General features: G+C 74.0%; 50 protein-coding genes (1 of these 50 cut by a window edge). 23 read left to right on the top strand and 27 right to left on the bottom strand.

The annotated features are described in order from the left end of the window. The 4 genes from ACZ4W5_RS01675 to ACZ4W5_RS01660 all read left to right on the top strand — a co-directional run. Positions 1 to 57, top strand: partial view of an acyl-CoA dehydrogenase family protein gene (locus ACZ4W5_RS01675; protein ID WP_465652206.1) — the final stretch only. 1,107 nt of this gene lie to the left of the window's left edge; the window shows 57 of its 1,164 coding nt (coding positions 1,108-1,164); its start codon lies beyond the left edge, outside the window; the stop codon is at positions 55 to 57. Between the two features lie 34 nt (positions 58 to 91). After that, positions 92 to 1,291: a thiolase family protein gene (locus ACZ4W5_RS01670; RefSeq protein WP_465652037.1), complete on the top strand. Its 1,200-nt coding sequence runs from the start codon at positions 92 to 94 to the stop codon at positions 1,289 to 1,291. A 142-nt stretch (positions 1,292 to 1,433) separates the two neighbouring features. Further along, positions 1,434 to 2,192 (top strand): 3-oxoacyl-ACP reductase FabG, encoded by a 759-nt coding sequence (gene fabG, locus ACZ4W5_RS01665; protein ID WP_360229559.1) that lies wholly within the window; start codon positions 1,434 to 1,436, stop codon positions 2,190 to 2,192. A 285-nt stretch (positions 2,193 to 2,477) separates the two neighbouring features. Next, the gene (locus ACZ4W5_RS01660) at positions 2,478 to 3,884 is read left to right on the top strand and encodes a S53 family peptidase (protein ID WP_465652035.1); all 1,407 of its coding nucleotides are present in this window, start codon (positions 2,478 to 2,480) and stop codon (positions 3,882 to 3,884) included. Between the two features lie 178 nt (positions 3,885 to 4,062). Here the strand turns inward: ACZ4W5_RS01660 and ACZ4W5_RS01655 are convergent, their stop codons facing one another. Further along, a complete protein-coding gene (locus ACZ4W5_RS01655) occupies positions 4,063 to 6,237 on the bottom strand; it encodes a hypothetical protein (RefSeq protein WP_465652033.1) in 2,175 nt (724 codons plus the stop codon). 172 nt (positions 6,238 to 6,409) lie between these two features. On the opposite strand from ACZ4W5_RS01655, the gene ACZ4W5_RS01650 reads away from it, so the two are divergent. Beyond that, positions 6,410 to 6,925 (top strand): HAD domain-containing protein, encoded by a 516-nt coding sequence (locus tag ACZ4W5_RS01650; RefSeq protein WP_360229564.1) that lies wholly within the window; start codon positions 6,410 to 6,412, stop codon positions 6,923 to 6,925. Positions 6,926 to 6,974: 49 nt separating this feature from the next. Here the strand turns inward: ACZ4W5_RS01650 and ACZ4W5_RS01645 are convergent, their stop codons facing one another. The 14 genes from ACZ4W5_RS01645 to ACZ4W5_RS01580 form a co-directional block, all read right to left on the bottom strand. Beyond that, on the bottom strand, positions 6,975 to 8,156 hold the full coding sequence (locus tag ACZ4W5_RS01645) for a right-handed parallel beta-helix repeat-containing protein (RefSeq protein ID WP_465652031.1): 1,182 nt from the start codon (positions 8,154 to 8,156) through the stop codon (positions 6,975 to 6,977). A 241-nt stretch (positions 8,157 to 8,397) separates the two neighbouring features. Further along, complete coding sequence (locus ACZ4W5_RS01640) at positions 8,398 to 12,597, bottom strand: LysM peptidoglycan-binding domain-containing protein (RefSeq protein ID WP_465652029.1); 4,200 nt, start codon at positions 12,595 to 12,597, stop codon at positions 8,398 to 8,400. Continuing rightward, complete coding sequence (locus tag ACZ4W5_RS01635; protein ID WP_465652027.1) at positions 12,597 to 13,079, bottom strand: hypothetical protein; 483 nt, start codon at positions 13,077 to 13,079, stop codon at positions 12,597 to 12,599. The genes ACZ4W5_RS01640 and ACZ4W5_RS01635 overlap by 1 nt, the downstream gene beginning before the upstream one ends. A gap of 149 nt (positions 13,080 to 13,228) precedes the next feature. Continuing rightward, positions 13,229 to 13,606: a pilus assembly protein gene (locus ACZ4W5_RS01630; protein ID WP_360229572.1), complete on the bottom strand. Its 378-nt coding sequence runs from the start codon at positions 13,604 to 13,606 to the stop codon at positions 13,229 to 13,231. Positions 13,607 to 13,761: 155 nt separating this feature from the next. Beyond that, a complete protein-coding gene (locus ACZ4W5_RS01625; protein ID WP_465652025.1) occupies positions 13,762 to 14,136 on the bottom strand; it encodes a TadE/TadG family type IV pilus assembly protein in 375 nt (124 codons plus the stop codon). Between the two features lie 47 nt (positions 14,137 to 14,183). Further along, positions 14,184 to 14,471: a hypothetical protein gene (locus ACZ4W5_RS01620; protein WP_465652023.1), complete on the bottom strand. Its 288-nt coding sequence runs from the start codon at positions 14,469 to 14,471 to the stop codon at positions 14,184 to 14,186. Positions 14,472 to 14,536: 65 nt separating this feature from the next. Further along, on the bottom strand, positions 14,537 to 15,415 hold the full coding sequence (locus tag ACZ4W5_RS01615) for a hypothetical protein (protein WP_360229578.1): 879 nt from the start codon (positions 15,413 to 15,415) through the stop codon (positions 14,537 to 14,539). Further along, positions 15,412 to 16,371: a type II secretion system F family protein gene (locus ACZ4W5_RS01610; protein WP_360229580.1), complete on the bottom strand. Its 960-nt coding sequence runs from the start codon at positions 16,369 to 16,371 to the stop codon at positions 15,412 to 15,414. The genes ACZ4W5_RS01615 and ACZ4W5_RS01610 overlap by 4 nt, the downstream gene beginning before the upstream one ends. Then, positions 16,371 to 18,011, bottom strand: a complete 1,641-nt coding sequence (locus ACZ4W5_RS01605) for a CpaF family protein (protein ID WP_465652021.1) — start codon at positions 18,009 to 18,011, stop codon at positions 16,371 to 16,373. Before ACZ4W5_RS01605 ends, ACZ4W5_RS01610 begins: the two co-directional genes overlap by 1 nt. Further along, positions 18,001 to 19,350, bottom strand: coding sequence for a CpaE-like family protein (locus ACZ4W5_RS01600; protein ID WP_465652019.1), 1,350 nt, complete (start codon positions 19,348 to 19,350; stop codon positions 18,001 to 18,003). The genes ACZ4W5_RS01605 and ACZ4W5_RS01600 overlap by 11 nt, the downstream gene beginning before the upstream one ends. Continuing rightward, positions 19,350 to 20,204 (bottom strand): SAF domain-containing protein, encoded by an 855-nt coding sequence (locus tag ACZ4W5_RS01595; RefSeq protein ID WP_465652018.1) that lies wholly within the window; start codon positions 20,202 to 20,204, stop codon positions 19,350 to 19,352. Before ACZ4W5_RS01595 ends, ACZ4W5_RS01600 begins: the two co-directional genes overlap by 1 nt. Positions 20,205 to 20,269: 65 nt before the next feature. Beyond that, entirely contained in the window at positions 20,270 to 21,208 is a 939-nt protein-coding gene (locus ACZ4W5_RS01590; RefSeq protein ID WP_465652016.1) for a hypothetical protein, read from the bottom strand. Next, a complete protein-coding gene (locus ACZ4W5_RS01585; RefSeq protein ID WP_465652015.1) occupies positions 21,202 to 21,681 on the bottom strand; it encodes a hypothetical protein in 480 nt (159 codons plus the stop codon). The genes ACZ4W5_RS01590 and ACZ4W5_RS01585 overlap by 7 nt, the downstream gene beginning before the upstream one ends. Positions 21,682 to 21,962: 281 nt before the next feature. Beyond that, on the bottom strand, positions 21,963 to 22,838 hold the full coding sequence (locus ACZ4W5_RS01580; protein WP_360229590.1) for a hypothetical protein: 876 nt from the start codon (positions 22,836 to 22,838) through the stop codon (positions 21,963 to 21,965). A 149-nt stretch (positions 22,839 to 22,987) separates the two neighbouring features. Here ACZ4W5_RS01580 and ACZ4W5_RS01575 point away from each other — a divergent pair, with 149 nt between their 5' ends. The 3 genes from ACZ4W5_RS01575 to ACZ4W5_RS01565 all read left to right on the top strand — a co-directional run bounded on the left by ACZ4W5_RS01575 (position 22,988) and on the right by ACZ4W5_RS01565 (position 25,505). Next, a complete protein-coding gene (locus ACZ4W5_RS01575; protein WP_360229592.1) occupies positions 22,988 to 23,431 on the top strand; it encodes a pyridoxamine 5'-phosphate oxidase family protein in 444 nt (147 codons plus the stop codon). 108 nt (positions 23,432 to 23,539) lie between these two features. Then, entirely contained in the window at positions 23,540 to 23,992 is a 453-nt protein-coding gene (locus ACZ4W5_RS01570) for a MaoC family dehydratase (RefSeq protein ID WP_360229594.1), read from the top strand. A gap of 334 nt (positions 23,993 to 24,326) precedes the next feature. Beyond that, on the top strand, positions 24,327 to 25,505 hold the full coding sequence (locus ACZ4W5_RS01565) for an MBL fold metallo-hydrolase (protein WP_402488575.1): 1,179 nt from the start codon (positions 24,327 to 24,329) through the stop codon (positions 25,503 to 25,505). Between the two features lie 55 nt (positions 25,506 to 25,560). Here the strand turns inward: ACZ4W5_RS01565 and ACZ4W5_RS01560 are convergent, their stop codons facing one another. Then, complete coding sequence (locus ACZ4W5_RS01560; protein WP_360229596.1) at positions 25,561 to 26,523, bottom strand: DUF389 domain-containing protein; 963 nt, start codon at positions 26,521 to 26,523, stop codon at positions 25,561 to 25,563. A gap of 199 nt (positions 26,524 to 26,722) precedes the next feature. On the opposite strand from ACZ4W5_RS01560, the gene ACZ4W5_RS01555 reads away from it, so the two are divergent. Beyond that, positions 26,723 to 27,634, top strand: a complete 912-nt coding sequence (locus ACZ4W5_RS01555; protein ID WP_360229598.1) for an acyl-CoA thioesterase — start codon at positions 26,723 to 26,725, stop codon at positions 27,632 to 27,634. A gap of 207 nt (positions 27,635 to 27,841) precedes the next feature. After that, entirely contained in the window at positions 27,842 to 28,492 is a 651-nt protein-coding gene (locus tag ACZ4W5_RS01550) for a TetR/AcrR family transcriptional regulator (protein WP_360229600.1), read from the top strand. Between the two features lie 67 nt (positions 28,493 to 28,559). Here the strand turns inward: ACZ4W5_RS01550 and ACZ4W5_RS01545 are convergent, their stop codons facing one another. After that, positions 28,560 to 29,729 (bottom strand): sulfite oxidase, encoded by a 1,170-nt coding sequence (locus tag ACZ4W5_RS01545; RefSeq protein WP_465652012.1) that lies wholly within the window; start codon positions 29,727 to 29,729, stop codon positions 28,560 to 28,562. 99 nt (positions 29,730 to 29,828) lie between these two features. Between ACZ4W5_RS01545 and ACZ4W5_RS01540 the strand changes: the two genes are divergently transcribed. The 5 genes from ACZ4W5_RS01540 to ACZ4W5_RS01520 all read left to right on the top strand — a co-directional run bounded on the left by ACZ4W5_RS01540 (position 29,829) and on the right by ACZ4W5_RS01520 (position 34,174). Further along, positions 29,829 to 29,996 (top strand): hypothetical protein, encoded by a 168-nt coding sequence (locus ACZ4W5_RS01540; RefSeq protein ID WP_465652010.1) that lies wholly within the window; start codon positions 29,829 to 29,831, stop codon positions 29,994 to 29,996. Positions 29,997 to 30,061: 65 nt separating this feature from the next. After that, entirely contained in the window at positions 30,062 to 30,433 is a 372-nt protein-coding gene (locus ACZ4W5_RS01535) for a MerR family transcriptional regulator (protein ID WP_465652008.1), read from the top strand. 125 nt (positions 30,434 to 30,558) lie between these two features. Further along, positions 30,559 to 32,211, top strand: coding sequence for a BCCT family transporter (locus ACZ4W5_RS01530; RefSeq protein WP_402488287.1), 1,653 nt, complete (start codon positions 30,559 to 30,561; stop codon positions 32,209 to 32,211). Positions 32,212 to 32,414: 203 nt separating this feature from the next. After that, on the top strand, positions 32,415 to 32,594 hold the full coding sequence (locus ACZ4W5_RS01525; protein WP_465652006.1) for a hypothetical protein: 180 nt from the start codon (positions 32,415 to 32,417) through the stop codon (positions 32,592 to 32,594). Between the two features lie 206 nt (positions 32,595 to 32,800). Continuing rightward, a complete protein-coding gene (locus ACZ4W5_RS01520) occupies positions 32,801 to 34,174 on the top strand; it encodes an NAD(P)/FAD-dependent oxidoreductase (protein WP_402488281.1) in 1,374 nt (457 codons plus the stop codon). A gap of 230 nt (positions 34,175 to 34,404) precedes the next feature. On the opposite strand, the gene ACZ4W5_RS01515 is transcribed toward ACZ4W5_RS01520, so the two are convergent. Then, positions 34,405 to 36,210 carry a DUF2398 family protein gene (locus ACZ4W5_RS01515; RefSeq protein ID WP_465652004.1) on the bottom strand — a complete coding sequence of 602 codons (1,806 nt, stop codon included), beginning with the start codon at positions 36,208 to 36,210 and terminating at the stop codon, positions 34,405 to 34,407. A gap of 233 nt (positions 36,211 to 36,443) precedes the next feature. On the opposite strand from ACZ4W5_RS01515, the gene ACZ4W5_RS01510 reads away from it, so the two are divergent. Continuing rightward, positions 36,444 to 37,154: a lysoplasmalogenase gene (locus tag ACZ4W5_RS01510; protein WP_465652002.1), complete on the top strand. Its 711-nt coding sequence runs from the start codon at positions 36,444 to 36,446 to the stop codon at positions 37,152 to 37,154. Positions 37,155 to 37,253: 99 nt separating this feature from the next. On the opposite strand, the gene ACZ4W5_RS01505 is transcribed toward ACZ4W5_RS01510, so the two are convergent. The 7 genes from ACZ4W5_RS01505 to ACZ4W5_RS01475 all read right to left on the bottom strand — a co-directional run bounded on the left by ACZ4W5_RS01505 (position 37,254) and on the right by ACZ4W5_RS01475 (position 45,152). Continuing rightward, positions 37,254 to 37,841: a hypothetical protein gene (locus tag ACZ4W5_RS01505; RefSeq protein ID WP_360229616.1), complete on the bottom strand. Its 588-nt coding sequence runs from the start codon at positions 37,839 to 37,841 to the stop codon at positions 37,254 to 37,256. Positions 37,842 to 38,026: 185 nt separating this feature from the next. Continuing rightward, the gene (locus tag ACZ4W5_RS01500) at positions 38,027 to 38,830 is read right to left on the bottom strand and encodes an exodeoxyribonuclease III (protein WP_360229618.1); all 804 of its coding nucleotides are present in this window, start codon (positions 38,828 to 38,830) and stop codon (positions 38,027 to 38,029) included. Between the two features lie 195 nt (positions 38,831 to 39,025). Next, positions 39,026 to 40,816, bottom strand: a complete 1,791-nt coding sequence (gene ggt, locus ACZ4W5_RS01495) for a gamma-glutamyltransferase (RefSeq protein ID WP_465652000.1) — start codon at positions 40,814 to 40,816, stop codon at positions 39,026 to 39,028. A gap of 229 nt (positions 40,817 to 41,045) precedes the next feature. Beyond that, a complete protein-coding gene (locus tag ACZ4W5_RS01490) occupies positions 41,046 to 42,152 on the bottom strand; it encodes an ROK family glucokinase (RefSeq protein WP_402477911.1) in 1,107 nt (368 codons plus the stop codon). Next, positions 42,149 to 43,027, bottom strand: a complete 879-nt coding sequence (locus ACZ4W5_RS01485) for an ATP-binding cassette domain-containing protein (RefSeq protein ID WP_360229935.1) — start codon at positions 43,025 to 43,027, stop codon at positions 42,149 to 42,151. Before ACZ4W5_RS01485 ends, ACZ4W5_RS01490 begins: the two co-directional genes overlap by 4 nt. A 68-nt stretch (positions 43,028 to 43,095) precedes the next feature. Further along, positions 43,096 to 44,136, bottom strand: coding sequence for an ABC transporter permease (locus tag ACZ4W5_RS01480; RefSeq protein ID WP_465651997.1), 1,041 nt, complete (start codon positions 44,134 to 44,136; stop codon positions 43,096 to 43,098). Then, positions 44,133 to 45,152 (bottom strand): sugar ABC transporter substrate-binding protein, encoded by a 1,020-nt coding sequence (locus ACZ4W5_RS01475; protein ID WP_360229624.1) that lies wholly within the window; start codon positions 45,150 to 45,152, stop codon positions 44,133 to 44,135. The genes ACZ4W5_RS01480 and ACZ4W5_RS01475 overlap by 4 nt, the downstream gene beginning before the upstream one ends. Before the next feature lie 310 nt (positions 45,153 to 45,462). On the opposite strand from ACZ4W5_RS01475, the gene ACZ4W5_RS01470 reads away from it, so the two are divergent. Then, complete coding sequence (locus ACZ4W5_RS01470; RefSeq protein ID WP_360229626.1) at positions 45,463 to 46,596, top strand: alpha/beta hydrolase; 1,134 nt, start codon at positions 45,463 to 45,465, stop codon at positions 46,594 to 46,596. Positions 46,597 to 46,770: 174 nt separating this feature from the next. Here ACZ4W5_RS01470 and ACZ4W5_RS01465 read toward each other — a convergent pair whose 3' ends face one another. Further along, positions 46,771 to 48,363: a PucR family transcriptional regulator gene (locus tag ACZ4W5_RS01465; RefSeq protein WP_360229628.1), complete on the bottom strand. Its 1,593-nt coding sequence runs from the start codon at positions 48,361 to 48,363 to the stop codon at positions 46,771 to 46,773. Positions 48,364 to 48,771: 408 nt separating this feature from the next. On the opposite strand from ACZ4W5_RS01465, the gene ACZ4W5_RS01460 reads away from it, so the two are divergent. From ACZ4W5_RS01460 to ACZ4W5_RS01435, 6 genes are all read left to right on the top strand, one after another. Next, positions 48,772 to 49,659, top strand: a complete 888-nt coding sequence (locus tag ACZ4W5_RS01460) for an FAD binding domain-containing protein (RefSeq protein ID WP_360229630.1) — start codon at positions 48,772 to 48,774, stop codon at positions 49,657 to 49,659. After that, on the top strand, positions 49,656 to 50,144 hold the full coding sequence (locus ACZ4W5_RS01455) for a (2Fe-2S)-binding protein (RefSeq protein WP_360229632.1): 489 nt from the start codon (positions 49,656 to 49,658) through the stop codon (positions 50,142 to 50,144). Before ACZ4W5_RS01460 ends, ACZ4W5_RS01455 begins: the two co-directional genes overlap by 4 nt. Continuing rightward, positions 50,141 to 52,507: a xanthine dehydrogenase subunit D gene (gene pucD, locus ACZ4W5_RS01450; RefSeq protein WP_465651994.1), complete on the top strand. Its 2,367-nt coding sequence runs from the start codon at positions 50,141 to 50,143 to the stop codon at positions 52,505 to 52,507. The genes ACZ4W5_RS01455 and pucD overlap by 4 nt, the downstream gene beginning before the upstream one ends. A 375-nt stretch (positions 52,508 to 52,882) precedes the next feature. Further along, positions 52,883 to 54,367 (top strand): NCS2 family permease, encoded by a 1,485-nt coding sequence (locus tag ACZ4W5_RS01445; RefSeq protein WP_465651992.1) that lies wholly within the window; start codon positions 52,883 to 52,885, stop codon positions 54,365 to 54,367. A 91-nt stretch (positions 54,368 to 54,458) separates the two neighbouring features. Then, positions 54,459 to 55,661 (top strand): XdhC family protein, encoded by a 1,203-nt coding sequence (locus ACZ4W5_RS01440; RefSeq protein WP_465651990.1) that lies wholly within the window; start codon positions 54,459 to 54,461, stop codon positions 55,659 to 55,661. Between the two features lie 177 nt (positions 55,662 to 55,838). Beyond that, on the top strand, positions 55,839 to 56,138 hold the full coding sequence (locus tag ACZ4W5_RS01435) for a hypothetical protein (protein ID WP_360229640.1): 300 nt from the start codon (positions 55,839 to 55,841) through the stop codon (positions 56,136 to 56,138). 46 nt (positions 56,139 to 56,184) lie between these two features. Here ACZ4W5_RS01435 and ACZ4W5_RS01430 read toward each other — a convergent pair whose 3' ends face one another. Further along, positions 56,185 to 56,805, bottom strand: coding sequence for a LysE family translocator (locus tag ACZ4W5_RS01430; RefSeq protein ID WP_465651988.1), 621 nt, complete (start codon positions 56,803 to 56,805; stop codon positions 56,185 to 56,187). Positions 56,806 to 56,901 lie beyond the last annotated feature (96 nt).

The following is a 56,901-nucleotide window of genomic DNA, read 5'->3' as shown; positions in this document are numbered from 1 at the left end:
AGCCAGATCCACCAACTGCTCATCGGGCGCGCCCTGACCGGCGTCAACGCCTTCTGACCCACCACCCCGATCATCCGATAAGGAGCACGACGTGCGCCCTGTCTACTTCGCCGCAGCCCGCCGCACACCCATCGGCCGGCTGCGCGGAGCGCTCGCCACGGTCCGGCCGGACGACCTCTCGGCCACCGTGCTGCGCGCCCTGCTCGCCGACGTACCCGCCCTCGACCCGGCCCGGATCGACGACGTCTACTGGGGCGCCGCCAACCAGGCCGGCGAGGACAACCGCAACGCCGCCCGGATGGCCGTCCTGCTGGCCGGCCTGCCGGAGACCGTCCCCGGCGCCACCGTCAACCGGCTCTGCGCCTCCGGCCTGGAGGCCGTCACTCTCGCCGCCCGGGCGATCGGCTCCGGCGAGGCCGACGTGGTGCTGGCGGGCGGCTGCGAGTCGATGACCCGCGCGCCGTTCGTCCTGCCCCGCCCCGACGAGGCGCTGCCGCACCGGATCGAGACCTACGACACCCGGCTCGGCTGGCGGCTCACCAACCCGCGGATGGCCGAACTGCACGGCGTGCTCAGCATGGGCGAGACCGCGGAGGAGGTGGCCGGCCGGTACGGCATCGGACGCGAGCGCCAGGACGCCTTCGCACTGCGCAGCCATCAGCGGGCCGCCGCCGCCCGCAAGGACGGGCACTTCGACGCCGAACTGGTCCCGGTCGAGCGGCCGGACGGGGTGACGGTGAGCCAGGACGAGGGCATCCGCGAGGACACCAGCCTCGACAAGCTCGCCCGCCTCAAGCCGGCCTTCCGGCCGGGCGGCACCGTCACGGCCGGGAACGCCTCACCGATGAACGACGGCGCGGCCGGGCTCGTCCTGGTCAGCGAGGAGGCGCTGCACGACCTCGGACTGCAGCCGCTCGGCCGGTACGTGGCCGGGGCCTCGGCCGGGGTGCACCCGGACGTGATGGGCATCGGGCCGGTGCCCGCCACCGCCAAGGTGCTCGGCCGGGCCGGGTGGGACCTCGCCGACCTGGACACCGCCGAGCTGAACGAGGCCTTCGCCGCCCAGGCGCTGGCCTCCGCCGACGGCATCGGGTTCAGCCCGGAACGGGCCGACGAGGTGGTCAACCCCAGCGGCGGGGCGATCGCCCTCGGCCACCCGCTGGGCGGCTCGGGCGCCCGCATCCTCACCACCCTGCTGCACCGCATGCGCCGCACCGGCGCCCGGCGCGGCCTGGCCACGATGTGCGTGGGCGTGGGGCAGGGTACGGCCGTGCTGGTCGAGAACGTCTGAGACGGGTCGGGACAGGTTTCGGGACGGGTTCCGGGGCAGGTTTCGGGACGGGTTCCGGGGCAGGTTTCGGGACGGGTTCCGGGACAGGGTTTCGGGACAGGTTTCGAGTGAGCGGGAGCATCCAGTGAGCGGAGGAACGGACATGGCACGGTTCGCAGGGAAGGTCGCCGTGGTGACCGGCGCGGCGCAGGGCATCGGCGCGGCCACCGCGCGTCGGCTGGCGGAGGAGGGCGCGAGCGTCGCGGTGGTCGACCTGACCGCCGAGCGGGCGGCCGGGACGGTCGCCGAGATCACCGCCAAGGGCGGCACCGCCCGGGCCTACGGCTGCGACGTGGCCGACTACGACGCCGTCGACGAGGTCTTCGCCCGGGTCGCGGAGGAACTCGGCGGACTGCACATCCTGGTCAACAACGCCGGGATCACCCGGGACAACCTGTTCTTCAAGATGCCCAAGGCCGACTGGGACACCGTCCTGACGGTCAACCTGACCAGCGCGTACAACTGCAGCCACGTGGCGCAGAAGTACATGGTGGCGCAGAAGTACGGAAAGATCGTCTCGCTCAGCTCGCGCTCCGCGCTCGGCAACCGGGGCCAGGCCAACTACGCGGCCGCCAAGGCCGGCATCCAGGGGCTCACCGCGACCCTGGCGATCGAGCTGGGGCCGTTCAACATCAACGTCAACGCCGTCGCCCCGGGCTACATCGCCACCGCGATGACGGCCGCCACCGCCGAGCGGGTCGGCGCCACCGCCGAGGACCACCAGACCGAGGTGGCCTCCCGCACGCCGCTGCGCCGGGTCGGGCAGCCGGAGGAGGTCGCCTCGGTGGTGGCCTTCCTGGCGAGCGAGGACGCCTCGTACGTGAGCGGGCAGACACTGTACGTCAACGGTGGGGCCCGGTAGCTCCGGCCGGCGCGGACATCCGGCACCCGTACGTGAATTGGGTGGGTGCTGGGAAGATACGGTTAATATTCATTGAATATTACTGACGCGTCATCACATGGCCGTCCCAGGTGCGTGGTTACTTTTCCCTGGGACGGCCTTTACCCTTTCGCGTGGCCGATCATGACCATGGACCTGGTCGAGCGACCCCACCAAATGACTATGGCATGATCATGCGGCACTCGATGGGATGGCCGAACCGACCCGACCGGACCTGGTCGGGCCCTCTGCGTCCCAAGGAGTTCCATGGGCAGCCCCGCCTCCCTCCGCCGTGCCCTGGCTCTGCTCGCCGTGGGGGCCACCGCCCTCACCGCGGGCACCGTCGCCGTTCCGGCCGTCGGCGCCGCGACCGCCGCCCCCGCGCACGACCTCTCGGGCGTCCACGTCCGCCCGGCCTCCTTCGGCCACCACCTCGCCACGACCCGCCCGGCGCCGCTGAGCACCACCCAGTGCGTCAGCCAGATCGGCATCCACTGCTACTCGCCGGTCCAGTACCAGGCCGCCTACAACCTGGCCCCGCTGTACAAGGAGGGCATCACCGGCAAGGGCCGGACCATCGTCATCGTCGACTCCTTCGGCTCGCCGACCATCCAGCACGACCTGGAGGTCTTCGACAAGCAGTGGGGCATCAAGGACACCCAGGTCGAGGTGCGGAAGTGGGGCAACGTCCCCGTCTTCGACCCGAAGAACCCCGACCACACCGGCTGGGCCGGCGAGACCACCCTGGACGTCGAGTACGCCCACGCGATGGCCCCCGACGCCCACATCATCCTGGTCGAGACCGGCGTCGCCGAGACCGAGGGCACCACCGGCCTGCCCGAGATGATGGACGCCGAGAAGGACCTGATCAAGAAGGGCATCGGCGACGTCATCTCGCAGAGCTTCGGCGCCACCGAGAACACCTTCCCGGGTTACGACAAGGGCGACTTCAAGTCGCTGACCGACCTGCGCTACGCCTTCAAGGCCGCCGCCGACCGCAACGTCACCGTGCTCGCCGCCTCCGGCGACAACGGCGCCACCGACTCGCAGACCAACGGCACGGACCTGTACCCGTTCAAGGTCAACTCCTGGCCGTCCTCGGACCCGCTGGTCACCTCCATCGGCGGCACCCAGCTGACCCTGGACGACAACGGCAAGCGCACCGCGGCCGACAAGGTGTGGCACGACAAGTCCGGCGCCGGCGGCGGTGGCGTGTCCGGGATCTTCTCGCGCCCGTGGTACCAGGCCGGCGTCTCCGACGTCACCGGCAACCACCGCGGCACCCCGGACATCAGCATGAGCGCCGCCGTCGACGGCGCCGCCTGGACCTACGAGTCCTACGACCCGACCGCGGTCGGCTGGCACCTCACCGGCGGCACCAGCGAGGCCACCCCGCTGTTCTCGGGCATCGTCGCGCTCGCCGACCAGCTCGCCGGCCACCGCCTCGGCCAGCTCAACCCGAGCCTGTACGGCCTGAGCCTGCTGCCGAGCAAGTGGAGCGGCATCGTCGACGTCAAGGACGGCGACAACGGCTGGGGCGGCGTCACCGGCTACAACGCCGCCGAGGGCTACGACCTCGCGTCCGGCCTCGGCACCATCGACGGCACCAAGTTCGTCCACGCGATCGCGGGCGACGTGCGGTTCGACGACAACAGCCAGGGCAACGAGCAGTAAGCGGTAAGCGGTAAGCGATAAACGGAGAACAGCGAGCAGTCGGTCGGGACGCGGTGCCTGACGGCTGACAAGTAACAGCGAACGGATAACAGATTTCAACATCTGTTATCCGTTCGCTGTTTTCTGTTATCTGTTACCTGTCATCTGTTCGCTGTCCTCTGGCCGCTGCTCGCAGCCGTCAGGCCTGGTCGGCCACTGCCGGTGCGGCGGCGGCGAGTTGGGCCAGATAGCGCTCGGCGGCGCGGAGCTTGCGGTTGTCCGGGCCCGGGAGGAAGGCGCGCAGCTCGATGATCTCCGGGGCGATCCGGATCGCCTCCGCCCGGTCGGTGATCGAGCGCCAGCAGGCCTCGGCGTTGGTGGCCGCCCGCTGGGTCTCCTGGTGGTCGGCGCCCTGCGAGCGGAGCAGCGTCAGGGCGACCTCACGGTAGATGGCGGCCGCCTCCGCGGTCCGGCCCGCGAGCCGGCACACGTGGGCGCGCACCTGGCGCACCTGGAGGACCGGCTCGGAGACGGCCCCGTGCTCGGCGATCGCCTCCAGTTCGAGGGCGAAGGCGAGATCGGTGGCGGCGGCGTGGTCCCCCGCGTCGGCGCTGCGGACGATCCGTCCGATCACCTCGCGGTAGTCCTCGCGCGGCACGTTGGTGGCCGGCTCCTCGGCCGGGGCGGGCGGCTGGTCGGTCGGTCCCTCGGCAACCGGTTCCGCGTCCGTCGGGACGACGTCGGTCAGGACGGCTTCGGCCGGGACGGCGTCGGCCGGGACAGCGTCCTGCGGGACCTCGTCCGTCGGACCGGTCTCGTCCGGGACGGCGTCCCGGGGCTCCTCGACCGGCTCAACCGACTCAATCGACTCGACCAGCTCAGCCGGCTCGGTGGGCTCGGCAACCCCCGTGTCATCAGCGGCGGTTCCGGCTGCCTCGACGACCTCTGCCGCCTCTACCGCCTCCACGGCCTCCACGGCCTCCGGCAGAGCCTTGCGCAGCGTGACGCCCACCGCAGGGGCCTCCTCCGCCGGAGCAGCGGGCTTGTGCAGGCTCACCCCCGAAGCCGTCTCGGCCGACTGCTCGCCCTCCTTGCGCAGGCTGACCGGGCGGACCGGACGGGGCGGGGTCGGCGGCACTCCGGGCTTGACCAGGCTCACCGGCCCGCCGACGGGCGTGACCGGCAGCGGGGCGGGCGCCACCGGTGTCCGCTCGGCCACGGCGTCCTGCGGCTCCGCCTGCCGAGGCGGCGGCACCGCAGCGGGCGTCGGCAGCTCGGTCGGCACCGCGTCCGCGACGGGCAGCACCTCCGGAACCGGCAGCACGACGTCCGCCACCGGGGCCTCGCCCCGGCGGGCGGTGTTGCGGAAGACCGGACGGTCCGGGGTGTGGGTGGCGAGGATGACCACGTCCGGCCGCAGCACCGAGTACACCTGCTGGCGCAGCTGCTCGGGGGCGAGCACCTCGCCCGCGCCCGGGCGGCCGCCGTGCAGCGCCTCTATCAGGGCGCGGGTGAAGGTGCCGATCTGCTCCGGGTCCGGGCTGACGACCGCCCACAGCGGGATGCCCTCGCTGAGCGGCGAGACGGTGCCCTGGAGGTAGGGCCAGGCGTTCTGGTCGGCGCTCAGGTCGGCGATCACCAGGGTCTGCCATTCGGCCGGACGGTGGCTCAGTTCGGCGGCGATCGCCTGCCAGGGCAGGCCGTCCTGCCTGGCGTCGCGCAGGGTGAGCTGGAGCTGCCCGCCGCGCTTGTCGGCCACCACGTGCCCGCCCAGGTGGACCAGCAGCGGGCCCGGGTGACGGGAGGCGGCGCGCAGGTGCGCGAGCACGGTGTGCGGGTCGCTGGCGCCGGGGAGGTGGACGGCGTCCACCCCGTCCGCGGCGAGCAGTACCTGCGGCGACACGGCCGCGAGCATCGCGGACAGCACCGGCGCCTGGGCGGGGCCGCCCCGGCCCCAGGTGCGGCGGCCGGAGTTGCCGTAACCGCCCTCGATCACCAGGATCCGGCCGCGCGGGGCCGCACCGAGCCCGCCGGGGCCCGCCGGAGCCGTGGAGACCGCCGGAACACCGGCGGTGGACGGCGTCGCCGCCTGGGCGTGGGCGTGGGCCTGGGCGCCCGCGGCGGGCAGGCCGGTGAGGGTCCATCCGGTGGGCGCGACCGGCGGCACCGGCGGGCCGACCGTCGGCGGAGCGGGCGGCACCGTGGCGGCGAAGGCCGCGGGCGGCGCCGGGGGCGCGGGCGGCGGCTCGTACAGTGCGGCGGGCCCGGGCGGGTGCTCCTCGGGCCGCCCTGCGGGCTGCGGCGGTACGGCGTCCCAGGGGCCCGAGTCCGCGGTCGGCTCGGGACCTCCGGAAACAGCAGTCGTCTCCGCCATCTTCTGGTCACCGCCCCGCCCCGCCGCGTCCGCGGCGTCTGATGCCCTTGCCTTCGTGGTGCCTGCCACCACGTCCCGTGCGCGCCACCCTACGAGATCCCGGCACGCCCGAGCCAGGCCGGGTGGCCGATCGGCGCGCCACACCGCCGGGACCGGCCGCTATCGTGCCGTCATGACCGATCCGGGGCTCCCCCTGCTGTTCCTCGACGTCGACGGGCCCCTGATCCCCTTCGGCGCCCCGCCGCCCGGTGGCTACCCCGCCTACCCGGGCCCGGGCGCGGGCCCGTCCGGCAACCCGCTGGTGGCCCGGGTCGACCCGGGGCTCGGGCCCCGACTGCTCGCCCTGCCCTGCCAACTGGTCTGGGCCACCACCTGGTTGGCGGACGCCGACGCCTGCCTCGCACCCCGACTGGGCCTGCCCCGGCTGCCGTACGTGGACTGGCCGGAAACCGACCGACCGGGCGACGAGAGCGACCCGGGCGCCCAACTGCACTGGAAGACACGCACCTTGGTCGCCTGGGCGGCCGGACGCCGGTTCGTCTGGGTGGACGACGAGATCACCCCGGCCGATCGGCGCTGGGTCGAGGCCAACTCCCCCGCCGCCGCCCTGCTGCACCGCGTGAACCCCCAAGTCGGACTCACCGAGGCCGACTTCGCCACCGTCGACGCCTGGCTGCGCGCCATCTGACCGCACTCCACCGCCACGGCCCGGCGCCGACCGGCCGTAGCGGACCCGTCTACACCTTGCCGCAGGGCACCGGCTTGTCGTACGGGCCCGTCGCCGTCGTACGGTTGCCGCACACGGTGACCGTAGACGAGTAGTTCTGCACGACGGCATCCGCGCCGATGAACGTGTTGTGGACGACCTCGCCGCTCGGCACGTCGACCAGTTCGACCCCGGCGGCGACACCGCACCCGCCGGCTTGGATGGTGGTGGTGTTGCCGGAGACATCGGCCCGGGAGACGTTGCCGAGCGCGATCGTGGTGCCGAACGACCTCAGGGAGTTCCCGGTGACCCGCGCCGGACCGTACTCATTGGTCGGCGGAGCGATGTAGACCGGGGGGTAACAGGTGACGGGGTCACTGGTCTGGACGTTGTCCCGGAGGATGAACGGACCGGGCTTCACGCCGTAGTCGCTCGCCGCAGCCAGCAGCCCGAGGTAGACATCGCGGTAGGTGTTCCGGACGAGCGTCACGTCCCCGGTCCACACCGCGCCCTCGATCTCCACGTCGGTCATCCAGTAGCCGACGTTGCTCACGTCGTTGTGCTCGATCACGTAGTTGTGGCAGTTGTCGCACGAGAACGCGTGCCGACCGGTCGTGTGCACGGTGGAGTCGCGCACGGTGACATCGCGCGGCGCCACGGCCCCGTTGCCCTGCCCGTCCCACGTTCCGCCGGAGAAGAGCTCCACGGCGTCGCCCCAGGTGTTCTCGATGTGCAGCCGTTCGAGCAGAACGCCGTCGGCACCCCCGATCTTGACCCCGGCGTCGTGCTCCCGGGCCGAGTCGTAACAGGAGGGTTGGGCGACCACCGCGCAGTGCTCGGAGAAGTTCGTGCCCTGAAGGGTCAGATCACGGACGACGAAGCCGCCACCGCGGTCGAACCAGAGCCGCGCGCGGTTGGTACTCACCGGCGCGTCGACAGTGGCCTTGACGGTCGCGCCGTTGCCCTCGATGGTGATGTTCCTCCGCTGGGTGAAGGTGATCGAGCCGTTGGACAGGTAACAGCCGTTGCGCGCCAGGCGGATGGTCGCCCCGTCGGGCACCGTGGCCAGCCAGGTGTTGAACGCGTCGGTGACGTCCTGCGAGCAGTCCGAGGCCACGGGTGGCGTGACAGGGACTGCCCGGGCCGTGCCCGTCGCCGAGATGCTCGCCAGCAGGGCGAGCAGGAAGGCCGTAGCGGTGAAACGCCTCTTCACGTCCATCTCCCAGGAGAATCGACAATTCGTAAGCGGATCATCACACTGAGCAACGGGGCGTGCGCGTGGAGGACGGCCATTCGCACCACCCGAGAACTGCGGGGCCTACGGCGGGCCCGCGCAGCCGGGCTCGGTGTGGTGGTCGCAGTCGTGGGCGTCCAGGCGCGGAAGACCGCAGGAGCCCGACGACTGACAACCACCGAACGTCACGAATCGCGAACCCTGCGACGTCCCCGGTGGTTCAGGACCCGGCGAGCAGGTCCCGCAGCAGGGCGACCGTGTCGGCGTCCAGGTCCCGGCCGGTGCGGCGGCTGAGCGCGTCGAGGCGGTTGACGGCGCGCAGGAGCTGGTCCCGCGCACCGGCCGACGCGTAGGCGTAGAAGAGGTCACGGTGCAGGAGTTCGACGTCCGGGGCGACGGCTAGGCCGCGGAAGACGGCGGCCTCGGCGCTGCGGTGGTCGCCGTACTGGAGGCGGCGGGCGGCGAGTTCGTGGGCGGTGTCCACGATCGCGGCGATCATGTCCTGGCGCTCGGCCTCGGCCCAGCCGTAGGAGGCCGGCGGCGCCTCGGCGAACGGGGCACCGCGGACCAGCGCCAGGGCGTGGGCGAGGGCGGCGTCGGCGGTGGCACTGGTGCTGCGCATGCCGCGCCGGTAGAGGCTGCGGAACTCGTCCCAGTCGCAGGTGACGGCGGGGGCGAAGGCGTAGCCCTCGGTGGTGTCGGTGGGCAGGTAGGCACGGCCGTCCGGCGTGCTGCCGAACCAGGCCGCCAGGTCGGCGAGTTTGGCCGGCAGCGGGCTCCTGGCGTCGGCCGCGGTGGGGTGCGGGTCGAGGTGGGCGGCGCCCGGGTGCAGGTCGTGGTCGAGCGCGTGGTGGTCGGCGCCCGGCCGCAGCGCGAGGTAGACGGCGAGTTCGGTGAGCCGGGGCAGCACCCCGGGTTCGACGGCACCGGGGGTGCCCGCCACGTCGACCGGGCCGAGCAGCCGGATCCGGGGGGCGTTGCGCGGGGTGTGCGCCTCCGGGGAGCGCAGGATGGCGAGCAGGTCGTCGCTGTCGCTGCGGCCGGACGTGGTCCGGGCGACGGGCGCGACGGCGGCCGGGCCGGGCTCGACCGTCGCCGGCGCCGTAGCGGCTGAGCCGCCCTCGGGTCCGCCCTCGGAACCGTCGTCAGGACCGTTCTCGGAACTCGGGACGGGCCCAGGAACGGAGACGGGGACGGGGACGGGGCCGACGCCGGGGTCCGGCCGGGCGGGGACGCGCGGGTCGCCGCCGGTGGGCGCGGGCGCGCTCTGGTGCGTCGGCGCCGGCTCGGCGGGCGACGCGGGCGCAGCGGGCACGGCCGGCGCCTGCGGGGCCACGGGCCGGACCGGCTGGACGGGGAGCACCGTCACCGAGGCCTCGGCCGGACCATCCGCACCGGTCGGCTCGGCAGCCCCGGCGGGGTCGCCTGCCTCAACCGCTTCAACCGGTTCCGCGGACTCCCCCGGCGCGCCCGGCACACCCGGCGCGCCCGGCAGCCGCAGGTCGCGGGTGGCCTCGTCGGCGGGCTGCTCCGTCCCGGTGGCCGCCTGCCGCCCCTGCCCGTTGACGGCGAAGCGCGCCGGGCCGGGCGGCGTGGGAGCGGGAACAGCGGCGGGCCCGGGTGCAGGAGCGGGCGCGACCGGGTCCGTCCCGGCGAACGGGCTGGCCCCGGTCCCGATGCCCCGGGCCAGCAGCCGGGGCCCGGCCGCCGCCCCCGCGTCCCCCTCGGCCGCCGCCCCCGCAGCGCCGACGGCGGCCAGCACCGGTACGGCGAGCGGGAGTTCGGTGGTGTCGGTGTCCTCGTCCGGGTCGAGGCCGGGACCGTCCAGGGTCCAGGCGGGCGCCGGGTACTGGGTGCTGTCGTCGGCGACCCGGAGCAACTCGGCTACCTGGTCGTACTGGTGGTCGTCCAGCCGCTGGAGTTCCACGGTCAGGTGCAGGCCGGGAATGGCGGCCTGGCCGGTGGTCGGCAGGGTCCAGCGGGCGACCGGCCCGGTGCCGCGCTCGGGGGCGCGGGTGATGACGGCGACGCAGGTGCGCGGGCGGGCGTCCAGCAGGCGACCGAGCTCGGCCGGGGTGTCCCCGCCGGGCTGCTGGGCGCAGAGCACGATCTCGGGCACCCAGGACTCGTCCGCCTGGCCCCGGCTGCGGGCCTCGCGCGGGCTGGCGGCCTCGGCCGCGACCAGGGTGGCGCGGGCCTTGGCGGTGCGCGGGCCGAGCGCGGCGAGCGCCGCCTCCAGGGTGGGGTGGCGGTGGACCCGCTCGGCGGCCGGTCCGGTGATCGGCACCTCCTCGGCGAGGTCCACCAGGTGCAGGTGGAGCCGGTCGGCCAGCGGGCTGTGGGCGAGCTCGATGGCGAGGGTGCGCAGCACGGCCCGGGCGTCGTCGGGGTGTCCGGACAGGTGGAGCAGCCGGACGGCCTCCAGGTCGGCGAGGACCACCGAGCCGTCGGGCGAGGTGCCGAGGGTGACCAGCGCGGGGTAGGGCGCGTGGGTCTTACGGGCCTGGGCGGGGCTCAGCAGGTCGGAGGACTCCTCGCTGCACCACCAGACGTTGGCGGCGTGCGCGGCGCGGAACGGCGCGATCGGGGTGGCCGGGCCGGACAGGTGCAGTTCGATGGTGTGGTCGGGGGTGATCCGGGCCGCCACGATCGCGGGCAGCCGCTTGCCGCCACGGGTGGTGTTGCGGGCCAGGGTCCGCAGGGCGCGGTCGAGCAGTTCCAGGCCGGCCTGGTCCTGACGGACCATCAGTTCGTTCTCGAAGGCGGCGGCCTCGGCCTCGGGCATCGCGATGCGGTGGCCGGGGCGGCGGCCGCGCTGCTGGGTGCCGCGCTTGTAGGCGACGGTGCCGACCATGACGGCGGCGAGCAGCACGCCCACGGTGGAGGCGGCGAGGGCGACGCCGTAGTCGTCGCTGGGTGCCGGGGAGGCGTGCGCGGCGGGGGCGGGTGCGGGCGTGCGGTCGGGGGCGTGGGTCGGCGCCGGGGCCTGGGCGGCCGGCGCGCCCTGGGCGGGGGCCGGGGCCTGGGTGGCCGGGGCGGGCTGGGGCGTGGCAGCGGGAGCGGGCGTCTGCCCGGCCCCGGCCTCGGTTCCAGCCCCGGCCCCGGTTCCGGCCTCGGTTCCGGTTCCGGCCCCGGAACCCTCGGGCGCGGGCGTCTGCCCGGCCGCCGGCGCGGCCGCTCCAGGCACGGTGAGCACCATCCCCGGCTCCAGCACGTCCGGGTCGGTCAGCCGCTCGCCGTCCGGCGCCTGGACGCCCTTGTTGGCCTCGAACAGCTTCGGCCAGGCCTCGGCGTCCCCCAGTTCCCGCTGGGCGATGGCCGACAGGCTGTCCCCGGACCGGACGGTCACCGTCTTCGGCCCGCCCGCCCCCGGCTCGGTCCCGGCCTGCGGCACCTGCGCCGTGGCGGGGGTCGCCGAGGCCGAGGTGTCACCGGACGAAGGCGCCTGGGCCTGCCCCGATGCCTGCCCGGCGGCCTGCCCGGACGCCGGGGCCTTCGCCTCGTCCGGCTTGGCGTCCGTCGGCATCAGCAGCTCCCAGCCGGGCTGGATCGGGCGCTCCGCGTCGAAGCGGATGCCCGAATCCCCCATCACCCGGCCGTCGTTGAGCTTGGCGATCTCCACCCAGCGTTCCCCGGAGCCCAGTTGGCGCTCCGCGATGGACCACAGGCTGTCGGCCGGACGGCTGTCCCGCACAGTGTAGGTGGGCTGCTGGTCCGCCGCCTGGACGGGTGCCGGCGCGGGTTGGGCGGCGGGCAGCGCGGCCCGCTGCACGCCCGGGGTCAACTGCGCCTGGGCGGACGGGCCCTGGGTGAGCTCGGGCACCGCGGCGAAGGCCGAACCGGCCACCGGCAGCAGCGCCAGCACCGAGCCGACCAGCCCGGCCGCCATCCGCTGGCTCCAGCCGAAGGCCGGGATCCGGCGGGCGATCCGGCCGCGCAGCTGGGCGGGGACCTCCAGCAGGACGGAGAGCGCGAAGCACGCCCAGGCCAGCCAGCCGACCACCACCAGCAGCCAGAGGAACAGCCGCCCGTCGTCCGGACTGGTGAGCGCCTCGCCCACCCCGCCGGAGGCGACCTCGCCCATCGAGGCGACGGCCTGGGTGCCGTACAGCAGCAGGGCGGGCACGCCGAACAGCAGGGCGAGCAGGGTCACCAGGGCGGCGAGCGCGGCGAGCACCGCGCCGCCACGGCCGGGTCGGCGGCGCCCGGGGCGGGCGTGCCCCCTCACCGTCGGCCTGCCGCCCGTCCCTGTTCCGTCCCGCCCGGTTCCGCTGTTCCCGGCGCCGTTCTTCCGAGCGCCGTTCTTCCCGGCGTCGTTCTTCCCGGTTCCGCTCTTCCCGGTTCCGCCCGGACCGGCGCCGGCCCCAACCGTACGGGCCTGGGCGGTACGGGCCTGGTCCTTGGCACGTGGCGCGACCATCAGTCGGTCTCCGCTTTCTCGACTCCGTGGACGAGGGTCGCACTGCCCTTGCCCGTTACCTTCCGTTCCCCGAGGGCGCCCAGCAGGACCGGCCGGTAGTCGGCCCGCACGGTGACGGTGACGACCTTGCCGTCGTCGGAGAAGACGACCTCGTCCACCTTCAGGCCGTACCGGTCGAGGTAGATCCCGGCCGCCTGCCGGACGTAGTCCTGGCGGACCTTGAAGCCCTTCCCCTGCAGCACGTCCGCCTGGTCGAGCTGCTGGCCACCGACCCGCGCGGCCTCCTGGGCGTAGGCATCGGTGCGTTCGGCGACCCGCAGGCGGCCGCCCGCGTCGATCACCAGCGCGATGACGAGCACCAGGTACGCGGCGCAGATCGCCACGAAGAGGGCGACCGCGCCCCGGTCGGACCGTCGCCCGACCGTGCGCCGCCGGCGGCCCCGCAGCCCGCTCAGCACCCGCACCCCCTCCCCCCGATCCACACGATGTCTCCCCACCGGCTCCCCACCGGGCGCCCCTCGGTGCCGTTGCGTCATCCCCCGAGCGCTCTCCGCTTGCGTCTCCCCCGCGCGGGCCGTCCCCAATCCCCCGGCCGCGCCCCTTGCGGCCGGTGCGCCGCCCCCTGCTGTCGTCATGTGCCGCGGTAGCGGTCCATCACCGAGGTGAACTCCCCGACGAGGTGCTTCGTCACGGGCAGCCCGGACGGTCCGCCGAGCAGGTCCGCGAGTTCGACGTCACAGGTCACGGTCACCGTCACGGCCACCACCCGGCCGCCCGGCAGGTCCATCGGCGCCTCGGAGACCTGGACGTCCGAGTTGCGGCAGGACACGCCCTGCTGGCGCAGCGTCGCGAGCGCGGATTCCTTGGCGGGCCCGTCCACGGCGACGGCACTGCGCTGGAGCGAGCCGGTCCGGGCTCCGGCTCGGGCCGCGGCCTCGACCGTGCCGGCCGCGGTCTGCACCCGCCCGGCGGCGATCGCGAGCAGCACCAGTCCGACCACTCCGGGCACGACGATCGCCGCCTCGATCGCGACCCCGCCCCGGTCCGGCCGCCGGAACCGCCCGCGCCACCCCGGCCGCCCCGGCCATCCCGACCGCCCCAGCCGTCCCGAACGCCCCAGCCGCCCCGTTCGCCCCGACCGGTCGGCACCGGCCGGTGCCCGCCTCACGGCTTCACCACCGGGGGGACGAAGCGCTCGCGCGGCGCCTCGGCGAACTGCCGGACGCTGGGCCCGGTGAGCCCGGGGATCAGCAGCGGCGGCGTCAGCTCCACGGTGACCTTGATCGTTTCGGCCGTGCTGTCGCCCGTCCCCACCTGGTACGTGTGCACGCCCTGCCGGTCCAGGAAGTCCCGGGCCTGGCGCGCGGCGGCCTCGTTCGCTGCCTGCTCCGTCGCGTTGCCCTGCACCCGGCCGGCGTCCACGCCCTCCCGGGCGGCGGTGAGCGCGACCTGCCGGTCGTACCAGATCAACGCGGCCTGGACGACCAGCAGCAGGAGCAGCAGGACGACCGGGAAGACGATGGCCAGACTGATGCTCATCGATCCCCGGTCGCCCCGGCGGCGGAGCGGACGACGACGGGCCCGGATCACTTGGTGGCGCCCCCCGCGCCGCCGCCGGGCAGGTTCGGGTCCTGCTCGACCTTGGTGACCACCTTGTCCTTCAACAGGTACAGCGCGGTCGCGACGGCCCCGGCGACGAACACCAACGCGATGATGGCGAGCGCGAGTTCGATGCTGATGGCGCCGCGGTCGCCGCGTGCCCGGGCGGCCCGCAGCCGGCCCAGCCGCAGCGTGAACAGCAGCAGGGCGAACTGCACGGGCAGCAGGACGGGCCGCAGCACCCGGCCTGCCAGCTGGACGAGTCGTACGGTCATCGGGGTCTCCCGGGGATCTGGGGTGTGGTGTGTGGTGTGTGGTGTCAGCTGCTCGGCCGGGAAGGTCAGTTGAGCATCTGGTGGAGTGCGGGGAAGACGATCAGGACGGTCATCAGCAGGGTCAAGGCGGCGCCCGGCGCGACCATCCGCTCGCTGTCGGCGTTGGCCCGGGCCAGGTCCTCGGCGAGCAGTTCGCCGCGCAGGCCCTTGGCCCGGGCCCGCAGGGTGTCGTAGACGGCGGCGCCGTCGGTGCCGGACAGCCGCATGATGTCGGCCACGTCCTGGAGCGGACTGAGGCCCAACTCCTCAGCCAGCGCGTCCAGTCCGGCCCAGGGCGGGAGCCGGTCGGTGGCCGCGCGCTCCAGCGCGTCGCGGATCCGCCGGAACACCACGCCCTGCCCGACCGCGGCCGCCCGGCGCAGCGCCTCGGCGGGGCCGCAGTCGGCGGCCCGCTCCATCGCGACGAGCTCCAGGTAGGCGGCGATGCCGTGCAGGTACTCGGTGCGGGCCTCCTTGGCCTCGCCGCGCACCACGGCGTCCGGGACGAACCACAGCAGCCCGGCCAGCAGCGGCCCGGCGACCAGCGGCAGCGCGAACGGCAGGCCGACGTCCATCAGCACGGCCATCGCGCCCAGGTAGGCGGGCAGCAGCAGGCCGAGCGCGGCGAACAGCAGCTTGTGCACCATGAAGCGGGCCGGGGTGCGGCCGATCAGGGCGAGTTCGCGGCGCGGGATCGTCACCCCGCGCAGGGTGACCGAGCGCTCGCCGATCCGGTCGTACCAGCGCGGCCGCTCGTCCGGGTCCGGTTCGCGGTCGGCCGGGGTGCGGTGCAGCCGGTCCAGCGCCTGGCGCAGGTCCGGTGGCGCGGGCCGCAGTTCGGCGACCAGCAGGGCGAGGCCGCCGGCCGCGACGGCGCCGGCCAGCACGGACCAGGGGGAGATCACCGGACCTCCCCGAGCCGCTCGACCGGCTCCGGCCCGGAACCGCGCAGCCGGCGCCCGCTCTTGCCGCGCCGGTCGGGGGCGAGCAGCCGGGGCACCGGCGGGTGCGCGGCCAGGGCCCGCATCCAGGCGATGATCGCGACGAACAGGGCGGCCACCACGGCCAGCACGATCTGGCCGAGGAAGGTCCCGTACGGGCGGGTGTACTCGCTGTTGAAGGAGCCGACCGTGACGACCAGCACGATGATGCCGACCAGCCAGCGGATGGTGGTGCGGTGCTTGGCCCGGTCCGCCTCGATGGCGCGGCGCTGGCGGACCTCCTCGCGCACCGACTCGGCCATGTCGGAGAGCGTCCGGGCCAGGCCCGGGCCACTGTCCCCGGCCCGCAGCACCAACGCGGCGAGCACCTTGTCGGCGGTGGCGTCGGCCAGGCTGTCGGCGAAGGCGTGCAGCGCCTCCTCGGGCCGCCAACGGGCCTGCAGCCGGGCGGCCAGCTCGCCGATCTCCTCCTCCAGGGCGGCGGGGGCGGTGCGGCGGCTGGTGACGATGGCCTGGTTGAGGCCGACCCCGAGCAGCAGCACGTCGGCGATCCGCTGGGTCCACTCGGAGAGCGCCTCCAGCCGCTCGATCCGGCGGGTGTCCGGGCGGGTGGTGTCGAACAGCCAGGGCAGGCCGAAGACCGCCAGCGGCACCAGCAGCGCGGTCAGCGGGATGCGGGTGAACAGCCAGGCCAGCGGGGCGCCGACGAGTGCCAGCGGCAGCTGGATCCGGCGCAGCCGCACCATCCGCAGCGAGGCGCTGCCGGGGGCGCCGTACCAGAACACGTGGGCGCGGCCGGCCAGCGGGTTGTCCCGGCCGGCCGGCTCGTCCTCGTCGACGGGCTCGCTGCCGCGCACCCAGACCACCAGGGCGACCAGACCGCCCGCGAGCGCCAGCCCGCACAGGGCGAAGAGCAGCATCACCGCGGGCCACCGCCGATCCGCAGCTGGAGCGGGGCGGCCCAACTCCCGTACCGGGAGCCGAGCAGCGAGGCGTCGAAGCCGGCCCGGCGCAGGTCGTCCAGGCACTGCGGCGGGGTGTGCGGGACGGCGCGCGGCTCGCCGAGGTCCGGCCGGGGGCCGAAGACGGTGTTCAGCGCGGGCCGGCCGCTCTCGCCGAGGCCGGTGACCTCCAGGACGTGGGAGACGAAGCGGTGCCGACGGCCGCCGACGGCGGTCTCGTCGACCATGGAGACGTGCACGATGAGGTCCAGGGCGTTGGCGGTGAGCCGGTAGGCGAGCGCGTCGGTCATGTGCGAGCCGTACTCGAGGCAGAGTTCGGCGATCCGGTCGACCACCATGTGCGGGCCGCGGGCGTGCAGGGTGCACATCGAGCCGCCCTCGCCGTTGGTCATCACCCGCAGCATCGGGACGACCTCGCCGGAGCGGACCTCGCCGACGATGATCCGGGAGAGGGTCATCCGCAGCGCGGCCGGGATGAGGTCGCCGATCGACAACTCCCCGGCCAGGCGGCCCTCGACGCGCTCCCCGTTGCCCTCCCGGGCCTCCATCGGGACGACCTGGCGCAGGTGGCCGAGGGTGTGCAGCCAGAGCTCGAACTCCGACTCCAGGGTGCCGATCCGCTCGTCCGGTGGGATCTCGGCGGCCATCGCGCGCAGCAGGCTGGTCTTGCCGACGCCCTGGGTGCCGGTGATCATCACGTTCTTCCGGGCCCGGATCGCGGCGGCCAGGAAGGCCGCCAAGGTCCCGTCCAGGGTGCCGAGTTCGACCATCTCGGGGAGCGTCGCGGAGGCCACCCGGTGGCGGCGGATCGCCACGTACGGGCGGGGCGTCACCTCGGTCAGCGCCTGGAGGCGCATGCCGCCCTCCAGCCGCAGGGCGAGGGTGGGGCTGGCGGTGGACAGGCTGCGCTCGCCGCCGCCGTGCTGCCGGGCCAGGTCCTGGAGCAGTTCGACGAGTTCGGCGTCGCTGTCGGCCACCGGCGGTACCTGGCGCAGGGGTTGGTGCACCTTGGAGACCCAGACGTCGTCGCACCCGTTGACCAGGATGTTCTCGATCTCCGGGTCGTCCAGGTAGGGCTGCAGCCGACCGGCCCGGAACAGCAGGTCGAAGACGGCCTCGGCGAGGGCGCGGTCCTGCTCCCGGGTGGGCGGGATGCCGTGGGTCTGGGCGTACGCGTCGGACCAGCGGGCGACCGCCTCCTCGATCAGCGCACGGCCGCGCTGACGGCGGGTGGCCCGGTCCGGCTCGGCACCGGAGGTGGCGGTCAACCGGGAGATCTGCTGGTGCAGTTCGGCCGCGACCTGGCGCTTGAGCTCGCGCGCGACCTGCGGGTCGACGGCCGGCCGGGTGGCACTGCCGCGCACGTCCAGCGAGGGCAGCTGGGCGGGCACGGCGGTCGGCCCGGCGGCCACCGGCTGGGGCGCCGGCGGCTGCGGATGCGACTGCGACTGCGACTGCGACTGCGTATGCGGCGCGACCGGGCCTGGCTGGTAAGGCTGTTGTTGTTGCTGCTGCGGTGCGCCGGCCGGGACCGGCGCGGCCCAGGGCAGGGCGGCCGGGTCGGCCGTCGGGTGCTGGTGCAGGGGGCTACCGCGCACGGAGCACCTCCCCGGGGTCGTAGGGGTGGCGGTCGCCGGTCCGACGGTCGGTCACCGTCGGTTGCTGGAGCTGGTAGGGGCCGTCGTCCTCGTCGGCCGGCCCGGCGGCCGCCCCCTGGACGTGCGCCGGGAACGGCGCCGGGGCGGCCGGCTGCGGCGCCAGACCGGCGAGCGGCGCGACCGGGCCGGTGGTGATCACCGGCGGGGCGTAGGAGGGCGGTTCCGCCTCGCCGGGGGCGGTCCCGGGGGCCGCCTGGCCGTACCCGGGCCGACCGTACCCGGGTAGCGGGTGGGCGGGCTCCGGACGGACGGGCTGGGGGTGGGCGGGCTGCGGAAACGGCGGGTAGCCGGGCTGGGCCTGACCCTGGTACGTCCGGTCCGAGTACGCCTGCTGCCCGTACCCGGCCGGCCCGTACGGGCTCGACGCGGGCCCCGCGGGCGCGGGCGCTACCGGGGCGGGTGCCGCGGGCGTGGGCGGCACAGGCGTGGGCGCCGCGGGCGTCGGTGGCAGCGGGCCCTGAGGCAGCGGCGCGGCCGCCGGGCCCGCGCTGGGCGCGAGCCGCTGCCGCCGTCGGCGGACCAGCAGCTGCACCTCGTCCGCCGCCGACCGCGCCGTCCGCATCAGCTCCGAGCGGATGAACCGCCGGTCGGTGGTGTCCCCGCCGTCCGAGAGCACCCGGGCGGTGCGGGGGGCGTGCGGCAGTTCGCCGAGCACCGGCAGGCCGAACTCGCGGGAGACCTCGGAGCCCGAGTACGGCCCCTCGCAGACCAGCAGCAGCCCGAGGGCGTCCGCCCCGGTCCCGGCGGTGGCGAGGTCCTCGCCGAGCGCGGCGAGCCGCGGCCGGGCCGCGCTCAGCCCGCGCAGCGTGCTACGGACCGTCACCGCCACCACGTCGGCGCGGCGGGCCAGCACCGCGCCGGCCCCGGTGGCGCCGGAGCGGCCGAGGTCGACGATGACGTCGTAGCCCTGGTGCTCGATGCCGTGCAGCAGTTCGGCGAGCGGCTCCCAGGTGTAGGCGAGGCCGGAGGCCTGGGCCGGGTCGGTGAGGCCGGGCAGCAGCAGCCGCTCGGCGTCGCCCTCGGGCGAGAGGTCGATGAGCTGTTCCCAGATGGTCTGGGCGAGCAGTCCGCGCCGGTCGGCGACGGCCAGGTTGCGCAGCCCGTACACCGCCTCGACCCGGCCCTCCAGGGCGCCGGCCAGCACCGCGCCGCCGTCCGGGTCGGCCTCGACCAGCAGGATCCGGCGGCCGGGCTGGAGCGGCCAGGCGAGCAGCAGTGCCAGGGCGGTGGTGGTCGCCCCAGGCGCGCCCGGGCCGCCGACCACCGCGATCACCGCCATCAGGCGCCACCCGCCCCGGCCGGGGTCGAGGGCCCGCCGGTGCCCGCGGGGGCGGCCCCGCCGGAGGGCGTCGCACCGGAGGGGGCCGCGCCTGTGGGGGCCGCGCCCGAAGGGGCGGCCGAGGGCGAGGCCGGGGCGCTGCCGCCCGTCGCGGCGCGCGGGGCCAGCAGCACCTGGATCCGTCCGCCGGCCACCCACTGCGCCAGCCGCGGCCCGTCCGCCGTGCCGACCGCCACGTCGATCACCTGGCTGCCGTCGGTGTCCACCCGGCCGACGGTGATGACCGTCGCGGCCAGCGAGTCGGGCTGGCCGTTGTCGGGGGTGTTGACCACGACGATCTGCACCCCGGGCTGGAGCCGGCTGGCGGGCAGCTGGGTGCGCTTGGCCGACACCCCGACCACGATCTGCCCCGGCTGCACGGTCAGGCCCTGCGCGAGGTCCGAACCGGTCAGCATGGCACCGCGCTTGAGGTCGGTGGCGGCCCGCAGGCCGACCGCCCTGGCCCGGTCCTGGGCGGACACCGGCCGCAGCGCCGGGTCGCCCGCGATCCGGGCCACCACCAGGTCGTCGTCGGTGATGACCTGCCCCCAGGGCACGTCCCGGGCGAGCGCCAGCACCGCGACCCGCTGGCCGGTGCTGTTGTAGAGGACGGCCCCGCCGAGCCCGCCGGCCGCGATCAGCGCGACCGCCATGGCGAGCACCGCGGGGCGCCGGCGCCGGGCCCGCAGGGTGCGCCCGGGCGTGTGCGGCGTGGCCCGACCCCGGCCCTGGTCCTGCTGCTCCGGTACCGCCACGGACACCGCGGCGCCCGCCGGCGTGCCGGACCCCGGCGTCGCGAATGTACGGTTCTCCACCGGGTTCCGCCCTTCCCTCGTTCGCTTTCCGGATCGTCAGTGGCCGAACGGCCCTTGCGGCACGGTCAGTTGAGGACCTGCACCTCGGCGACCTTGAGCGCGAGGTCCGCTCCGCGCGGCATGTCGATGTCGAAGGTCTTCGCGTTCGGCCCGGTGATCACCACATGGGCCCGCCAGTGCGCGGTGACCGTGCCGGTGAACACTCCGCCCTTGCGGGTGCCCGAGCCGACCGCGAACTCGTAGCCGCAGTCGGGGGACTTCGCGTCCCCGTACTTCGGGTCGTACGGCGTCCCGGCCGTGGCGCAGTCCACCGTCATCCCCTGGCCGAAGTCCCAGGTCATGCCGTCCAGTTGCGCGGTGACGGTGACCGAGGCACCGGGCACGGTGAGCGAACTCGGCCTGGGCGCCACCATGCCCTCGGCCCAGAGCCAGACCGGCAGCTTGACCACCGCGGTGTCCTTGGGCGCCAGGCTCGCCTTCGGGCTCGGGAAGACCATCCGGTCGGCGAGCAGCTTCGCCTGGACGGTCAGGTCGATCACCGGGGTCGCGCCCGCCGCGTTGCTCACGAACTGGGTCTGCAGGCCGTCCTGCCCGCCGTCCGTCTGCGGGCACACCTTGGAGTAGACGGCGCCCTCGGACGGCTTGTGCCCCTCCCACGCCTTGTCGCCCTCCGGCGGCTGCTGGTCCAGCGGCCGGAAGTAGCACCCGACGTCGCTGTTGAAGTAGCCGCGCTCCGGGTCGTAGCAGGCCCACTGGGTGCCGTGGTAGCTGCACAGTTGCGGCCCGCCGCTCCCGGTGTCGCCCCCGCCCGGCGCGGGGCCCGTCGTCGAGCCGGTGCTCCCGCCGGTCCCGGCGTGCGAGCAGATCACGCTCGGGGAACAGGTCTCCGCCCCGGCGCCCGGTGGTTCGTCCGCAGTCGCCGTTACCGCCGAGGACAACAACAGCCCGGCGGACAACGATGCGACGACCGCGAACCGTCGACCCGGTTTCCGCGAGTTCAGCATGTCCGGTCCACCTCTCGCTTGAAGTCGTAGATCAGCCAGTGCGCTTGGAACCATCGCAGGGAAGCGGTCGCGACATAGCGGTTGAGCCGGTCGGCCGGATCCTTCGCGGTTCGGGTGACGGCATCGACGCGGTGCCAGTCCGAGAGGTCGAGGCAGTCCTCGATCACGGCGGTCTGCGGATCGGCATTCAGGTCGACGGCCTTCACCACCGCCGAATTCCGCGGCATTCCGGTCATCACCAGTTTGGCGTCGTGGAGTTGACGGAGTCCGACCAGGGCGTCGGACAGCGCCCGCCCGGACGAGTACGCCTCCAGCGCGGAACCGTCCGAATCCGTACGCCCGAAGGCCGTGGCCTGCGCCTGCCACCAGTCCTGATACGTCCTCAGGGCCAGCCGCCCCCGGGCCCCCTCCGGTCCGTCGGTCGGCGCGATCGAGCCGTTTGCCGTACCACCCGAAGGAGTTAACGGGTTCACTCCGGCAACCGTGGGCACGGGCGACCCGAGACGATCGACGGAACCACCGCCGCCACCACTCGCACAAGCGCCGAGCAGCAACACCAGAACCGCCCCGCCAGTCCCAATCGCCCCAGGGCGCAACACATTTCCGCGCTGCCGCATCGCCCCACCTCGTCGCGACCGAGCCGATCCGTGATCAACGGTCGCCAGGAGAATTCCGAAGACCCGCCGATGTTTCCGCTGGGGATCGATTCTTCGCCAACCCACCCCATCACGGCAACACCTCAGGCCCCCTGACCTTACGCGGAAGGCGGTTCCGTCGGGGCACTTTCCCGCCACAGAACGGCCAACAGTTCTTCGGAAAGCGACAATCCGGCCAATGCGCCCCGAACGGCGGCCCGATTGCGCATCAACAGGCGCCCGCCGTGCGGCGGAACGAGCAGGCGCGCGCCCGGCGTACCCGAACCGCCGGGCGAACCGCCGGACGGACCGCCGGACGGACCGCCCCCGTCCAGCAGCCCGGCCACGGCGGGCTGGAGGTCCAGCGGGGCGACCGCCGCCGGGGCACCCGGGACGCCCTGCCGCAGGACGGTGGTGAGCGCCCGACTGAACGAGCCCTCCCCACCCGGCAGTACGGCGTCCCGGCCGCGTCTGCCCGGGGCGTAGCGGCCGATCCGGCCCCAGAGCGGGACCCGGGAGTAGCTGAGCAGTTCGCCCGCGCCGTCCTCGCCGGCCCGTTCCAGCGCCGTCCAGGTGTCCCGGTCGGCCACCGCGTCGACCAGCAGCAGCGCCTCCTCCTGGTCCCCGTGCACCATCGCGCTGACCACCCAGTCCCAGGCCAGGCCGCGCCGGTAGGCGTTGTCGGGGGTGCTGCCGCCGGTGACCAGGGCGAGCCGGCGCCCGCGCGGGTCGGCCACCAACTGGCCGACCAGGCAGACCACCAGCCAGCGGCCGGGGCGGCGGGCCGCGTCCCGGACGGCCGTGAGCATCGCGTTGGCGTCCGCGTCCGGCGCCACGGCCGTCACCCGGCAGCCCGCGGCGCCGGTGTCGAAGCACATCCCGGGCAGCACCTCGGCCAGCAGCCGGGCGCCCGCCGGGGCGTGCGCCGACCCGCCGTAGGCCCGCTCGGGCCCGCCGTCCGCCCCGATCACCACCAGATCGACTCCGCCGGCCATCCGTCCGCCCCCTCCTGCGCCCGCCCCTCCACCGATCCCGACGCCGGGCAGGCTACCGCTCCGGGCGGGCGCCGACGGGGCTCCCGGCCCGTCCGCTCAGGGACCATGGGCCCTATCGACGCCCGCACCGACCGAGGACGATCGGACGCATGGAGCGCGAGGACCGAGTGGAGACCCTGAGCGAGGCCGAGTGCCTGCGGCTGCTCAGCACCGTGCCCGTCGGGCGCGTGGTGTACACCGAGCACGCACTGCCGGCCGTCCTGCCGGTCTCCTTCGAGGTCCTGGACGGGCGGCTGGTGCTCGCCGTGCGCCGGGGAAGTGCCACCGCGCGCGGGCTGGACGGCACGGTGGTGGCCTTCCAGGCGGACCTGCTGGACCCGGTGACCCGCACCGGGTGGAGCGTGCTGGTGCACGGGCGGGCCGACGTGGTCAGCGAGCCCGAGCAGGTGCGCCGGGTGCTGCGCTCGGGGCTGCGGCCGTGGGTGGGGGACCCTGAGCCGCTGTTCATCGCCCTGGTGCCGGAACTGGTGAGCGGCCGGCGGCTGTTCCCGACCGGGCAGGGCTCGCTCGGCCGACCGCTGCTGCGGCCCTGAGCTCGGCTTTCGCGCCCCGCTCCTGACAGGTACCGGCCGGTAGGCATACGCTTCCGGCGTCCTGTCCCCGTGACCCCTCCCCGGGGCCGTCCCCTCCAGGAGCGCACCGTGACGACCTTCGCCTCCCTCGCCGAGCTGACCGCCGCCGTCGGCACCGAGCTGGGCACCAGCGAGTGGCACACCATCGACCAGCGGAGGATCGACCTGTTCGCCGAGGCGACCGGCGACCACCAGTGGATCCACGTCGACCCGGAGCGGGCGAAGGAGAGCCAGTTCGGCTCGACCATCGCGCACGGCTACCTGACCCAGTCGATGATCCCGGTGCTGGCCAAGGAGTGCTACAGCGTCGAGGGCGTGCGGATGGCGCTGAACTACGGCTCGGACAAGGTGCGCTTCCCGGCCCCGGTGCCGGTCGGCACCGCGATCCGGGCCACCGCCGAGCTGCTCTCGGCCACCGAGGTGCCGGGCGGGGTCCAGGCGGTGGTGCGCTTCACCATCACCAGCGAGCAGAGCAGCAAGCCGCACTGCGTCGCGGAGGCGATCACCCGCTTCTACGCGTAGCGGCGGGCGCGAGCGCCGGGCTCGGGGCGCGGGCCCGGCGGCGGGCGCCGGGTACGCCGATTGGACCGTGCCGGGCTCCTCACCGGGTCCGAACGGCCCACGGCGAGTAACGTCCGACGAGATGGTTGTCGTACCCCAGTGGCCCCACGGCCCCCGGGGTACGCGCCCGGCCTGCCCGGTAGCCGTGACCGTCCCAGGAGGAGCCGTGCCCCGCCCCGCCCCGTGGTTCTCCCGTCTCGCCGGTCTGACGTCACAGTTCGCGCCGCCGCCCAGCGCACCGGACGCCGACCGCGCCGCGCTCGGCCGAGGCGCCCCGGACCGCGCACTCCCCGGCCTGGCCGGACTGCCCCGCGCCGCCTGGCACCGGGTCCGCACCGACACCTTCGGGGCCGACCCCCGGGGCGAACGGCTGGCCCGGATCCGCCGCTCGCCGCAGTTCTCCGACGGCGCCTTCCGCAACCCGGTGCCCACCCGCCGCCTGGTCTACGAACGCAGCCCGCTGGAGATCACCCTCGCCCAGCTGAGCGGGGACAAGACCCGCCGGGCGCCGTCCGCCGCCGTACCGGTGCACCGGCTGCTCCCGGTCGACCTCGCTGACCCGCCCGCCTCCGGGCTGCGGCTCACCTGGCTGGGGCACGCCACCGTGCTCGCCGAGATCGGCGGGCGGCGCGTCCTGATCGACCCGGTCTGGGGCGAGCGCTGCTCCCCGTTCGGCTGGACCGGCCCCAAGCGGCTGCACCCGGTGCCGCTGCCGCTGTCCGAACTCGGGCCGGTGGACGTGGTCGTGATCTCGCACGACCACTACGACCACCTCGACATGCGCACCGTGAAGGCCCTGATCGGCAGCGGCGCGGTGTTCGCCGTTCCGCTCGGGGTCGGGGCGCACCTGGAGCACTGGGGCGTGCCGGCCGGACGGATCGTCGAGCTGGACTGGTGGGAGTCGGCCGAGGTCGCCGGGCTGACCCTGACCGCCACGCCCGCCCGGCACTACTGCAGCCGGGGTCCGCGCACCAGCTCGCTGTTCCTCTGGGCGTCCTGGGTGGTCGCGGGCGGCGGGCACCGGATCTTCCACAGCGGGGACACCGGCTACTTCCCCGGCTTCGCGGAGATCGGCCGCCGGCTCGGCCCCTTCGACGCGACGATGATGCAGGTCGGGGCGTACAGCGAGTTCTGGCCCGAGGTGCACATGACCCCGGAGGAGGGCGTCCGGGCGCACCTGGACCTCGGCGGCGAGCTGATGCTGCCGATCCACTGGTGCACCTTCAACCTCGCGATCCACCCCTGGGAGGAGCCCGCCGAGCGCGTGGTCACCGCCGCCCAGGCACTCGGCGCCCACCTGGCGGTCCCCCGCCCCGGCAAGCCCTTCGAGCCCGCCGACCCCCCGGCCCTACGGCTGTGGTGGCGCGCCGTCGCGGCCACCCCGCGCGGCATCGAGCCGCTGGTCGCGGAGCGGACGGAGGCACGGGAACAGGTGACGGGTTTCAGCGAACAGATTTCAAACTCTGTTATCTGAAATCTGTTCGCTGAAATCTGAAATCTGAAAGCTGAAATCTGTCATCTGTTCGCCGTCAGCCGTTCGCCGAAGCCCGTTCGCCGACGGCCCTCCGGCGGCGTCGGATCACCGCCCAGCCCGCCTCCTGCACCACCAGGGTGAGCACCCCGGCCAGCACGATCCCCAGCAGGTTCAGCAGCAACTGCACGCTGGAACCCCAGAATTGATCGACCTTGCCGTAGCCGAGCGCGACCGCCGCGTTCGCCGCCGCGGGCACGGTGGTGACCGAGATCGCGACGCCCACCAGGGTGCCGGCCTTCGCCGAGGTCAGCGAGAGCAGCCCGGCGACGCCCGCCAGGAAGGCGACCACGAAGGAGGTCGCGTCGGGCTGCCAGATGAACGAGGTGTTCGGACGCACGGCGTCGAACTTCTCCTCCGAGAAGAGCCCCAGAGCGTCCATCAGCAGCCCGAAGCAGACGGTCAGCGCCATCGCCACCAGGAAGCCCGTGACCAGGGCGTTCAGCGAGCGCAGGGCCGGGCGCGTCCGGCGCTGGACGATCGCCACGCAGAGCCCGGCCAGCGGCCCGAACTCCGGGCCGACCGCCATCGCGCCGACGACCAGGATGGCGCTGTCCAGCACCGAGCCGCAGGCCGCCAGCATGGTGGCCACGGCGAGGAAGGCCAGGAACACCCAGGTGAGGGCGGACTCCTCGTGGGTGATCTCGGAGACCGACTCCCACACCAGCGCGTCGGCCCCCTCCCCCGGGGCCAGCCGCTCGGCCTCGTCGGCCGCCGCCGAGAGGGCCAGGTCGAGCGCCGAGACGTCGATCGCCCCGCGCTCGACCAGGCCCGTCCCGCGCAGTGCGCCCAGCACCTCGTCCAGTGCCTCCCGGGCCACGTCGCAGAGCACCACGTCCCCGGCGGGCCGGACGGCCGCGTCCGGCAGGACCACCACGTGGGTGACCCCGACCGAGTCGTCCAGGCAGTCGAGCACCGGCGCGCGCAGGTCGGGCGGGACGATCAGGCGAAGGTGCAGCACGGGCTCTCCGGTACGTAGCGGACGGAACGGAAAATCCCGCCCACCATAGGGCCCGTCTTCAAACTCCCGCCTGCGGCCCGACCCGCCCCTCCCCGCCACCACACCACCCGACCCGGCATCACAATGAAACACGTTCTATCCGAGGTCCGCGTTACCCAGGTCACACCACCGCACGGTTGGCTTCTGCCACTATGGGCCGGTGACCGACCTGACAGAACAGCAGAGACCGACCGAGTGGGCGCCCGCCCCGGCCACCCCGTTCGCCGCCCTGCTGGAAATCGAGCAGCTGAACGAGAACACGTTCCGGGGCCACTGCCACGCCGGCGCCCCGATGCGCGCCTTCGGCGGCCACGTCGCCGCGCAGGCCCTCGCCGCCGCCGGACGCACCTGCGCCCCGGAGCGCGCGGTCCACTCCCTGCACGGCTACTTCCTGCTGCCCGGCGACCCGACCCGGCCGATCGAGTACCAGGTCGACCGGCTGCGCGAAGGCTTCACCTACACCACCCGCCGGGTCCGGGCGGTGCAGGACCGCAAGGAGATCTTCAACCTCACCGCCTCCTTCAAGCTCCCCGAGGCGGCGGCCGGCGACCGCCAGCGCGAGGTGCCCCCGCTGCCCGCCCCGGAGACCCTGCCGGACGCCTTCTCGCACTGGGACGAGGAGCTGCGCACCGCGATCAAGGCCTCCGACGGCTTCCGCGACCTCGAGCTGCGCTTCGTGCCGCCGGACGCCCCGGGCCTGCCGCCGGCCGTCCCCGGCATGCCCCAGCAGTTCGTCTGGCTGCGGATCGCCACCCGGCTGCCGGACACCGACCCGCTGCTGCACACCTGCGCGCTCACCTACCTGTCCGACCTCACCCTGGCCTCCACCGCCGGGCTGCACGAGCAGGCGAACTTCTTCCAGCGCACCGAGCCGCCCCGGCTGCTGATGACCTCGCTGGACCACGCGATGTGGTTCCACCGCCCCTTCCGGGCCGACGAGTGGCTGCTCTTCGCCCAGCGCAGCCCCTCCGCCTCGGACGGCCGCGGCCTGTCGCTCGGCGAGTTCTACGACCGGGACGGCCGACTGGTGGCCTCCGCCACCCAGGAGGCGCTGATCCGCCGGATGCCGTGAACCGGGCGGGCACCGGAGGCCGCCGGGACCCGCGCGGGAGCCGCCCGTAGGCCACCCGTGGGCCACCCGGAGACCGCCGGGCGCCCCCACGCGCCGCCCGGGCGGACCGTCGTGGACGGCGGGCGGACCACGGTGGACGGCGGGCGAACGGAAGGGGGCCGGTCGGCGTCATACTCCTGAGCGGCCCCGCCCCGTATCATGGTGCGGGTGACCAAGGTTGACCTGTCACCACGGCCGGTGGAGGCGATGTCTCCGCGTCAGCTCGAACGCCGCCAAAGCCTGATCGCGGCCGCGCTCGCCCTGGTGAACGAGATCGGCGTCGAGCGGCTGCAGATGAAGCAGGTCTGCGAGCGGTCCGGAGTCGCCCTGGGGACGGCGTACCGCTACTTCTCCTCCAAGGACCACCTGCTGGCAGCGGCGATCGCCGAGTGGCACCGGCTGCTGCTGGCGGACCTGGTGGCCGAGCTGCGCGGACCGCGCGCCGGGCTGGGGGCCACCGACCGGGCGGTCCGGTTCGTCCGGGGCGGGATGCGGGCCTACCAGCGCCAGCCCGAGCTGGCCCGGCTGCGGGTCGCCGTCGCCGCCTCCACCGACCCCTTCGCCAGCGAGACCCTGCAAGGGATGGCCCGGGCCGACAGCACCGCGCTCCAGGCGGTGACGGCCGAGGTGCCGGCGGCGGCCAGTGAACTGGTGCGGCACATCGTGGCGCACGCCTGGCAGGGGGAACTGACGGCCTGGGTGACCGGCCGTACCACCCTCGGGGACGCCAGACGGCGGCTGGAGGACGTGGTGCGGCTGGTGCTGACCCCGTACGAGACCCACTACCCGGCCCCGTACGAGGTCCAGTCCACCGGCTGATCCGGGACGCCCCGTGGCCGGGCGCCCCAAGTCGGAGCGTCCCCAGCCCGGGCGGCCCGGCGGCCGCTCAGACCACCGTCACCGGGTGCGCCACCACCGCCCCGAACAGGTAGCCCTCGCGGTTGAGGGCCGCCCGCTCGGGCTGGGTGGCGCCGCCGCGGTCCGTCGCGCGGGCGCGCAGCTCGTACCGGCCGGGCCGCTCGGGACGCCAGCCGATGCTCCAGCGCGCCCAGTCCCCGGCGGGCGGCTCCCCGTCCAGCTCGGCGGGCCGCCAGCTGCGGCCGCCGTCGGTGCTCACCTCGACCAGCCGCACCGGGGCCGTACCGGACCAGGACCGCCCGTACAGGCGGTGCTCGCGCCCGGCCGCCAACCGCGCGCCCTCGGCCAGTTCGAAGGCGGACTTGACCACCTGGGTGGTGAGCGCGACGCCGCCGGGCGGGTGGCCCGGGCCGAACATCCGGTAGAAGACGGTGTTCCAGGGCGACCGGAGCGGGTGGTCGGCCACCTCGATGCTGCCGACCCACTTGATCGAGGCGATGCCGACCCAGCCGGGCACCACCAGTCGCACCGGCGCGCCGTGGTCGGGGGTCAGCGGGGCCCCGTTCATCTCGTAGGCGAGCAGGGCGTCGTCGAGCGCCTTGGCGATCGGCAGCGGCCGGCGCACCGGGCCGTGATTGGTGCCGTCGACGACGTAGTCCGGGTCCAGGCCGACGGGCAGCACGTCCACCGCCCGGTCGGTCAGCCCGGCGGCCCGCAGCACCTCGGCGAGCCGGACGCCCCGCCAGGCCGCCGAGCCGATGCTGCCCAGCGTCCACGGGGTGCCGGGGACGCGCTGGCCCTGCTGGCGGTGGAAGTAGCTACGGCCGTTGCCGGCGCACTCGATCAGCGCGTCGGTCCGGGTGGCGGGCATCGCCCGCAGGTCGGCCAGGGCGAACTCGACCGCCCGCTCCGGCCCCGGCGCGCCATGCAGGCCGCTGCCGAACAGCCGCAGCCGCCAGGCGGCCGGGTCGATCAGCGGGGTGCTGGTGTGGTTGCGGACGAAGAACCGCTCCACCGGGACGTGACGGCCGACGGCGGCCGCGCCGTCGGCGTCGCGCAGCGCGTCCCACCGCATCTCGGCGTTGGTGTCGCGCCGGACGAACCACCGGGCGGGCAGCGGCTTGACGATTCCGGGCAGCTCGATGCTCCCCTCGGTGCTCACCTCGGTGCTCTCCGGCGGGTCGACGCTTCCGGGCACGGGCCTGGCACCTCCTCGGCGGCGGAGCACGACGGCATCCGGACGGCACTGTCCGGATGGCGCTCCACCTCTCCCAGCGTAGGCGCTCGGGCGCTTTCCGTGACCAGGGCGGTGGGCCGGGATGTGCCCCCGGGGCCACCCCAGGGCGGCCCGCCGGCCGAGGGCATCCCCGGCGCCCGCTACCTCGAACTCCTTTCCGGGCACCTGCCGATGGTCGAGGCGCTGCCCCAACTGCGGCAGGCCGTCCTGGAGTTCGTCAAGGGCTGAAACCGCGCCCGCCGAGGTGGGCCGGGGCCGGGAACACCCCGGCACCGGTCCACGTTCGGACGGTCATGCGCATCGGAGAACTCGCCCGCCTCACCGGGGTGTCCGCCCGCCTGCTCCGCTACTACGAGGAGCAGGGGCTGCTCCGGCCCGCCCGCACCGCGGCCGGGTACCGCGAGTACGCGGAGGAGGACACCGTCCGGGTCTGGCAGATTCGCACCCTGCTCGCGGCCGGCCTGCCCACCCGGATCATCGCCGAGATCCTCCCTTGCGCCACCGGCCCGGCCCCCGCGCTGACGGCCTGTCCGAACCTGCTCGCCACCCTGCGCGGCGAACTCGCCGACCTGGACGCCCGGATCGACGACCTCACCCGCAGCCGCCGGGTGCTCTCCCACTACCTCGCGACCGCGCACGCGCCGAGCGAGGAGCAGGCGGCCTGACGGGACGAAGGTCCCCGCCCGCCGCCTGCCCGGCGCGCCCTCCCGCCACTCGCGCCGCCAACTGGACATAGTGCGACATACATCGCGAATCCCCGTGTTCCGAGTATGTCGAGAGGTCCGCCCGCATGAGCAGCCAGCCGCCGCAGCCCTCCCCGCGCGTGCAGGAGCCCGACGGCCCCGGCGAACCCGCCGCCACCCTGCCCACCGACCGGGCGGTCTTCGGCATCAGCGCCGTCCTGGTGCTCGCGGTGGTCGCCTGGGGCGTGTTCGCCGAGGACTCGCTCGGCCGCACCTCCAGCACCGCGCTCCGCTGGGTGCTGCACAACTTCGGCTGGCTGTTCGTGGTGGCCGCCGACGTCTTCCTGGTCCTCACCGTGCTGCTCGCCTTCAGCCGCTTCGGCCGGATCCGGCTCGGCCGCGACGACGACGAACCCGAGTTCTCCACCCTCGCCTGGGTCGCCATGATGTTCAGCGCCGGTATGGGCATCGGCCTGATGTTCTACGGCGTCGGCGAGCCCCTGCAACTGTTCGCCGCCCCGCAGCCCGGCTCCGGCCTCGAACCGCAGAGCGCGGCCGCCGCCCAGCAGGCGCTGGAGTTCTCGCTCTTCCACTGGACCCTCCACCCCTGGGCGATCTACGCGGTCGGCGGCCTCGCCCTCGCCTACACCACCTTCCGCAAGGGCCGGGGCAACCGGATCTCCGCCGCCTTCGTCCCGCTGATCGGGCAGCGCGGCGCGGACGGCTGGCAGGGCAGGGCGATCGACCTGCTCGCCGTCTTCGCCACCGTCTTCGGCTCCGCGACCAGCCTCGGCCTCGGCGCGCTCCAGGTCGCCGACGGCCTCGGCTACATCACCTCCGTCCGCAACACCCAGAACGCCCAGCTCGTCATCATCGGCTCGCTGACCGCCGCCTTCGTGCTCTCCGCGTTCTCCGGCGTCCACAAGGGCGTCAAGTGGCTCTCCACCGCGAACGTCGTACTGGCCTCGCTGATCATGCTCTTCGTCTTCGTGTTCGGGCCCTCGGTGTTCGTCCTCGACTCGATCCCGTCCACCGTCGGCGGGTACCTCTCCGACCTGCTCGGGATGTCCACCCAGACCGGCGCCTTCACCGACGAGAGCTGGCTCGGCTCCTGGACGATCTTCTACTGGGCCTGGTGGCTCTCCTGGGCGCCCTTCGTCGGCACCTTCATCGCCCGGATCTCGCGCGGCCGCACCATCCGGCAGTTCCTGCTCGGCGTGCTGCTGGTGCCCAGCGGAGCCACGGTGATCTGGTTCTGCGTCATGGGCGGCACCGCGATCCGGCTCGTCGGCACCGGCACCGCCGACCTCGTCGCGACCATCCCACGCGGCGCGGAGGCCTCGCTGTTCGAGATGCTGCGCTCGCTGCCGCTCGGCTCGGTCACCAGCGTGGTCGCGGTCCTGCTGGTGATGACCTTCTTCATCACCAGCGCCGACTCCGCCTCCCTGGTGCTCGGCTCGCTCTCCAGCCGCGGCTCGCTGCACCCGCGCACCCCGCTGGTGGTGGTCTGGGGCGTGCTGATGGGCGGGGTCGCCGCCGCCCTGCTGCTGGCCGGCGGGCTCACCGCACTGCAGAACGCCACCATCCTGGTCGCGCTGCCCTTCGTGGTGGTGATGCTGCTGCTCTGCCTCTCCCTGGTGAAGGAGCTCCGCGAGGACCCGGCGGCCGGCCCCTCCCGCTTCCACCCCGCCCACGGCCTGCGGGACGCCGTCCGGGTCGCGGTGGGCGAGGCCCTCGCCGAGCGCGGCCGCCGGCCCTGAGGCCCGCAGCGAACCGCCTGCCAAACCGCCTGCCGAACCCCGCTCCGGAACTCCTCCGAGCCTCCCGCCGCACCACGGCTGACCAGCGCATACGCCCCACCTGACGGCCGGGTGGGGCGTATGCGGCCAAGCGACGCCCGTTCCCCGTCCGGACTTCACCCGCGCGTACCGACCGTTCACACCGCCCTGGGAGCCTCCCTGTCATGAACGCCAGCCCTCAGGCGCCCTACCAGGAACCGCGCTTCCCGCTCCCCCAGCGCCACCGCCGTCTCCTCGCCTGCACCGCCGTCCTCGCCTCCATCGCCCTCGGCACCCTCGGGGTCGGTGCCACCGTGGAGACCGTCCGGCACGGCCCGATGGCCGTCGCCACCGCGAGCAAGTAGCCGGCCGCGCCCGGTACCTCCCGCCCGACCGCACCCCAGCAGCACCGCCGTCCAGCGCCGCCGTCCAGCACCGCCGTCCGACTCCGGACGCGGTGCTGTCGCCTTTCCGGGGCCGGGGCCGTGGTCACTGGCTCCTGGGGGGCCAGGTCAATCCGAAGATCAGCAAGCGCTATGATCGCTCTGCAACACGACGCGAAGGGGATGCAGTGGCGCGGGTTGCAATCATCGGTGGCGGGATCAGCGGGCTGGGAACGGCCCTCATGCTCGGACGACGGGGCCATGCGGTCACCCTGTTCGAACAGGAGGCCCGACCGGCCGACACCGACCTGGAGCAGGACTTCTACCGCTGGAAGCGGCCCCGCGTCCCCCAGGCCGACCAGCCCCACTCCTTCCTCGCCCCGGTCCGCACGGTGCTGCGCGCCGAGGCCCCCGACGTCCACGCCGACCTGCTGGCCCGCGGCGCCCGGGAGTACCACGACTTCGACTGGTTCGACCGGCACCCGCCGCACCGGGACGGCGACGAGGACCTGGTGACCCTGCGCACCCGCCGCATCGTGCTGGAAGCCGCCCTCACCGCGGCCGTACGGCGGGAGCCCTCCGTCGACGTACGGCGCGGCCGCCGGGTGAGCGCCCTCACCGTCCAGGACGGCAACCCTCCCAAGGTCACCGGCCTGCGGGTCGACGCCGAGACCCACCCGGCCGACCTCGTCGTCGACGCCGCCGGCCGCCGCTCCGCCGTCCCCGGCTGGCTGACGGCCGCCGGCTGCCGCCCGCCCGTCGTCGAGAGCCACCGCACCGGTATCACCTACCTGTGCCGCTGGTACCGCCTGCGGGCCGACGGCCCGCGCGACCCCGGGCGGGTGCGGACCGGCTCGGTCGCGGGGTTCGCCGCCGCCGGGGTCTTCCCCTCCGACAACGACACCTTCGCGCTGAGCATGGTGCTCTCCACCGGCGACCCGACCCGTAGCGCGCTCCTCGACCCCGCCGTGTTCGAGGCCGTCCTCCGCCGCTTCCCGGCCTGCGCCGCCTGGCTCGACCTCGACCCCGAACCCCGCTCGGGCGTGCTGGCGATGGCCGGGCTGGACAACCGCTGGACCTCCCTCACCGACGACGCCGGCCCCGTCGTCACCGGCCTGGTCAACGCCGGGGACAGCCTCGTCCACACCAACCCCACCCTCGGCCACGGCGTCGCGCTCGGCCTGCTCGCCGGCCAGTACCTCGCCGGCCACGCCGACCAGGTCGCCGCCGACCCCACCGGCTACCACGACTGGGCCGCCCGGACCCTCCGGCCCTGGTTCGACGCCCAGGTGGCCGCCGACCGCGCCAACGAGCAACGCCTCCTGGACGGTTCGGCCCTGCCCGAGCGCCGCGCCGCCGCCCTCGCTGCCTGCGCCTTCGACGACCCGGTCGTCATGCGCGCCCGCGCCCACGTCCGCCACCTGGTCAGCACGCCCGACGAGGCCTACGGCAGCGAGGAGGTCGACCGCCACCTCACCGCCTGGCTGGCCGCCCACCCCGACTTCACCCCCCACCACGACGGCCCCACCCGTACCGAATGGGAAGCCCTCATCCCGGCCTGACCACCCCGCCCAACGGACGACAGCCCCGCCGGTTCGTCGGCCCGGCAGGCCTCGTGGGCCGGCAGGCCTCATGGGCTGGCAGGCCTCGTGGGCCAGCAGGCCTCGTGGGCCAGCAGGCCTCGTGGACCGGTGGGCGGGCCGACGCAGCGGGCGTGCCCCCCGGGGGGCAGGGCTCGGCTCACGGCCACCCGCCGCCCCAGCGTCGGGGCCCGGGACTCGGGGACCGGGGCTCAACTCCCCAGCGAGGTGGCGGGGCGGGAGTGACGGCCGGTGCCGGGGGCGGGGTGGAGGTCCGGGGCCGGGGCGTAGCGGGCGGCCGGGGGGCGGAGGAGCCAGGTGGTGCGGGGGGTGGGGGTGATCAGGCCGAGCCGGTGGAGGAGGTCGAGGGCGTCGCGGCGCAGGGCGGTACGGTCGGCGAGGTAGCGGGCCGGGAGGTCGTGGTCGTCGGCGATGTCGCCGAGGAGGCCGTCTATCAGCGCGTCGGCGATCGGGACGTCACCCTCGGTGGCCTCGCCGGGCAGCGGCCGGACCTCCTCCACCAGGCCTTCGACCAGCAGCAGGGCGGCCTGGGAGAGGGTGCCGGTGCCGGGGAGGGCGAGGTCGGTGAGTTCGGCGGCCGGGTCGAGCAGGGCGACGCCCTCGGCCCGCAGTTCGACCTCCAGCCCGAGGAAGTCCGCGAGGGCGGCCGGGCCGCTGAGCCGGTGCTCGTGCAGCCAGGCGCGCCGGTCCTCGGGGAGGTCGGCGGCGAGGACGGCGGGCGTCTCGGCGAGCAGGCGCCGCACGGCGGTGGCGGGTTCGGCCTCGGCGGCGCGGCGGATCAGGTCGGCGGCATCGGCGGCGAGGGCGGGCGGTCCGGCCGGGACGGCGCGGGCGAGTTCACGGTCGACGGTCAGCACGAAGGCGGTGTCGGCCGGGTCGGCCGGCAGGTCGCCGAGCACCTGCCAGTCGGCCAGCGCGGCGAGCGCCATCCCGAGGGCGTCCGGGTCGGCGGCCTGGGCCGCGAGTTCGGGGGCCGCGGCCCGCATCGCGTCGAGCAGCCGCCCGTACGGGAGTTGTTCGGGGGCGTCGACGAGCAGGGCCAGCGCGAGGGCGAGCCGGGCGTAGCCGGCCGGGGTGAACGGGGCACCGGTGACGGGGTGTTCGAGGCGGCGGGCGGCGCCGGGGCCGAGGCCGGCCTTGCAGAGCCGGGCGTGCCAGGGGCCGACGACCAGGCGGTAGCCGAGCAGGGTGTCGAAGCGTTCGACGAGCCAGTCGCGGTGACGGCGGATCAGCGGGAAGCCGTCGGCGTGCGGGCCGGAGGCGGTGACCAGCGGGTGGGCGAGCAACAGCCGGGCGGCGATCCGGCGTTCGGCGTCCGGGAGTTCCTCGCCCGCCGGCTCCGGGACGTCGCCGGGCAGCTCCGGCAGGGCCCGGGTGCGCTCCGGCCTGCGGTGCCGGCCGGGCCGGCCGAGCTTGGCACCCGACCGGACGACGGGCAGGGCGGCGGCGTCGCGCCGGGCTCGGCGCAGGCCGCCGTCGGTGCGGCCCGCACGGGCCTCGCGGGCACGCGGGACGGCGGCCGTGTGGGCGGTCGGGCCGTGCCACCAGCTGACGGCGGGGTCGCCGGGCTCGGCGGCGCTGCCGAGGTGTCGGGCGGGGTAGAGGCCGAAGGAGGCGGTGCACAGGTCGTCGGCGGTGCCGGGGGTGGCGGCGGCGAACCAGTGGGCGAGCCGGAGCAGTCCCGGGTCGGGCGAGAGCGCCCCGCCGGGCTCCTGCGGGCCGTCAGCACCGTGCTCACCCACGGCATCGGCCGGGTCGGCGGCCCCGGTGGCGCGAGCTTCGGCGGGCCCGGTGGCGCCGCTGTCGGCGGTGTCGGCGGCGATTCCGGTACCGGCGACAACGCTCCCGGCACCGGCGGCGATCCCGGTTCCGGCGGCTTCGGGTCCGCGTACGGCGAGGACGGCGGCGGCGGTTCCCCGCCCTGCCCCGCCCTTGCGTCCGTCCGGCCTGCCGGCGGCCACCCGGGTGGCGCCGACCGCGTACTCCTGCTGCTCCATGTCGGGGTCCAGACTAGACGGTGACCGGCTCACCCGGTGGCAGCAACCGCCCTCCTGAGGAAGTCTCCGCAGGAGCCCTCGAAGCGGTCGCCGGCGCTCCGCTCTCCCGGCCGGGCCGTCACTCCCCCCTCCCCGCGCGGGTTACGCACCGGTAACCTGGTCTTCCCCGCCCCACCGGTTCCCTCGGGGTCGGTGGACCCTCCACCCCGGGCGACCTCGGAGGCAGACGCCGCATGAGCATCCGTACGACCACCCGCGCCACCACCGGCCTCGGCGGGCGCCTGCGTTCGGCCACCGGCCTGCTCGGCGGCTTCGCGGCCGCCTCGGCGGTGCACCTGGGCTCGATCCTCTCCGGAGCCCCGGTGCTGCGCAACGCCACCAAGCCAGCCCTGATGCCGCTGCTGGCCGCCCACAGCGTGGCGGCGGCGGCCCGGACCGAGCGCGAGGCGCCGAAGCTGCTGACCCCGGCGCTGCTGGCGAGCGCGGGCGGGGACGTGCTGCTCCAGTTGAACGACGACACCGCGTTCCTGGCCGGGATGGGCTCGTTCGCGGCCGCGCACGTCTGCTACGTCGCGATGTTCGTCCGGCGCGGGGCGCTCACCGACCGGCGGCGCGCCCTGGTGGTCGCGGCCGCGTACGCGACGGCCTGGGTGGGCATGATCGGTCAGCTCTGGCCGGACCTCGGGGAGCTCAAGGTCCCGGTGGCCGGGTACAGCCTGCTGCTCACCTCGACGGCGGTCACCGCGGCCGGTCTGGGCTGGCGGACCGGGCTGGGCGGGGCGCTGTTCCTGCTCTCCGACACCCTGATCGCGACCCAGTTGGCGAAGTGGCGCGAGCTGCCGGGGCATCAGTTCTGGATCATGGCGACGTACGTGCTGGCCCAGTACCTGCTGGCCAGCGGTCTGCTCCAGCACGAGGAACGGCAGGAGCGGGCGGCCCGCTGACGCACCGCCGCGGCCCCACCCGCCACCGAAACGCCGCCGCGCCGCCGGTCCGGTCAGGGCTCGGCGGCGCGGCGCGCGCGTACGCGGGGGGCGGGGCCGTCAGCCACTGCGCCTCCGGAGCAGCCAGAAGCCGCCGACGGCGCCCGCGACCAGGGCCAGCCCTCCGGCCAGCTCCGCCGGGTCCCCCGCGACCGAGCCGCCGAGCCCGGTCTTCACCGCACCGTGCGGGGCGACCTGCTGGCTGCCGGCGCCGGACTGTCCGAGCGAGCCGGCCCACTCCCCCGCTGCCTCGCCCCAGTCGCCGAGGCCCTTGTTGGGGGCGGTGGCGGCCACGGTGGTGACCTTGACGGTGGTGGAGAAGGCGCCGCCGTCCGGGCAGGTGCCGTCGACCTTGCTGTCCCCGTTGTGCTGGGAGGCGAGCCGGGCCGAGCCGGTGTGCTTGCCGTCGGAGCCCAGGGTGAGGGTCGCGGGGCCGCCCTCGAAGGCGGCGGAGTGGGCGGTGATGGTCTTGGCGTCGGGCTTGTCCGACTTCTCGCAGGAGACCGTGACCGTCACGGTCTGGCCCGGTGCGGCCTGGGACGGGCTGACCGAGGCCGCGCCGTCCCTGGCTGCTGCGAGGGGGGCCGTCAGACCGGTCAGCACCGTCGCGCCGATCAGGGCGGCGGCGGCCGTACGCGTGGGGCGCATGCCGGAACCTCCGGGATTCTCGGGCGCAGCCGGGGACTCCCATGTCCACGTGATGTGTCAACTGCACCCGGTCATTCACCGACGGTAGGCAGGCCCACCGGGCCCGGCCACCGCTCAGGACCGTTCGAGCGACAGCCCGTCACCCTCCGTGACCGTCACCCGGCGTCACCGCCGCCCCGGAGGCCTCACAGGTCCAGGTCCACCACGACCGGGGCATGGTCCGAGGTGCCCTTGCCCTTGCGGGCCTCGCGGTCCACGTAGCTGTCCGTGACGGCGTCGGCGAAGGGCTTGTTGGCGTAGGTGAGGTCGATCCGCATGCCGCGGTTCTTCGGGAAGGCCAGCTGGCGGTAGTCCCAGTAGGTGTAGGGGTGGTCGTACTTGAGGGGACGCGGCACCACGTCCTGCAGGCCGATCTCGCCCAGCGCCGCCAGCGCGGCGCGCTCGACCGGGGTGACGTGGGTGAGGCCCTCGAAGGCGGCGACGTCGTAGACGTCCGCGTCGGTAGGGGCGATGTTGAAGTCCCCGAGGATCGCGAAGGGGCGGGGGCCGGCCGCGTCCTCGGCGGAGGCCTTGCGCAGCGCCTCCAGCCACTCCAGCTTGTAGTGGTAGTGCAGGTGGTCGACCTCGCGACCGTTGGGCACGTAGACGGACCAGACCCGGACCGGGCCGCAGGTGGCGGCGATGGCGCGCGGCTCGACGTCGGGCAGCAGGGCGCCGTCGGCCAGGTAGCCGGGCTGGCCGGGCAGATCGCGCACGACGTCCTCCAGGCCGATCCGGGAGACGATCGCGACGCCGTTCCACCGGCCGGTGCCGTGCGCGGCCGTCTCGTAGCCGAGCTCGCGGACCTGCTCGTACGGGAAGGCGTCGGCCGCGCACTTGAGCTCCTGGAGGCAGAGCACGTCGGGCTTGGCGCTCTCCAGCCACTCCAGGAGCTTGGGCAGCCGCGCGGTGACGGAGTTGATGTTCCAGGTGGCGATGCGGACGGTCACGGCGGGCGGCCTTCCCGGTGGTTCGGTCGGTACGGACGGGGGTGGGCCCCACGGGGAGACCCACCCCGAACATACCGCCCGGCACCGACAACCCGGCCCGACCGGCGCCACGGCCGGGCGCTCGGCGGTCGGCGCCACGGCCGGGCCCGGCGGTGGTCCAGCCGGGCCCGGTGGTGGTCCAGCCGGGCCCGGTGGTCAGCCCGCGGGGCGGACCACCGCGGCCGAGCCGCCGCCGCGTCGCACCGGCTCGGCGGCGGCCACCCAGCGGCCGTCCGGCAGCCGTTCCACCCCGGTGGCGGCGCCGATCTCGCCGCCGGCGGCGAACCGGTGCCCGAGGGCCTCCAGCGCGGGCCGCTCCGGCAGCGCCAGGAAGCCGGGCTCGGCCTGGGTGACGGCGCTGTTGCGCTGGCTGGCGCGCGGCGCGGCGATCGCCTGCTCCAGGCTCAGGCCCCGGTCGAGGCGGCCGAGCAGCACCTGGAGGGTGGTGGTGATGATGGTCGCGCCGCCCGGGCTGCCGGTGGCCAGCAGCGGCTCGCCGTCGCGCAGCACGATGGTCGGGGACATCGAGGACCGCGGCCGCTTGCCCGGGCCGGGCAGGTTGGGGTCGGGGACGCCGGCGGCGAGCGGGACGAAGTCGAAGTCGGTCAGCTCGTTGTTGAGCAGGAAGCCCCGGCCGGGGACGGTGATGCCGCTGCCGCCGGTCTGCTCGATGGTGAGGGTGTACGAGACGATGTTTCCCCAGCGGTCCGCCACCGTCAGGTGGGTGGTGTTGGGGCCCTCGTAAGGCTCGGGGAGGGCCTGCCCGGTGTCCGCGCAGTCGGCCGGGTGGTACGGGTCGCCGGGGGCGAGCGGGCTGGTGAGCGCGCGGTCCGGGCTGATCAGGCAGGCCCGGGAGGCGGCGTAGCGCTCGGAGAGCAGCTGCCTGGTCGGGACGTCGGCGAAGGCCGGGTCGCCGACCCAGCGGTTGCGGTCGGCGAAGGCGATCCGCGAGGCCTCCAGGAAGTGGTGGTAGTACTGCGTGCCGCTGTAGCCGGAGAGGTCGCCGTCCTCCAGGATGTGCAGCGCCTCGCCGACGGTGGTGCCGCCGGAGCTGGACGGCGCCATCGAGTAGACGTCGTAGTCGCGGTAGGCGACGTGGGTGGGCGTCTGGCGGCGGACCTGGTAGGCGGCCAGGTCGGTGGCGTCGACCTTTCCGGGGCGGGCGTTGCGGCCGGAGGCCGGGTCAACTGGCGGGTGCTGCACGGTGTTGGCGATGTCCTGCGCCAACTCGCCCTGGTAGAAGGCCTTCACGCCGTCCTTGGCGAGCAGCTTGTAGGTCGCGGCGAGGTCGGGGTTGCGCAGGACGGAACCGACCTCGGGGAGCTTGCCGTCGGGGAGGTAGATCTTCGCGGTGGCCGGGAAGTCCTTGAAGCGGCTGTAGTTGTCGGAGGTCTGGCCGCGGAAGGTGTCGTCGACGACGAAGCCGTTCTCGGCGATCCGCTCGGCGGGTTCGAGGTTCTGCGCGAGCGAGCGGGTGCCCCACTGGCGCAGTGCGGAGTCCCAGGTGGCCGGCGTGCCGGGGACGCCGACGGACAGTCCGCTGGTGACGGCGTCGGCGAAGGCGAGCGGCTTGCCGCCCTCCAGGAACAGTCCGGAGTCGGCGGTGCGGCCGGCCGTCTCGCGGCCGTCGATGGTGTGCACCTTGCCGGTGGCGTGGTCGTAGTAGACGAAGTACCCGCCGCCGCCGATCCCGGAGGAGTAGGGCTCGGTGACGCCGAGCGCGGCCGCGGCGGCGACGGCCGCGTCCACCGCGTTCCCGCCCTTGCGCAGCACCTCGATCCCGGCGGCGGTGGCGTCGGCGTCCACCGAGGCCACCGCCCCGCCCCAGCCCACCGCCTCGGGCGCCTTGGGCGGCGGCGCCGCGGCGCCGGCGGGCCCGGTCGTGGTGGCCCAGACCAGTGCGGTGGCGATCAACAGTGATGGCGCTAGGCGGGTCAGAGCCCTCATCCGAGTCCTCCTGAGTCGACGTCACGTCAGTTGTTCCACAGGAGACATGAATCCGACAACCACACCGCACGGCTACCAATGGGTAGTTGACAGGAGAGGCGGGAGGGGCGGAGGGGAACGGATGACAGCTGACAGATTTCAGCGAACAGATTTCGTTATCTGTTATCTGTTCGCTGAAATCTGTTATCTGAAATCTGTCAGCTGAACCCTGTTCGCCGCCCCACTCCCGCTACAGCGCGCTGCGCTCCACCCGCCGCCGCTTGATGGTGCGGAACCGCCGCGCGACCTGCCGCGCCAGGTCGGCGGCGCCGACCAGCCCCGCCTCGTTGCCGAGGGCCGCGTGGACGATGGTGGCCTCGGGCCGGAAGCCGCGACCGGTGAGGGTGCGGCGGAAGGTGTCCCGGGCCGGGCCGAGCAGCAGGTCGCCGGCCTCGGAGACGCCGCCGCCGATGACGAAGCGCCCCGGGTCGAGGCCGGCCGCCAGGTTGGCGATGCCGACCCCGAGCCAGGTGCCGACCTCGTAGAGCAGCTCGGTGGCGGTCGGGTCGCCCTCCCGGGCGGCCTCGGTGACCAGCGGCCCGGTGATGCCCTCGACCGTGCCGCCGGCCCGGGCGAGCAGCGGCTGCACCACCGGGGACTCCTCGGCGACCAGCTCCCGGGCGTCCCGCACCAGCGCGTTGCCGGAGGAGTACTGCTCCCAGCAGCCGCGGTTGCCGCACGGGCAGCGGTGGCCGCCGGGCACCACCTGCATGTGTCCGAACTCGCCCGCCAGGCCGTACTTACCGCGGTCGACGTAGCCGTCCCGGACGACCGCGCCGCCGATGCCGGTGCCCAGGGTGAGCATCACCATGTGGTCCTCGCCGCGCCCGGCGCCGAAGCGCCACTCGGCCCAGGCGGCCGCGTTGGCGTCGTTCTCCACGATCACCGGGAACCGCAGCCGCTCGCTGAGCGCCTGCTGGAGCGGCTCGTTGCGCCAGTTGAGGTGCGGGGCGAAGAGCACCCGGGAGCGCTCGGCGTCGACCCAGCCGGCCGCGCCGATGCCGACCGCGTGGACGTCGTGCCGGTCGGCGAGCTGGAGCACCAGCTCGACGATCACGTCCTCGACCACCTTGGCGCTCTTGCTCTTGTCGGGGGTGTCGGTGCGCAGCTTCTCCAGCACCTTCCCCTCGCCGTCGACGACCCCGGCGACCACCTTGGTGCCGCCGATGTCGACGCCGATGGTGGGCAGCCGCAGTATGCCCGCGGGCAGGGCGCGGCGGCGGCGCTCGGCGCGCGGGCCGAGGCCGAGCAGGGTGGGCAGGACGGTCGGCCGAGTGCTGCCATGGGGGCTGGTCACGGCTGCGGACGCTCCTCACGAGAGTCGGGTTCGGTGGGGCCGGGGGCCGACGGTCGGGCCAGCTCGTGCGAGAGTTCGGCGAGGTCGGAGCCGCCGGCCATCTCGGTGGTGAGCTGTTCGAGGCCGATCTCGGCACGCGGGTGGCTGCCCGCCATCCGCCCCCGTTTCAGCAGGGTGAAGTGGTCGCCGACCAGGTAGGCGTGGTGCGGGTTGTGGGTGATCAGGACGACCCCGAGCCCGGCGTCGCGGGCCGCGGTGACGTACTTGAGCACCACCCCGGACTGCTTGACGCCGAGCGCCGCGGTCGGCTCGTCCAGGATGAGTACCTTGGCACCGAAGTGCACGGCACGGGCGATCGCCACACACTGGCGCTGGCCGCCGGACAGGGTGCCGATCGGCCGGTCGACGTCGTGCAGGTCGATGCCCATCCTGGCGAGCGCCTCGCGGGTGGTGGCACGCATGCCCTCGGCGTCCAGTCGCAGGCCGCCCCAGCGGCGGGTGCCCCGCTCGGAGCCGAGGAAGAAGTTGCGCCACACCGGCATCAGCGGGACGACGGCGAGGTCCTGGTAGACGGTGGCGATGCCGCGGTCCAGCGCCTGGCGCGGGGAGTCCAGCCGGACCTCCTCGCCGCCGATGGTGTAGCGGCCCTCGTCGTGCCGGTGCAGCCCAGCGATGATCTTGATCAGGGTGGACTTGCCGGCCCCGTTGTCGCCGAGCACGCAGCTGATCTCGCCGGCCCGCAGGGTCAGCGAGACGTCCTGCAGCGCGCGGACCGTCCCGTAGGTCTTGCCGACGCCCTCCAGCGCGAGCAGTTCGGTGCCCGCCGGTTCGGTGGCCACCGGGCGCTCCGTGCCGGAGCCGGGCCGGTCGTTCATCGCGGACCCCGTGCCGGAGCCGGGCCGGTCGTTCATCGCGGACCCCGTGCCGGAGCCGAGCTGGTCGTTCATCGCGGACCCCGTTCCGCCCGGCGCTTCACGTAGGCGTTGAGCAGCGCGGCCAGCAGCAGCATCGCGCCGAGGAAGAACTTGAACCAGTCCGGGTTCCACTGGGCGTAGATGATCCCCTTGCTGGCCATGCCGAAGATCAGCGCGCCGAGCGCGGAGCCGACCACCGAGCCGTAGCCGCCGGTGATCAGGCAGCCGCCGATCACCGCCGCCACGATGTAGATCAGCTCGTTGCCGACGCCCTCGCCGGACTGCACGGTGTCGAAGGAGAACAGCAGGTGCTGCCCGAGCACCCAGGCGCCGAAGCCGACGCCCAGGTAGAGCAGCGTCTTGGTCCGGGCGACCGGCACGCCGACCGCGCGGGCGGCCGCCGCGTCGCCGCCGACGGCGAAGATCCAGTTGCCGAAGCGGGTGCGCAGCAGCAGCCAGCTGCCGACCACCAGCAGGCCGAGCCACCACCAGACGGTGGCCTTGACCGTCAGCCCGCCGATGTTCACCTCGGAGGCGAACAGCCACCGGCAGCTCTCGAAGCCCTGCATGTCGGCGATCGACTTGGTGGAGACCGTCCCGGAGATCGCCTTGGTGACGCCCAGGTTGGCGCCGGTCAGCATCAGGAAGGTGCCGAGGGTGACGATGAAGCTGGGCAGCCTGGTGCGGCCGAGCATCCAGCCGTTGAACCCGCCGATCGCCAGCGTGGTGGCCAGCGAGACCAGCACGCCGACCCAGGTGACGGCGGTGAACTGGTACGAGACCATCGAGGAGGTCAGCGCGGCGGTGGTGACCAGCACGCCGGCCGACAGGTCGAACTCGCCGCCGATCATCAGCAGCGAGACCGGCACGGCCATGATCCCGATGGTGGAGGCCGCGTAGAGCACGGTGCCCAGCGAGGAGACCCGCAGGAACGGCTCCGCGACGGCGGCGAAGACCGCGAACACCGCGACCGCGGCGATCAGCGAGCCCAGCTCCGGGCGGGCGAGGAGGCGCCGCAGGGCGGCCGGACGGTCCTGGACGAGCAGGTCCGGGGCGGTGGAGCCGCTCACCTGGTCCCCCTCGCGACGTACTCGGCGAGCGCGCCGGCGTCGTCCTTGGTCAGGATCTGCGGGCCGGTCGCGACCGGCTTGCCGCCGCCGAGCATGTCCAGGTTGGACTTGTACAGCCAGAGCAGGTCGACGCCCTCGTAGCCCTGGAGGTAGGGCTGCTGGTCGACGGCGAAGCCGACGCTGCCGGACTTGAGCCCGGCGACCACCTGCTGGCCCAGGTCGAAGGTGTCCAGTTCCACGCCGCGGTGAGCGTCCTGGACGGCCTGCAGCCCGGTGGCGGCCATCGGGCCGGAGAGGGTGAGCACGGTGTCGATGGACGGGTCGGCCTGGAGCTTGGCGGAGATCGCCGCCCGGGCGTCGGGCATGTCGACACCGTTGACGTACATCACCTGGAAGCCGCCGCCGGCCTTGGACTGGGCGCCGGAGCAGCGCTGCTCCTGGCCGACGTTGCCCTGCTCGTGGATCACGCACAGCACGTTCTTGCGGCCGCGCGAGGCCAGCTCGGTGCCGGCCGCCTGGCCGGCCGAGGACTCGTCCTGGCCGATGTGGGTGAGCGCGCCGAACTTCGCGGAGAACTCCTGACCGGAGTTGATCGTGATGACCGGGATGCCGGCCGCCTTGGCCTTGCCGAGGACGTCGGCCATCGCGTCGCCCTTGGCGAGGGTGACCAGCAGGCCGTCGACCTTCTGGTCGATGGCGGCCTGGACGAGCTGGACCTGGTTCTGGGTCTGCGCGTCGTTGGAGTACAGGAAGGTGATGTTGTCCTTGGCGGCGGCCTGCTCGGCGCCCTTGCGCACGCTGTCCCAGAAGGCGTCGCCGGCGCCGGCGTGGGTCACCATGGCGACCTTCCAGCGCGGGGTGGTGACGGCGCTGCCACCGGTGGCCGCGGCCTTGGCGCGGGCCTCCTCGGCGCGTCTGCCTCCGGTACTGCTGCAACCGGCCGCGGTGACCGCGAGGGCCAGGACGGCGCACACGGGCCAGAAGCGGCGGGACGGGCGAAAGCGGGTTGTGCTCATCCCCATAGTCTCTCTGGCCCGGCCGCGCGGGATCGCACCGCCTCGCCCGGCAGCGCGAACGGCGCGCCAGGTAAGGTGCCCCGGGGGACCTTCCTGGAAGTTCGCTGAACATCTGGTCCGGAGCACCGCCGCCCGGGTGACAGACTAGGCGCCGACCCGAAGCGGGAGCAGCTCGGAAACGTGATGTTCCTCTCAGGTTCCGCACAGATTCGGACGGCAACCGATCATCCGCTGGTTGCCGTCTGATGCCATTGACGTGCGTTCGGGCGAGTGGGGCCCGGGCGGCGAGCGACCCGGATACGAGAACTCGATGGAACTGACAGGTACGCCATTCTTCATCCTCACCGTCATCCTGGTGCCGGTGTCCATCGCGGTGGCGCTGCTCTTCTGGGGGAAGGTGCGCGGCCCCCAGCCGGTCCGTACCCTGTCCCGGATCGTCATGATCATGTTCTGCCAGGTCACCGCCGTGCTGATGGTCTTCGTGATGGTCAACAACGCGAACCTGATCTACGGCAACTGGGACGACCTGCTCGGCACCGGTGACCACGTCCGCGCGGTGCCCTCGGTGGCGCCGGTGGACCCGGCCGGCAACGGCAAGGACGGCTCCGGCGACGCCGCCAAGCAGCCGCCGAAGGTGCTGCAGAAGTTCGGCGGCGTGAACGACCCGGCGGTGCCCGGCGACGTCCAGAAGACCGAGCTCAAGGGCCAGGTGTCCGGGGTCGACGGCGAGGTGCTGGTCTGGCTGCCGCCGCAGTACAACGACCCGGCGTTCAAGGACAAGAAGTTCCCGGTGGTCGAGCTGATCCCCGGCTACCCGGGCTCCTCCTCTACCTGGTACGGCACCCTCAAGGTCTCCGAGCAGCTCAAGCCGCTGATGCAGCAGGGCAAGGTCGCGCCCTTCATCCTGGTCTCGCCGCGCACCCTGCTGCTGGGCAGCCACCAGGACGCCGGCTGCACCGACATCCCCGGCAAGATCAACGCGGACGCCTGGATCACCCGCGACGTCCCGCAGATGGTGCTGGACAACTTCCGCGCCGACCCGTCCGCGGACCGCTGGGCGATCGCCGGCTACTCGGCCGGCGCCCACTGCGCGGCCAAGATCTCGCTCGCCCACCCCAACCGCTACCGCGCCGCCATCGCGATGTCCGGCTACAACGACCCGGCCACCGAGGGCGACTCGCTGGTCGGCAAGGACCCGAAGCTGCGCACCGAGAACAACCCGGTCAACATCCTCAAGTCCGCCCAGCAGCCGCCGAAGGTCGCCCTGCTGGTCAGCGGCGCCAAGGGCGACGGCTACGAGGACGGCCAGGCGATCGCCGCCGCGGCCAAGGAGCCGACCAAGATCCAGGTCGAGGAGAGCACCGGCCCGCACACCACCGACATGTGGAAGCGGATGGTCCCGAGCGCCTTCGAGTGGCTGACCGGGATCATCCCGGTGCAGTGACCGACCGGCACCGCCGGAACGGCCGGGGGCCCGTCGCGAGTGATCGCGGCGGGCCCCCGGCCGATTCCATCCACTCTTGGCTGTTCCCGGCCGGTTCCGGCGCCCTCCAGTGACCTCCCAGGAAGCGGCCGTTCCTGGGGCCGACGTTCATCGGGTGGAACTGTCAGGAAACGGTCAGGCCAGTTCCAGCGCCAGGTAGAAGTCCACCCGGTCCTCCAGGCGGGAGAGGTCCCGCCCGGTCAGCTCCTCGATCCGGCCGATCCGGTAGCGCAGGGTGTTCACGTGGACGTGCAGCTGCCCGGCGCAGCGGGTCCAGGAGCCGTCCGAACGCAGGAAGGCCTCCAGGGTGCGGACCAGGTCCGCCTGGTGCTCGATGTCGTACGCGATCACCTTGTCCAGCAGCCGGCTGCGGAAGGCGCGGCGGACCTCGTCCGGGACGGCGGCCAGCAGCAGCACGTGCGAGGCCAGCTCCTCGGGGCCGGCGACGCAGACCCGGCCGACCCGGGCGGCGGCGATCCGACGGGCGTGCCGGGCCTCCTCCAGGGCGCCGCGCAGGCCGCCCGCCTCGGAGGCGGGGGCGGAGACGCCGAGGGTGATCCGGCCCTCCGAGCCCAGCCCGGCCTCCAGCGGGGCGAGCAGCTCACGCAGGGTGTCGGCGGGCACCGGAGTGTCCAGCGCGGGCAGCACCACCACGGCGCCGTTACCCGCCCCGGCGACCAGGGCGCGGTCACCGGTGCCGCCGAGCGCCTCCTCCAGCACGGCCCGTACGGTGCCCTCGGGCAGGCCGGTGCCCTCGGCACTGAGCACCAGCCAGGAGGCGTCCTGGGCCGGGGACTTGGGCTCGGGGCTCTCGTAGCGGGCGGCCATCGCCGAGGAGGCGTACAGGGTGCGGCTGATCTCGGCCGGGTCGGCGTCGCGGCGCAGCAGGGCGAGCAGTTCGTCGGCCAGTCGGCGGCGCAGCCGGCGGCCCTCGTCCCGGCGGTGGCGCTCGGCGGCGACCAGCCGGGCCAGGTTCTCGGCGAGCTGCTGGCGCTTGGTGGTCCATTCGGTGACGTCGCCGGCCACCGCGAGCACCCAGTCGACCAGCGGCGCCTCGTGCTCGGCGGAGGCCGCGGCGGGCAGCAGCGAGTAGGCGCCGCCGGCCAGTCGGGCCCGGTGCGGGGGGCGGCGGCGCTGGCGCTGGGCGGCGAGGTGGGCGCGGACCAGCTGGTCGCGGTCCTCGGCGGTGAGCCGGTCGGCCGGGCCGGCGATCACCGCGCCGGTCGGGGTGAGCACCCAGCAGTCCAGGTCGAGGTCGCCGCCGAGCAGGTCCAGCACGGCGTCCAGTCCGCCGCCGCCGGCCGCCGAGACCAGCAGCCGGTGCCGGTCGACCAGGGCGGCGAGGTCGGCGGCGCGGTCGGCGGAGACCTGACGGCCGATGAACTCGGTGACGGTGCCGAAGGCGATGTCGTCGGGGACGGCCAGCAGCGGCATCCGGTGCCGGCGGCAGGCCTCGACCAGGTCCTCGGGCACCGGGCCGACCTCGGCCTCACCGGCCGCCAGGGCGACCGCGCCGCCGGCCGCGATGGTCCGCACGAAGCGCTCGGAGTCGGCGGGGCCGCCGCGCCAGAGCATCCCGGTGAGCACCAGCTCGCCGCCGTGCAGGTAGCGGCCGGGGTCGTGCAGGTCCGTGGTCATCACGCCGCTGACCTGCCGGTCCAGCTCCTCCTCCGCCGCGAGCAGGCGCAGTCGGGGGGCGCCGGGGGCGAGCAGGTCACGGACACGCATCCGCGGACTCCTAACGGGGGCTGGAACAGGGTGGCAAAGCGGGGTGGAAGCGGGGGTGGAAGCGGGGATCGGGGCCTGGACGGGGGCCTGGACGGGGGTGGGGGGCTGCCGGGCACGCCGTCCGGGGGTGACAGTGTGCCCGAACATCCGTGCTCGGCGTTACGTACCAGCGGGCCGCCGGGTTACGGGCCCGTCGCCCGCGAATCACGGCCGGATTACGGTCGTAGGTAGCACTCGGCGAACACCTGGGCTGCGGATTCTCCTGCTTAGAGGAACGTACAGGATGCCGGGCGGGCTCACAGCCGGGGCTTCATGCCATCGGTGACTGCCAGTGGGCCGCGTCACAGGAGTTCACTGGGCGACACGCCGCCGGACACCCGGTCGGCGAAGACCTGAGGAGAAACCCGCATGGAGTTCCTTCGGCCCGCCACCTGGGACGAGGCTCTCGCGGCGAAGGCTGAGTACCCGACCGCGCTGCCCATCGCGGGCGGCACGGACGTCATGGTCGAGCTGAACTTCGACGTGCACCGGCCATCCGCGATTCTCGACCTGAACCGCGTCACCGAGCTCACCGAATGGACGAACGACGGCAGCGTCGTCCGACTCGGCGCCTCCGTCCCGTACGCCCGGATCATCTCGGAGCTGTCCGGGCCGCTGCCCGGGCTCGCCCTGGCGGCCCACACCGTCGGCTCGCCGCAGATCCGCAACCGCGGCGGCGTCGGCGGCAACCTCGGCGGCGCCTCCCCGGCCGGTGACGCGCACCCCGCGCTGCTGGCGGCCGGCCGGGACGTCTTCGTCGAGGCGGCCTCGGTGCGCGGCACCCGGCTGATCCCGATCGACGAGTTCTACGTCGGCGTGAAGCGCAACAGCCTGGCGGCCGACGAGCTGATCCGGGCCGTGCACATCCCGGTCGCGGACGGCCCGCAGCAGTTCTCGAAGATCGGCACCCGCAACGCGATGGTGATCGCGGTCTGCGCCTTCGGTTTCGCCCTTCACCCGAAGAACGGCACCGTCGGCACCGGTATCGGTTCGGCTGCCCCCACGCCGCGCCGCGCCGTCGAGGCCGAGGAGTACCTCCAGGGCGTGCTCGCCGAGCGCGGGCTCTGGGAGTCCGGGGAACTGCTCGGCACCGAGGTGATCCAGCGCTTCGGCGAGCTGGTGAAGGCCGCCGCCTCCCCCATCGACGACGTCCGCGGCACCGCCGACTACCGGCGGCACGCGCTGGCCGTGATGGCCCGCCGCACCCTCACCTGGTGTTGGAACGACTACAGCAAGCAGATCAGGAGCGCGGCATGAAGGTCACGTTCACCGCCAACGGCAAGCCGGTCGAGGCCGACGACGTGTGGGAGGGCGAGAGCCTGCTCTACGTGCTGCGCGAGCGGGTCGGCCTGCCCGGGTCGAAGAACGCCTGCGAGCAGGGCGAGTGCGGCTCCTGCACCGTCTACCTGGACGGCGTGCCGGTCTGCTCCTGCCTGGTCGCGGCCGGCCAGGTGCAGGACCGCGAGGTGCGCACGGTCGAGGGCCTGGCCGAGGAGAACGGCGAACTGGGCCTGGTCCAGCAGGCGTTCGTCGACGCCGGGGCCGTCCAGTGCGGCTTCTGCACCCCGGGGCTGCTGGTGCAGACCGACGCCCTGCTGGAGAAGGACTCCCAGCCGAGCGACAACGACATCCGCGAGGCGCTGTCGGGCAACCTCTGCCGCTGCACCGGCTACGAGAAGATCATGGACGCGGTGCGGCTCGCCTCCGCCCGCAAGTGCGCCGGTGAGGGGGCTTCGGCATGAGCACCAGGACCATCCAGGGCCAGAAGAACCTGCAGAACATCAACCAGGCCTCGAAGGACGGCATCGGCGGCTCGCCGCTGCGCCCGGACGGCAACCTGAAGGTCAAGGGCGAGTTCGCCTACTCCTCGGACCTGTGGCACGAGGACATGCTCTGGGGTATGGCGCTGCGCTCGCCGCACCCCCGGGCCAACATCCTCTCGGTGGACATCTCCGAGGCACTCAAGGTGCCCGGCGTCTACGCGGTGCTCACCCACGAGGACATCCCCGGCTCCAAGTACTACGGCCTGGAGATCCAGGACCAGCCGGCCCTGGCGATCGACAAGGTCCGCTACCACGGCGAGGCGATCGCCCTGGTCGCCGCCGACCACCCGGAGACCGCCCGGCGCGCGGTGAAGAAGATCAAGGTCGAGTACGAGGTGCTCACCCCGATCGTCACCGAGGAGCAGTGCCTCGACCCGGAGACCCACGGGTACGTGCACGAGCCGCACGAGTACAAGTCCCACGCGTACGGCAACATCTGCCACGAGCAGAAGCTGGTCTCCGGCCTCGGCGTGACCGACGAGGTGCGGGCGATGGCGGACGTCATCGTCAGCGGCGACTACGAGGTCGGCATGCAGGACCAGGCCTTCCTGGGCCCCGAGTCCGGCCTGGCCGTGCCCGCCGAGGACGGCGGCATCGACCTCTACATCGCCACCCAGTGGCTGCACGTGGACCGCGAGCAGATGGCCCCGGTGCTGGACCTGCCCGAGGAGAAGGTCCGGCTCACCCTGGCCGGGGTCGGCGGCGCCTTCGGCGGCCGCGAGGACATCTCGATGCAGATCCACGCCTGCCTGCTGGCCCTGCACACCGGCAAGCCGGTCAAGATCGTGTACTCCCGGGACGAGTCCTTCTACGGCCACGTCCACCGCCACCCGGCACGGATGCACTACGAGCACGGCGCCACCCGCGACGGCAAGCTGGTCTTCGCCGACTGCCGGATCGTGCTGGACGGCGGCGCCTACGCCTCCGCCTCCCCGGCCGTCGTCGGCAACGCGGCCTCGCTGGGGCACGGGCCGTACGTGATCCCGAACGTGAAGATGCACGCCATCGCGCTCTACAGCAACAACCCGTCCTGCGGGGCGATGCGCGGCTTCGGGGCCGTCCAGGCGGCCTTCGGCTACGAGACCCAGATGGACAAGCTGGCCGTCGAACTCGGCATGGACCCGGTCGAGTTGCGGCAGCTGAACGCGATGTCGGAGGGCGACTTCATGCCCACCGGCCAGCAGATCGACTCCCCCGCCCCGGTGGCCGAACTGCTGCAGCGGGCCAAGGACATGCCGCTGCCGCCGCCGCTGGACACCGAGCACCTCGACGTGCGCTCGCTGCCCGGCGCGCTCTCCAACACCTCGCACGGCGAGGGCATCGTGCGCGGGGTCGGCTACTCGGTCGGCATCAAGAACGTCGGCTTCTCCGAGGGCTTCGACGACTACTCCACCGCCCGGGTGCGCCTGGAGGTGATCGGCGGCGAGCCGGTCGCCATGGTGCACACCGCGATGGCGGAGGTCGGCCAGGGCGGCGTCACCGTGCACGCCCAGATCGCCCGCACCGAGCTGGGCGTCGAGCAGGTCACCATCCACCCGGCCAACACCGAAGTGGGATCGGCCGGTTCGACCTCCGCCTCGCGCCAGACGTACATGACCGGCGGCGCCGTGAAGCTCGCCGCCGAGGCCGTCCGGCGGGAGCTGATCGAGAAGGGCCGGCGCCGCTACGGCTGGACCCATAAGGACATCACGCTGACCGGCGGCAAGGTCGTCTCGGAGAGCGCCGGCGTGCTGGTGCCCATGGTGGACCTGCTCGGCGACGAGGCCATCGACCTCACCCGCGAGCACCACCACCGGCCCACCCAGGCCTTCGACAAGGAGACCGGCCAGGGCTTCGGCCACGTCCAGTACACCTTCTGCGCCAACCGTGCCGTGGTGGACGTGGACGTGGAACTCGGCCTGGTCAAGGTGGTCGAGCTGACCGCCGTCCAGGACGTCGGCAAGGCGCTCAACCCGCTCTCCGTGGTCGGCCAGATCCAGGGCGGCTGCACCCAGGCGCTCGGCCTGGCCGTGATGGAGGAGATCATCGTCCGGGACGGGAAGGTGCGCAACGCCTCCTTCACCGACTACCTGATCCCCACCATCCTGGACACCCCGCCGATCCCGGTGGACGTCCTCGAACTGCCCGACCCGCACGCCCCGTACGGGCTGCGCGGCGTCGGCGAGGCGCCGACCGTGTCGGCGACCCCCTCGATCGTGGCGGCGATCCGCAACGCGACCGGGCTCGCGCTCAACCGGATCCCGGTCCGGCCGGAGCACCTGACCACCGAACAGCCCGGCTGATCCCGGGAGTTCGGCCAGCGAGCTTCCACCACGGCAGTACTTCCCGGGGCGGTGACACGTCTTCCCCGCCGCCCCGGGACCCCCACCCCCCACATCCGCTGCCCTGCCCACGCCGGGGTTCCGCAGTGGTGCGCACCACCCTCATCCGCGCCACCAGCACAACGCACCACCAGCACAACGCACCACCACCAGGCGCCGGTACAAGGCACCACCACCAGGCGCCACCACCAGCACCACGCACCACCCCATCCGCACCGCTGGCACTCCCCTACGAGTGCCACCAGTGAGTCGATACCGTCCCCCTGTGCCAACTTCGTTGACTGGCAGTCAGGTCGGCTCGCCCACCCCAACCCCCTTTGACACTTGGGAGTGGACATGACCAGGATCCCCACGGAGCCCGGCACCACTGAAACAGACAGACCCGCCGAGGACGAGCCCCACCCCTCGTCCTCGACAGCGGAGCCCAAGGGCGCGCTCGACGCGTACTTCAAGATCTCGGCCCGCGGCTCGACCCTCGCCAACGAACTACGCGGTGGCCTCACCACGTTCATGGCGATGGCGTACATCATCCTGCTCAACCCGCTGATCCTCGGCGGCGCGGACGTCAACGGCGTCAAGCTCGACCACGCCGCGCTGACCACCGCCACCGCCCTGGCGGCCGCCGTCACCACCATCCTGATGGGCGTGGTCGGCAACGTGCCGCTCGCGCTGGCGGCCGGGCTCTCCGTCTCCGGCGCGGTCTCCGCGCTCGTCGTACCGCACACCACCTGGCCCCAGGCCATGGGCCTGTGCGTGATCTACGGCCTGCTGATCGTGCTGCTGGTGGTCTCCGGACTGCGCGAGAAGATCATGAACGGCATCCCGCTGCCGCTCAAGCACGCGATCACCATCGGCATCGGCCTGTTCGTCACCGTCATCGGGCTCTACAAGGCCGGCTTCGTGCACACCGGCGGCCCCACCCCGCTGTCGCTCGGCCCCTTCGGCGAGCTCTCCGGCTGGCCCGTCCTGATCTTCAGCCTCACGGTGCTCACGATCTTCGTGCTGATGGCGCGCGGCGTGCGCGGCGCGATCCTGATCGGCATCGCCGGCGGCACCGTGGTCGCCGTCGTCGTCAACAAGCTCGCCGACGTACCCGCAAAGGCCTGGGGCAACTCCGTCCCGGTGTGGCCCGGAAGCCCCGTCGCCGCCCCCGACTTCAGCCTCTTCGGCCACGTCGACCTGTTCGGCGCCTTCGGCGGCAAGGGTCTGGGCGCGATCAGCGCCTCGGTGGCCGTGTTCACCCTCGTGCTGGCCGGCTTCTTCGACGCGATGGCCACCATCATCGGCGTCGGCACCGAGGCCGGGCTCGCCGACCGGCAGGGCCGGATGCCCGGCCTGTCCAAGGCCCTGTTCATCGACGGCGCCGGCGGCGCGGTCGGCGGCCTGGCCGGCGCCTCCGGACAGACCGTCTTCGTCGAGTCCGCCACCGGCGTCGGCGACGGCGCCCGCACCGGCCTCGCCTCCACCGTCACCGGCGGCCTGTTCGCCCTGATGCTGTTCTTCTCGCCGCTGGCCGGGATCGTCCCGGTCGAGGTCGCCTCCGCCGCCCTGGTGGTGATCGGCTCGATGATGATGAGCCAGGCCCGGCACATCGACTGGTCCGACCGCGAGGTCGCCATCCCGGCCTTCCTCACCTCCGTGCTGATGCCGTTCACCTACAGCATCACCGCGGGCGTCGCGGCCGGCGTCATCTCCTACTCGGTGATCAAGGCCGGCCAGGGCAAGTGGCGCGAGCCCGGCCTGCTGATGTGGGTCCTCACCGCGGTGTTCGTCGTGTACTTCGCCCTCAGCCCCGTCAAGTCCTGGCTGGGCGTGCACTGAGTGCACCTTTGATCACCACCGCCGCCGTACGGGATCGTTTCCCGTACGGCGGCGCCCCCGCTACTGTCGAAACGTGTAAGGAGCATCCGACATGCAGGACATCGCCGAGCAGTTGCAGGCCTGGCACGCGTCCGGGCGCTCCTTCGCCGTGGCCACCGTCGTCGGCGTCTCCGGCAGCGCCCCGCGCGACCCCGGGGCGGCGCTGGCCGTCGACGTCGCCGGGGAAGCCGTCGGCAGCGTCTCCGGCGGCTGCGTCGAAGGCGCCGTCTACGAGCTCTGCCAGGCCGCCCTGGAATCCGGCGAACCCGTCCTGGAACGCTTCGGCTACAGCGACGAGGACGCCTTCGCCGTCGGCCTGACCTGCGGCGGGATCCTCGACGTGTTCGTCCAGCCGGTCGTGCCCGGCACCGACCCGGGCATGGACGCCGGCCTGCGCCACATCGCCGACGGGACGCCCGTCGCCCTCGCCCGGGTGATCGACGGCCCCGCCGGGCTCCTCGGCGCCACCCTCGCCGTCACCGCCGACGGACAGCACGGCGCGCTCAGCGTCGGACCGTCCACCGTCGGCGCGCTCGAACGCGCCCTCGTCACGGAGGCCCGGGCCATGCTCGACGCCGGACGCACCGGACGGATCGTGCTCGGCCTCGACGGCCGGCCCTGCGACGAACAGGAACAGGGGACGGTCACCTGCTTCGTCGAGTCCTACGTGCCCGCGCCCCGGATGCTCGTCTTCGGCGCGATCGACTTCGCCGCCGCCGTCGTGCGGATCGGCAAGTTCCTCGGCTACCACGTCACCGTCTGCGACGCCCGGCCCGTCTTCGCCACCACCCGGCGCTTCCCCGAGGCCGACGAGGTCGTCGTCGACTGGCCGCACCGCTACCTGGACTCCCAGCTCGGCCGGATCGACGGCCGCACCGTGCTCTGCGTGCTCACCCACGACGCCAAGTTCGACGTGCCACTGCTCGAACGCGCCCTGCGCCTGCCGGTCGGCTACATCGGCGCCATGGGCTCCCGGCGCACCCACCGCGACCGGCAGGCCAAGCTCCGCGACGCCGGCCTCACCGACGCCGAACTCGCCCGGCTGCGCTCCCCCATCGGCCTCGACCTCGGCGCCCGCACCCCCGAGGAGACCGCCGTCTCGGTCGCCGCCGAGATCATCGCCCACCGCCGCGGCGGCAGCTGCCTGCCGCTGAGCGCCGGCGACGGGCCGATCCACCACGACACCGCACCGCTGGCCGCGGAGGAGCCGACGCCCGCGCACCGGACGCACGCCCGCCGGACGCACGCGGCCTGAGGTACGCGGCCTGACGCACGTGGCCAGACGCACGCGGCCTGAGGTACGCGGCCTGAGGACCGTCCGGGGGCCGGTCTCACGGTGCGTGGCCGCTCCGGTGTCACGTTGCGTGGCCGCGACGGCGGCGGGAGGCTGGAGGTGCGGACTCACCCCGAGCCCGGGGAAGGAGCGGGGACCATGCGCGCCCTGCTGGATGTCACCCTCGACACCGCTGCCTCCAACAAGCTCATCGCCGACGGCTCGATGGGCACCGAACTGGAACGCCTCCTCGGCCAACTCAAGCCCGAGGCCTCGTACTTCTTCGCCAGCGGCGACGGCCGCCGCAGCATGCTACTCGTCGTGGACGTACCGGACGAAGCCTCCATCGTCGCGATCTGCGAGCCGTTCTGGCTACGGCTGGAGGCGAACGTGAACGTCCGCATCGCCATGAACGCCGACGATCTGCGCGAGGGGCTGCGGCGGATCGCACCGGCCTGACCCTGGCTGCGGCCCGGCTCGGGCCGGTCTCGTACGGCGGCTCGGCTCAGTCGGCCAGCGCCAGCTTGAGGCCGAAGCCCACCACCACCGCGCCGGTCACCCGGTCCATCGCCCGCCGGGCGGCCGGGCGGCGCAGCCAACCGCGCAGCACCCGGGCGAAGCCGACCAGGACCGTCGACCACAGCACGCCCTCCACCACGTGCACGCAGGTCAGCGCCACCCCGGCGGCGAAGTGCGGGGCCCCGGCCGGGATGAACTGCGGCAGCACCGCCACGTAGAACACCCCGACCTTGGGGTTGAGCAGATTGGTCAGCGTCCCGCGCCGCCAGCCGTGGACGAACCCGCCCTCGGCCGGCTCCTGCTCGGCCGCGGCCTCCGCCCCGCGCTTGCGCAGCATCCCGACGCCCATCCACACCAGGTAGGCGGCACCGGCCCAGCGCAGCACCTCGTACGCCACCTGCGAGGCGGTGAGCAGCGCCGTCACGCCCGCCGAGGTCAGCGTCCCCCAGATCAGCGTCCCGGTCTGGATCCCCAGCACGACCCCCCACGCCTGCCGCCGCCGCCCCAGCGCGGACGTCCGCAGGATCAACGCGGTGTCGAGCCCGGGAGTGAGGGTGAGCAGCCCCACGACGAGGGCGAAGGACCACAGAGCCGTTGTCATCTCCATGGGCCTCGATGCTCTCACAGGCCCGGGGGGGGGGGGGGGGGGGGGGGGGGGGGGGGGGGGGGGGGGGGGGGGGGGGGGGGGGGGGGGGGGGGGAAG

The sequence above is a fragment of the Kitasatospora sp. NPDC029367 genome (genome assembly GCF_055569135.1).
This window is presented reverse-complemented; position numbering and strand designations above follow the sequence as displayed.

Coding starts and splice junctions, on each gene's coding strand:
- ACZ4W5_RS01575 (WP_360229592.1), top strand. CDS start 22,988: ATGGAGCGCGAGGACCGAGTGGAGACCCTGAGCGAGGCCGAGTGCCTG.
- ACZ4W5_RS01475 (WP_360229624.1), bottom strand. CDS start 45,152: ATGAGCACAACCCGCTTTCGCCCGTCCCGCCGCTTCTGGCCCGTGTGC.
- ACZ4W5_RS01465 (WP_360229628.1), bottom strand. CDS start 48,363: ATGCGTGTCCGTGACCTGCTCGCCCCCGGCGCCCCCCGACTGCGCCTG.
- ACZ4W5_RS01455 (WP_360229632.1), top strand. CDS start 49,656: ATGAAGGTCACGTTCACCGCCAACGGCAAGCCGGTCGAGGCCGACGAC.
- ACZ4W5_RS01470 (WP_360229626.1), top strand. CDS start 45,463: ATGGAACTGACAGGTACGCCATTCTTCATCCTCACCGTCATCCTGGTG.
- pucD (WP_465651994.1), top strand. CDS start 50,141: ATGAGCACCAGGACCATCCAGGGCCAGAAGAACCTGCAGAACATCAAC.
- ACZ4W5_RS01435 (WP_360229640.1), top strand. CDS start 55,839: ATGCGCGCCCTGCTGGATGTCACCCTCGACACCGCTGCCTCCAACAAG.
- ACZ4W5_RS01600 (WP_465652019.1), bottom strand. CDS start 19,350: ATGGCGGTGATCGCGGTGGTCGGCGGCCCGGGCGCGCCTGGGGCGACC.
- ACZ4W5_RS01430 (WP_465651988.1), bottom strand. CDS start 56,805: ATGGAGATGACAACGGCTCTGTGGTCCTTCGCCCTCGTCGTGGGGCTG.
- ACZ4W5_RS01530 (WP_402488287.1), top strand. CDS start 30,559: ATGAGCAGCCAGCCGCCGCAGCCCTCCCCGCGCGTGCAGGAGCCCGAC.
- ACZ4W5_RS01580 (WP_360229590.1), bottom strand. CDS start 22,838: ATGGCCGGCGGAGTCGATCTGGTGGTGATCGGGGCGGACGGCGGGCCC.
- ACZ4W5_RS01590 (WP_465652016.1), bottom strand. CDS start 21,208: ATGCTGAACTCGCGGAAACCGGGTCGACGGTTCGCGGTCGTCGCATCG.
- ACZ4W5_RS01510 (WP_465652002.1), top strand. CDS start 36,444: ATGAGCATCCGTACGACCACCCGCGCCACCACCGGCCTCGGCGGGCGC.
- ACZ4W5_RS01660 (WP_465652035.1), top strand. CDS start 2,478: ATGGGCAGCCCCGCCTCCCTCCGCCGTGCCCTGGCTCTGCTCGCCGTG.
- ACZ4W5_RS01505 (WP_360229616.1), bottom strand. CDS start 37,841: ATGCGCCCCACGCGTACGGCCGCCGCCGCCCTGATCGGCGCGACGGTG.
- ACZ4W5_RS01515 (WP_465652004.1), bottom strand. CDS start 36,210: ATGGAGCAGCAGGAGTACGCGGTCGGCGCCACCCGGGTGGCCGCCGGC.
- ACZ4W5_RS01610 (WP_360229580.1), bottom strand. CDS start 16,371: ATGCTGCTCTTCGCCCTGTGCGGGCTGGCGCTCGCGGGCGGTCTGGTC.
- ACZ4W5_RS01485 (WP_360229935.1), bottom strand. CDS start 43,027: ATGAACGACCGGCCCGGCTCCGGCACGGAGCGCCCGGTGGCCACCGAA.
- ACZ4W5_RS01625 (WP_465652025.1), bottom strand. CDS start 14,136: ATGAGCATCAGTCTGGCCATCGTCTTCCCGGTCGTCCTGCTGCTCCTG.
- ACZ4W5_RS01640 (WP_465652029.1), bottom strand. CDS start 12,597: ATGGTCGCGCCACGTGCCAAGGACCAGGCCCGTACCGCCCAGGCCCGT.
- ACZ4W5_RS01655 (WP_465652033.1), bottom strand. CDS start 6,237: ATGGCGGAGACGACTGCTGTTTCCGGAGGTCCCGAGCCGACCGCGGAC.
- ACZ4W5_RS01460 (WP_360229630.1), top strand. CDS start 48,772: ATGGAGTTCCTTCGGCCCGCCACCTGGGACGAGGCTCTCGCGGCGAAG.
- ACZ4W5_RS01440 (WP_465651990.1), top strand. CDS start 54,459: ATGCAGGACATCGCCGAGCAGTTGCAGGCCTGGCACGCGTCCGGGCGC.
- ggt (WP_465652000.1), bottom strand. CDS start 40,816: ATGAGGGCTCTGACCCGCCTAGCGCCATCACTGTTGATCGCCACCGCA.
- ACZ4W5_RS01445 (WP_465651992.1), top strand. CDS start 52,883: ATGACCAGGATCCCCACGGAGCCCGGCACCACTGAAACAGACAGACCC.
- ACZ4W5_RS01650 (WP_360229564.1), top strand. CDS start 6,410: ATGACCGATCCGGGGCTCCCCCTGCTGTTCCTCGACGTCGACGGGCCC.
- fabG (WP_360229559.1), top strand. CDS start 1,434: ATGGCACGGTTCGCAGGGAAGGTCGCCGTGGTGACCGGCGCGGCGCAG.
- ACZ4W5_RS01525 (WP_465652006.1), top strand. CDS start 32,415: ATGAACGCCAGCCCTCAGGCGCCCTACCAGGAACCGCGCTTCCCGCTC.
- ACZ4W5_RS01535 (WP_465652008.1), top strand. CDS start 30,062: ATGCGCATCGGAGAACTCGCCCGCCTCACCGGGGTGTCCGCCCGCCTG.
- ACZ4W5_RS01620 (WP_465652023.1), bottom strand. CDS start 14,471: ATGACCGTACGACTCGTCCAGCTGGCAGGCCGGGTGCTGCGGCCCGTC.